Here is a 55,360-nt window from a genome sequence, read left to right on the forward strand (position 1 = left end):
CACCGGCACCGTCGCCCCCGACCTCGGCATCCCGCCCGCGCCCTCGGAGCCGGAGGGCACGGCGCTGGACTTCGAGGACGACGGGGAGCTGGCGGCCCGCTATCCGCGGCTGTGGGAGCGGTTCAGGGGTTAGGGCCTGTCGTTCGGATCAGCCCGGCGTCGCGGGGCCTGGCACGCACTCCCCCACTGCCTTAAGGGCGTGGGGGGACCCCCAGCGGCGTTGTCGTCGGTTGCCGACTCCCCCACTCTCGGCTTCGCTCGAGCGGGGGGACCCCCATCGCGTCGACGCCCTCCTCCGCCTTGCAGCTGCACGCACCAGACCCCGCTCGACCCGGCCGAGAAGCGCAGTCCCTTGCAGCCGGCCTGATCCGAACGACAGGCCCTAGCGCCCTGACGACTCAGCGGGCCTGACGACTTGACGGCCCTGCGACTCAGCGCGCCTGCGGCTCAGCGACCCTGACGACTCAGCGCCCTGACGACGCCGTCCGTCTCAGGCGCGCCCCTGCAAGCGGGCCGCCAGTCGGCGGATCTCCGGCAGCAGGGCGCTGAGGGACGCCCCGGGGCAGCTGGTCATGAAGGCGTCCTTGTGGGCCGCGAGGGCGGGCAGTGCGGCGGCGGTGCCCGCGCTGAAGCGGCTGCGGCTGTTGCTGGAGACCAGGCGTACCCGCGCCCGCGGGTCGGTGTCCGACAGGCCCAGCTTCCAGGCGGCCAGTGCCGCGATCGCGTCGCTCATCACGCGCGGCACCGGCGTTCCCTCGGTGAAGGTGCCGATCGCGGCGATGCCGGCGGTGCGGTGGTTGAAGCCCTGGGTGTGGGCGCCGGTGACGGCCCGTTCTACGCCGCCCGCTCGGCCCTCGTAGATGATGCCGCAGCGGTCGACGAGGAAGTTGTAGCCGATGTCGTCCCATTCCCGGGCGCCGGTCTGGCCGGCGTAGAGGTAGCGGATGATGCGGGGCGTCTCGGCGCAGTCGTAGGCGTTGGGCGAGTCGGTGTGGTGCACGAAGACGGCGACGACCCGGTCGTCGTAGCGCGGCGGCGGGGGGCGGTCGGGCGCGGTGCCGTCCGTCAGCCAGGCCGAGCGGGGCACGATGGCGGGCCGGGGTGCGGTGTGCACGCCGGAGACGGGGCGGGCGGCGGCCCGCACGGCGGCCGGGCGCTCGACCCCGGCAGCACACAGCGCCAGCGTCACGGCGGCGGCCAGCCCGGGCAGCGCGCCCAGCACCGGCAGGGCGGGGCCGGGTATCGGCACGGCGGCACAGCGGCGGGCCGCGGCTCGCGCGCGGTGGGCCAGTCGCTCGACACGCATGGACCCACTGTCGGTCCGTTCCCTTCCGTCCGCGATGTGTGTTCTGCCAGCCGGAGGAACGTTCGTCCCGGTCGGGGGCGTTTTCCGGGGTACACGGCTGATCATCGGGCCCGTGCCGAGGGGCGTCCGGGAGAAAGGCGGCTCGTGTGGACCTGCTCGTCATCCTTCTGCTGCCGGCGCTCCTGGTCCCGGCGGTGGCGGGCCGTGGGCCGGCGAGGCGGCTGGGGCGGCGGCTGCGGCCCAGGACGGGCCGGGGTCCGCTGAGAGCGGCGGACGGCGCCGCCGGAGCCGTGGCGAGGTCGCTGGCGGCGCTGATCGTGGCGTGGGCCGCGGCGGGCGTGCCGGCCGCGGCCTCGGAGCCCCCGCCGACCGTGCAGCAGGCGTCGGCTGCGGCGGGCTTCCCGCAGGTGTCCTGGGCCGACGTGGCCGGACCCTCCGGCGACACCGTCACCCCCGCGGCGACCCGGGCCGCCCGGCGCAGCAGCGTCAAGATCGAGGGCGCCACCGGCAGCCAGGGCCTCGAGGGCAGCGGGTTCGTGTACGCGCCGGAGCACGTGCTGACCAACGCCCATGTGGTGGCCGGCATCGACGCGCCGAGCGTGCGGATCGGCGGGCTCGGACGGCCGTACGAGGCACGCGTGGTGCTCTTCGACCCGGACAAGGACGTGGCCGTGCTGTACGTCCCGGGGCTGCGGGCGCCGGTCCTGCGCTTCGACGACGACGCCGAGCGCGGGGAGGCGGCCGTGGTGGCCGGGTATCCGCAGGACGGCGGCCTCGAACTGCAGGCGGCCACGATCGCGGACCGGGTCCGCGCCACCGGGCAGGACATCTACAGCGACGAGGCGGTCACCCGCGACGTCTACGCCATCCACTGCACGGTCCGCCCCGGCAACTCCGGCGGCCCCCTGCTGACTCCCGACGGCCGCGTCTTCGGCGTGGTCTTCGCCCGCTCGACCTCGGACGACGGCAAGGCCTACGTCCTGACCGCCGACGAGGTCGCCCCCGAGGCGGACCGCGGCGCGGACGCGACCGCTCAGGTGGACACGGGCGAGCTGATCACGTCGTAGGGACCACAGGCCCCTTCGCGGGGTCTCGGACCAGCCGCTGACCCATCAGTACGTCGTCCACGTACGCCCCGTCCAGGAGGAACTCCTCCGGCTGTACGCCCTCCACGGCGAACCCCTCGGCCTCGTACAGGGCGCGGGCGGCGGTGTTGTGGCCGAGGACCCGCAGGGTGAGGCGGCGGGCGCCCAGGGCTCGGGCCCGCTCGACCGCGGCGCGGACCAGGGCCCGGCCGACTCCCTTGCCGCGGGCCGTGTCGTCCACGGCGAGGCCGCGGATCTGACGGACGTGGGCGTTGGACGGCAGCGGCGTGGGAAAGCCGAGGCGGACGTATCCCACCAGCCGTCCGTCGAGCTCGGCGACCAGATGGTCCCCCGGCCCCGCCGTCTCCCTGAAGAAGGGCTCGTCGAGCCCCGGCCGCGGAGTCACCGCGTGCCCGTAGGACCAGGTCACATGGTCGAGGCGGCTCAACGCGGGCTCGTCGGCGTGCGTCGCGACGCGTATGCGTATCTGCGGATCCGGCATGCCCGCCACTGTACGGCGACGTGCCGGGGCGGGTCCGGAATTATCCGGGCGCGGACGGCAGGCCCGGCCCGGATGTGCGGGGTGCACCCGGCAGGATGGGGGGATGGAGCATGCGCGAATCGTGGTGGCCGGGGCGTCGGGGCTCATCGGGCGGGCCCTGGTGCGGTCGTTGAGGGCGGACGGGCACGAGGTGGTGCGGCTGGTGCGGCGGGAGCCGGGGGCGGCGGACGAGATCCACTGGGACCCGCGGGGCGGGCGGGTGGACCTGCCCGCGTGCGACGCGGTGGTGAACCTCGCGGGAGCGGGCGTCGGCAACCGGCCGTGGACGCGCGCCTACAAGGAGGAGATCCGCGCCAGCCGGGTACTGGGCACCCTTGCCCTGGCCCGGGCGATCGCCGCGCTGGAGCCGCGCCCGCGGGTCTTCGTGAACGGCAGCGCGGTCGGCTACTACGGCGACACCGGGCAGCGCGCGGTCGACGAGGACGCGCCCGCCGGGGAGGGCTTCCTGCCGTCGGTGTGCGTGGAGTGGGAGGCCGCGGCGGCGCCCGCGCAGAAGGCCGGGGTCCGCACGGCGTTCGTGCGCACCGGGCTGGTGGTGGCCCGCGGCGGCGGGGCGTGGGGGCGGCTGTTCCCGCTGTTCAAGGCGGGGTTGGGGGCACGGTTCGGGGACGGGCGGCAGTACTGGTCGTACGTCTCGCTGCACGATGAGGTCGCCGCGATCCGGCATCTGCTCGACCGCGACGACCTGTCGGGGCCGTTCAACGTGACCGCGCCCGAGCCGCTGACGAACGGTGAGATCACCGCGGCGATGGGCCGTGTGCTGCACCGCCCCGCCGTACTCGCCGTACCGGCACCGGTGTTGCGGACCGTCCTCGGCGACATGGCCGGTGAGGTGCTGGGCAGCACCCGGGTGCTGCCGATGCGGCTGCTGGAGTCGGGGTTCGTGTTCGCGTTCCCGGGGATCGAGGACACGATCCGCGCCGCGCTGGACTGAGGGCCCCGACCGGAAGGTGCCTTCGGGAAGCGGCGGTTGACGCCCATGTGCGACCGCTGTGCGACCGTGCCCTGTCCATGCGCGACTGCCTCCGATCGGCCGGGGCCCTAACCTCGACCAGAACTCGGGTATCCCCGGAGTCCATTGGGGGCATGAGGTCTCCACCGGCCGCGCAACCTCAACCTCGAGGAGGGGCACGTGCTTCAGCCCGCGTATCAGGCGGACGTCGTCGTGGTGGGAGCCGGGGTCGCCGGTCTCGCCGCCGCACAGAGGCTGACCAGCGCAGGAGTCACCACCGCCGTCCTGGAAGCCGCCCCCTGTCCCGGCGGCCGCATGTCGACCGAGAAGGTCGACGGCTTCCGGCTCGACCGGATCGGGCAGCTGCTGTCCACGGCGTATCCCGAACTGGGCGCGACCCCGGGCCTCGGCGCGCTCGCCCTGCGCCGCTTCGAGCCGGGCGTCCTGATACACAGCGACGGACGCCGGCACCGCGTCGGCGCCCCCCTCCACCGAGGGAGCGCGAGGGGCGCACTTCACGCGGTGCGCGCCTTCGCGAGCGCCCCTCGACCGCAGCAGCCCGGCAAGCCGGTCGGCACCGCCGTCGACCAGGCCCGGCTGGGCACGGCCCTCGCCCGGCTCGCCGCGACCCCGGTCGAACGCCTCCTTGCGCGCCCCGAGCTGCCCGCCGCACAGGCCCTCACCGCCCGCGGCCTGCCCGCCCGCACGATCGACGGCTTTCTGCGCCCGCTGCTCGCCGCGCTGCTCTGCGACCCGGACCTGACCACGTCCAGCCGGTGCGCCGACCTCGCGCTGCGCGCCTTCGCCGCGGGGCGGCTGTGCGTGCCGGAGGGCGGGGCGGAGGTGCTGCCGGAGCTGCTGGCGCGCACCCTGCCGCCGGGCACCCTGCACACCGGCGTCCAGGTCACCTCCGTCTCCACGACCTCGGTCGGCACCGCCGAGCACGGCGAGTTCCGCTGCCGCGCGGTCCTGCTGGCCACCGACGCCCGTACGGCCGCCGACCTGCTGCCCGGCCTGCGCGTGCCGGACTTCCACCCGGTGACGGTGATCCACCACACCACGGACGTGCCGCCCCCGACCGGCGCCTCCCTCGTCCTGGACGCCGACCGCGGCGGCCCCGTCTCCCACACGGCCCTGATGAGCGACCTCGACCCCACCAGGGCCCCCGCGGGCCGGGCCCTGATCTCCTCGACGGTCCTCGGCACCCCGCCCCCCGACCTCGACACGGCCGTCCGTACGCACCTCTCCCGCCTCTACGGCACCTCCACCGCCCGCTGGGAGACCCTCGCCGTCCACCACACCCCCGAGGCGGTCCCGGCCATGCGCCCACCGCACGACCTGCACCGCCCCGTCCGCCTCCTGGCCGGCCTCTACGTCTGCGGCGACCACCGCGACACCAGCACGGTCCAGGGAGCCCTCCACTCGGGCCACAGGGCGTCCCAGGCGATCCTGACGGAGCTGGGAGTGACGCCCTCGATGCAGGTGACGGAGCCGCTCTCTTCGACGCGGGCTGCCTGAACGCCCCTCAGGGGCGGGGGGAACTGCGCGAGCAACCACGACGAAGCAGCACGACGCGACACCACAGCCGGCACCACGGCGAGACGCGCTACTGCAACGCGGCGACCCTCTCCCGATACCCCCTGACCGGCGCAGCGTCCTTGTACGGCTCCAACCGCCGCTCGAAGTCCCTGATGTACTCCACCGCCCGAACCGACCGCATCTCCACCGCCTGCCCCGCCGCCTCCGCGGCCAACGCACAGGCCTGATCCAGCTCCCCCAGCCCCAGCCGGGCCGTAGCCAGCACCACCCGGCAGAACAACCGGCTCCGGGCGAACCCGGCCCCCCGCATCTGCAACGACTTCTCCGCATGCTGCGCGGCCGTCCGGAAGAGCTGAAGATCCCGGTGCGCGTGCCCGAACTCGTCGGCGAGCTGCGCCTCGTCGAAGGACCGCGCCCAGTGCGGCGTCTCGTCCCCGGGCCGGGCCGCCTCCAGGGCGCGCTCGGCCCGCACCAGGGCCGCCGTACAGGCCCGGACCTCACCGAGCACCCCGTGCCCGCGCGCCTCGGCCGCGTGCAGCAGTGCCTGCACGACCGGCGGAGCCGACCCGCCGACCCCCTGCTGGGCGACCCGGGCGAGCTGCACGGCCTCGCGCCCGTGCCCGAGATAGACGGCCTGACGGCTCATGGTGACCAGCACGTACGACCCGTACGCCCGGTCCGCCGCGGCCTGCGCGAGCCGCAGCGCCTGGACGAAGTAGCGCTGGGCGAGGCCGTGCGCGGCGATGTCGTACGACGTCCAGCCGGCGAGCCGGGTGAGATCCGCGGCCGCGGCGAACAGGCGGCGGCCGGTCTGCTCGCCGTAGGTGCCGCGCAGCATCGGCTCGCACTCGTGCTCCAGGTAGCGCACCAGGGCCTGGCGGGCGTGGCCGCCGCCGTACATGTCGTCCAGGGTGCGGAACAGGTCGGCCACCGAGCGCAGGGCGGCGACGTCGCCCGCGGTGACCTTCTGGCCGGGGCCGCGCTCGCTCTGGCCGCGCTGGCGGGGTACGGCGGGCCGGCCCTGGGCGGGCACCCGGGCGGGCTGCTCACCGCGGGTGACGGAGTCGTCGGGCCGCCCGATCAGCCAGTCCCGGCTGGGCACGACGAGTCCCGCCGGGGTGAAGGCGATCTTGCGCAGTTCGGCGTGGCTGCCGGAGTCCTTGCGCCACAGGCCGCTGACGATGTCGACGGCCTCCTCGGGGCTGCCGGCGTACTCAAGGCCGGCGTAGACGGGGGCGCAGGCGTCCAGGCCGAGGTCCTGGGCGGTGAGGCGGCGGCCGAGGCGGCGGGTGAAGACCTCGGCGATCAGGGCGGGGGTGGTGCCGCGCGGCTGCTGTCCGCGCAGCCATCGGGTCACGGACGTCTTGTCGTATCTGAGATCGAGCCCGTGCTCCATGCCGAGCTGGTCCACACGGCGGGCGAGACCTGCGTTGGAGAACCCCGCTTCTGCGATCAGGGCGGCGAGCTGACGGTTGGGGGTGCGCTGCGCGGGGCGATCCGTCATGTGCGGTGCGATCTCCTGCCTTCCGGGCGTTCCGAAGTGCCTGGAATTGCCTGTGAGCAGCCCTTATGGCCTTGTGAACGGCGTGAATGTAGCGGAGCGTGAGCAGGTGACCACACTCTTCGACGCCCATTCATCCGATCGTGTGAGGATTGGCTGCCGGGCTGACGTGCGACCGGGAGTCGTACAGTGGCGTGGGCGCGTTTCATGCCTTACGACTTCGAGGAGGCGCTTGCCGTGAGTGAGCTGCGGTTCGTCCGTATGGGGTTCGGCGCGGACATGGTCGACTACCAGACCGCCTGGGACGAGCAGCGCCGCGTGCACGCCGCCCGTTTCGCGGACGAGGTGCCCGACACATGCCTGCTCCTGGAGCACCCGCCGGTGTACACCGCGGGCCGCCGCACCGCACCCGAGGAGCGCCCGCTCGACGGCACCCCCGTGATCGACGTGGACCGCGGCGGCAAGATCACCTGGCACGGTCCCGGCCAGCTCGTCGGCTACCCGATCCAGAAGCTGCCCCGCCCGGTGGACGTGGTCGCGCATCTGCGCCGCCTGGAGGAGGCGATGATCCGGGTGTGCGCCGAGTTCGGCATCGAGACCTCGCGGGTGGAGGGCCGGGCCGGCGTGTGGGTGCTGGGCGACCCGGTGGAGGAGCGCCCCGCGGTCGGCGGGCTCACGCTCGACTTCGACCCGCGGACCACCGACCCGGAGTTCGACCCGCGGCTGAACGGCCCCGAGTACGCGCCCTCGAACGCGGGCCAGCGCCGCGAGGACCGCAAGATCTGCGCCATGGGCATCCGTGTCGCCAAGGGCGTCACCATGCACGGCTTCGCCCTGAACGTGAACCCGGACACCTCCAACTTCGACAAGATCATTCCCTGCGGCATCCGGGACGCGGGCGTGACGTCCCTCTCGTACGAACTCGGCCGCGAGGTCACCATCGAGGACGTGCTGCCGGTCGCCGAGCGGCACCTGAAGGACGTACTGGAGAACGCGGACCTCAAGCCGCGCGAGATCGAGAAGACGCCGGCTGCCTGACGGCGCTCGGGGCATTCAAATCCACGGGCGTACCCTTGAGGACGCCGAAGAATCAATCGCTAGGGAGCCGGTCGTGTCCGCAGTCGCACCCGACGGACGCAAGATGCTGCGCCTGGAGGTCCGCAACGCTCAGACCCCCATCGAGCGCAAGCCCGAGTGGATCAAGACCCGGGCGAAAATGGGCCCCGAGTACACCAAGATGCAGAACCTGGTGAAGGGCGAGGGCCTGCACACGGTCTGCCAGGAAGCCGGCTGCCCCAACATCTACGAGTGCTGGGAGGACCGTGAGGCCACGTTCCTCATCGGTGGCGACCAGTGCACCCGGCGCTGCGACTTCTGCCAGATCGACACCGGCAAGCCCGAGGCGCTCGACCGCGACGAGCCGCGCCGCGTGGGCGAGTCCGTGGTCACGATGGACCTGAACTACGCCACCATCACCGGCGTCGCCCGCGACGACCTGGAGGACGGCGGCGCCTGGCTGTACGCCGAGACGGTCCGCCAGATCCACCAGCAGACCGCTTCCCGTGAGGCCGGCCGCACCAAGGTCGAGCTGCTGGCCCCCGACTTCAACGCCGTCCCGGAGCTGCTGCGGGAGGTCTTCGAGTCCCGCCCCGAGGTCTTCGCGCACAACGTCGAGACGGTCCCGCGGATCTTCAAGCGCATCCGCCCCGGCTTCCGCTACGAGCGCTCCCTGAAGGTGATCACCGAGGCCCGCGACTTCGGCCTGGTGACCAAGTCGAACCTGATCCTCGGCATGGGCGAGACCCGCGAGGAGATCAGCGAGGCGCTCAAGCAGCTGCACGACGCAGGCTGCGAGCTGATCACCATCACGCAGTACCTGCGCCCCTCCGTGCGCCACCATCCGGTCGAGCGCTGGGTGAAGCCGCAGGAGTTCGTGGAGCTGAAGGAGGAGGCCGAGGAGATCGGCTTCTCCGGCGTGATGTCGGGCCCGCTGGTGCGGTCCTCGTACCGCGCGGGCCGCCTGTACCAGATGGCCAAGGAGAAGCGCGGCAGCTTCACCGCCACGCAGGCTGTGTGAATTCAGGCACAAGCAACTACCCGCCAGTAGAGGCGAGTTGGAAGCGGCCCCGGCCGTCCCCGCAGATGGGGGCGTACGCCGGGGCCGCTTCGCTGTGCCCGGACCCCCGAAAGTCCACGTCGAAAGGTTTCATCGGCGTTTGACCCCCCGGTCATGCCCTGGTAACACCAATCAGTGACGGTTTACTCACGCCACGTGCACCCGCACCGAGGGGGACCCACAGTCATGCAGGCCGCGCCCGTTCGCGCCACCGCCATCCCGTCCTTCACCGACGCCCTGCGCGCCGTCGAGTCGCTGCTGATGAGCAGCGGCCAGCGCACGGCCCGCCGCAACGCCTGGACCTCCGTCCTGGAGGACCGCCGCCGTGCCAAGGACCGGGTGGAGGCCCAGCGCGTGCTGGACCAGGCCGCCGCCCGCTCCTGAATCCGGTCCACCCGGCACTGCCGTCGAAGGCGCTCCCGGGGCCACGTAGACTTCGTGGCATGGCGAGGAAGGAAACCGCGGCGGACGCCGCGAACGCAGGGCGACTGAAGCAGATCGCTCTCACGTACAAGATGACCCGCAAGGCCGACAAGAAGATCGGTCTTGTACTCGCGGCCGTCGGCCTCGGCACCCTCGGTGTGTTCCTCGCGATCGGCTTCTTGATCGGCCACCCGGTCTATCTCGGCATCCTGGGCCTGCTGCTCGCCTTCCTCGCGACGGCGATCGTGTTCGGCCGCCGGGCCGAGCGGGCCGCCTTCGGGCAGATGGAGGGCCAGCCGGGCGCCGCCGCGGCCGTGCTGGACAACATCGGCCGGGGCTGGACGACGACCCCCGCGGTGGCGATGAACCGCAGCCAGGACGTGGTGCACCGGGCGGTCGGCAAGCCCGGCATCGTTCTGGTGGCCGAGGGCAACCCGAACCGGGTGAAGAGCCTGCTGGCCGCCGAGAAGAAGAAGATGAACCGCATCGTCGCGGACGTGCCGGTGCACGACATCGTCGTGGGCACGGGCGAGGGCCAGGTCGAGCTGAAGAAGCTCCGCACCACCATGCTCAAGCTCCCCCGCGTCCTGACCGGCCCGCAGATCACCGCCACCAACGACCGGCTGCGCGCCCTCGGTGACCTGATGAGCAACATGCCGCTGCCGAAGGGCCCGATGCCCAAGGGCATGAAGCTGCCGAAGGGCGGCCCGAAGGGCCGCTGACCCACTCCTCGTACACGAAGGGGCGCCCGGTGCTCGACAGCACCGGGCGCCCCTTCGTCGTAGACATGACCGTCGTAGACGTGACCGTCATGGGCGTACCACATGGTGTGATCTTCGCCGTATACGATCTTCGGCGTATACGAAGGTCAGATGCGGACCTCGACCGTGCCGGCCAGCCGGTCGTGCAGGCCGCGGCCGTCGCGGTCCCAGATCACCGCCGGGATCAGAAGGCACAGCATGACCGTGCGCAGTACCGCGCGTACCGGGTTGACGGTGCGGGTGCCCAGGGCGATCACGCGGAGACCGAAGAGACGCTTGCCCGGGGTCAGGCCGATGGTGCTCACGGTCAGGAGGCTCAGGAGGAAGAAGACGAGGAATGCCCAGTTGTTCGACCGGGGGACCTCGTAGCCGTCCGTGATCAGGCCGCATACGACCAAGAGACACAGCCCCCAGTCCACGGCGAACGCCCCGATTCGCCGTCCCGGGCGCGCGATCGACCCGGGCCCCGCCTGCGGCAGACCGAGCTGTTCACCTCGGTACCCGAAGTCGACGCCGGCTTCCTCTGCTGCCGCGCGCGGCCCGGAGAGCCATGATCCGATTGCTTGCCTCTTGTCCACCCGTACACGGTACTGCGCCCGTTTTCGACCGGAGCACGGCGGGGTGTGTCGGAGCTACCGTGGAAGGGGAGCCGGTTAACTTCTGCGAAACAAATGGGTCACGCCCGAGAAATCACCCGTCCCTAGGGTCGGGTGCGAGCGTGTGCCACCGCACTGGCCGCACGAACGAACTACCACCCCGGCCTGGCCGTCGGGAGTAGGAGGACCTGGATGTTCCAGAACGCCGACGAGGTCAAGAAGTTCATCGCGGACAAGGACGTCAAGTTCATCGACGTCCGCTTCTGCGACCTGCCGGGCGTCATGCAGCACTTCTCGCTGCCCGTCGAGGCGTTCGACCCCGACGAGGAGCTGGCGTTCGACGGTTCGTCGATCCGCGGCTTCCAGGCCATCCACGAGTCCGACATGGCGCTGCGCGCCGACCTGTCGACCGCGCGGGTGGACCCCTTCCGCCGCGACAAGACGCTCAACATCAACTTCTTCATCCACGACCCGATCACGGGCGAGCAGTACTCCCGTGACCCGCGCAACGTGGCGAAGAAGGCCGAGGCGTACCTGGCGTCGACCGGTATCGCCGACACCGCGTACTTCGGTCCCGAGGCCGAGTTCTACGTCTTCGACAGCGTGCGCTTCAAGACGTCGGAGAACGAGTCCTTCTACCACATCGACTCCGAGGCGGGCGCCTGGAACACCGGCGCCCTCGAGGACAACCGTGGTTACAAGGTCCGCTACAAGGGCGGCTACTTCCCGGTCCCGCCGGTCGACCACTTCGCCGACCTGCGCGCCGAGATCTCCCTGGAGCTGGCCAATGTCGGCCTGAAGGTCGAGCGCCAGCACCACGAGGTGGGCACCGCCGGCCAGGCCGAGATCAACTACCGGTTCAACACGCTGCTCGCCGCGGCCGACGACCTGCAGCTCTTCAAGTACATCGTGAAGAACGTGGCCTGGCGCAACGGCAAGACCGCGACCTTCATGCCGAAGCCGATCTTCGGTGACAACGGCTCGGGCATGCACGTCCACCAGTCGCTGTGGACGGGCGGCGAGCCGCTGTTCTACGACGAGCAGGGCTACGCCGGTCTGTCCGACACCGCCCGCTACTACATCGGCGGCATCCTCAAGCACGCCCCGTCGCTGCTGGCGTTCACCAACCCGACGGTGAACTCCTACCACCGTCTGGTGCCGGGCTTCGAGGCGCCGATCAACCTGGTGTACTCGCAGCGCAACCGCTCCGCGGCCATGCGCATCCCGATCACGGGCTCCAACCCGAAGGCCAAGCGCGTCGAGTTCCGCGCGCCCGACTCCTCCGGCAACCCGTACCTGGCCTTCTCGGCCCTGCTGCTCGCGGGCCTGGACGGCATCAAGAACAAGATCGAGCCGGCCGAGCCGATCGACAAGGACCTCTACGAGCTGGCCCCCGAGGAGCACGCGGGCGTCGCCCAGGTCCCGACCTCGCTGAACGCCGTCCTCGACGCCCTCGAGGCCGACCACGAGTTCCTCCTCCAGGGCGACGTCTTCACGTCCGACCTGATCGAGACGTGGATCGACTTCAAGCGCACGAACGAGATCGCGCCGCTGCAGCTGCGTCCGCACCCGCACGAGTTCGAGCTGTACTTCGACGTGTGAGCCGATGGTGACCTGCTGACCGAGGTCGGCTGATCATCGAGGAGGCCGTCACCCCGCCGGGGTGGCGGCCTCCTTCGTTTCAGGCCGTTTCGGCCGTTTCAGGCGGTGGCTCCCCGCCGGAGGGCCTCCTGCGCGGCGACGTACTTCAGCATCAGCCGCGCGAACTCGACGCGCTCCTGCTGCGGCCAGTCCGCGGTGATCTGCTCGAAGGCGGAGCGCTGGTGCCGGCGGAAGCGGACCATCAGCTCCACGCCCTCGGGGCTGAGGTGGAGGACCGTGCGGCGGCCGTCCTGCTGGGAGGCGGCGCGGACCAGGTGGCCGGCGGAGATGCAGTCGGACACCATGCGGCTGGCCACGGAGGGGTCCACGCCCAGGTGCTCGGCCACGGCGCCGACCGTGACTTCGCCGGTGCCGCGCTGCTCGGCCTCCAGGACGATGTTGAGAACCAGGGTGCGGCCGAGGTCCTTCTGGGAGATCGGGTTCTCGACCTCCAGGAGCGAGGAGCGGCGCAGCTTCCCGAACGCGGGGCCGACGGCGTCCAGCAGCTCGTCGGCCGTTTCAGGTTCGTGCTTCGTCATGGGCCGCAGCCTACCTATGTACCCCCATGAAGACATGTGTTGACCTGAAAACGTGTGCATGTAATCATGCATATGTCTTCGCCGGGTCATGGGGGCTGTCCGCTGTCCCCTTCCCGGCGTCCTACGAACGGGGAGTTCTCTCATGACCACGCTCATCACCGGCGCCCGCGGCCAGATCGCCCGGTCGGTCCTCGCCCGCCTGCATTCCGCCGGGCTTCCGGTGCGCGCCGCCAGCGCCCGCCCCGCCGAGCTCACCGTCCCGGCCGGCGTCGAGGTCACCGAGCTGGCCCTGGACCGGCCCGCGGGCCTCGACACCGCGCTGAGCGGGGTCCGCCAGGTCCTCCTCTATCCAGAGCCCGCCGGTGTCCACGACCTGGTCAAGGCCGCCGAGGCCATGGGCGTGGAGCACATCGTGCTGCTCTCCTCGGCCTCCGTCCTCGGCCCGGACGCCGAGCACGACCCGCTCGCGCGCCACAGCCTGCTGGTCGAGCGCGCCCTCGCCGACGCCGCTCCCACCTGCACCCTCCTGCGCCCCGACGCCTTCGCCAGCAACGCCCTGAGCTGGGCGTACGCTCTCGGCCAGGGCCCGATCCAGCTCGCCTATCCCGACGCCCAGCTCGCGCCGATCCACCCCGAGGACATCGCCGACATCGCCGTGGAGGCACTGACCGGCTCCTCCCTCACCGGCCGCGCGGTCACCCTGACCGGCCCCGAGTCGCTGACCTTCCGCGCCCAGCTCGCCGTCCTCGCCGACGTCCTCGGCCGGGAGATCCCGGTCGAGCGGATCAGCCGCGCCGAGGCCGAGCGGCAGATGGGCGCGCACATGCCCGCGCCGATGGTGACGTCCCTGCTGAACTTCTGGGCGGCCGCCGACGGCACCCCCGCGGTCGTCCACGACACCACCGACAGCCTCCTCGGCCGGCCCGCCCGCACCTTCCGCCAGTGGGCCGTCGAGAACGCGGCAGCCTTCACCCGAAGCTGACGGCCCCTGAACCGACGGCGCGTCATCGGGCGTATGTTCTATGGGACACAGATTCCTTCGTCCGAGGCGACACGGGGGGCCGTAGATGCCGACGCACGACCACGACGACAACCAGGAGCGCGAGTACGACCTGCGCTGGGCGGACTCCGCCGAGCACAAGGAACCCTCCGCCCGGGCCCGTATGCTCGCGGCCCGCTGGAAGCAGAACCCGCCCGGCCCGGTCCCTTTCCGCGCCGACCCCACCACCTCCGGCCCGCGCCGCTCCTCCTGGGTCTCCACGGCCGTGGTCCTCGGCTGCGTGGTGCTGGTGATCGTGGTGATCGGGTACCTCAACACGCGCTCGCCGTACTGAGCCGTCCCGCCTCGAATCTCACGCGACCGGCCGCCGACCCGGGCCCTACCATCGCCGGATGGGCGGGAGACCGAGGGGGCGGCCCGGTGAGCGAGGAGATCTGGATCGGCGGAGTGGGCGCGATGCTGCTCGCCGAGGGCCTGCCGTTGCGTGAGGCGCTGGACGTCACCGACCCGGGTGGGTGGACCGCCTTCGACCTGGGGGTGCGCGGCCACGTCCCGCCGGCGCTGCTGCCCGCCCGGTCCGGAAGAGGCCGTCTGCGGCGCGTTCAGCAGCTCACCGAGTCCGAGCTGGCCCTCGCCCTGTGCCACCCGGACGGCCGGATCCGCGAGGCCGCGCTGGACAGGGCGGGGGACCATCCCGAGCTGCTGCCGCTGGTCGTCATCCGCAGTGCCGACTGGGCGGAGCCCGTACGCGAGCGGGCCCGGCGGCTGCTGGAGGAGCGGCTCGACGCGGCAGGCGCGGTCACGCTCGCGGCCCTCGTCCTGCGGCTGGGCCGGCGCAAGCACGGCGGGTATGCCGTGCGGCTGCTCGGGGAACTGCTGCGGCACGCGCCCGGCGGACTGCTGGAGCCGCTGTACGCCGACGCGGACCGGGCGGTGCGGCGCTTCGCCTTGCGGCTCGCCGTGGCGGAAGGGCTCCTCTCCCCCGCCGAGCTGGCCCGCGTCGCGGCGCGCGACGGCGACATCGTCGTACAGCGCTTGTGCGCGGACGCGGCCCTGGCCGCCGTGGTGCGCGGCGGGGCGTACGACGACGTCCTGCCGGAGCTGCTCGGGGCGCGGAACACGCAGGCACGGGCGGCCGGGGTCACCGCGCTGCGGGCGGCCGGGCGGCCCGAGGCGGCGGCGGGGTTCCTCGCCGACCGGTCGGCGCTGGTCAGGGCCTGTGCTCGGTATGTCGTACGACAGGGCGGGGACGACCCGCTCGCGTGGTACCGGGAGCGGTGTGCGCGGCCGCAGGACGTGCCGGCGGGTGCGGTGATCGGGCTCGCCGAGTGCGGACAGCGGACGGACGCCGCTCTGCTGTGGCCGCTGCTCGGGCACCCGGAGGCCCGGGTGCGGGCGCGGGCCGTGGCGGGACTGCGGATGCTGGACGTGGCGGACGCGGCACGGCTGAGGCCGCTGCTGGACGACCCCGCCCCGGGGGTCGTACGCGAGACGGTCCTCGCGCTGCTGCCGTCCGCCGCGGCTCTGCCCGAGGCGTGGCTGGCCCAGCGCCTCGAGGCCGGACGGCCCCGGCACCAGCGCGTGGCCGCGTTCCGGCTGCTCGGCGCGCGGGGCGGGCTCGTGCGGCTGCGGGCGGCGGTGGCGCTCGTGGACGACACGGACCTCAAGCTGCGTCTGAGGGCCCGGCAGTCCGTGCGCGGTTGGCGGCCGGAGGCGGACGTACGGTTCGGGGACCCGGCGGTGGGCGAGCTGCTGGACCGGGCCCGGCATCTGTTCAGCGACGCGTACTACTTCGGGCAGCTGCGACGGGCGGCCGGGCTGCCGTACTGAGGAGGCCCATGGGCTTGCGGCGGGTGCACACTGGGGCACAGGGGCCGGTGCCTGTGTCTGGGGTGATGGGCCGTGCGCAGTCGATTTCGCGGTGACCGGGGGCTGACCGCGCGGATGGCGGTCACGCTGTTCCTGCTGGGGCTGCTGTATGTCGCCTTCGTGGGCGCGCTGATCGTGTTGCTGAAGTCGTGGGTGCTGGTCGTGGTGGTCGCGGCGGGGCTGCTGGGGGCGCAGTACTGGTTCTCGGACCGGATCGCGCTGTACGCGATGCGCGGGCGGGTGGTGCAGCGGGAGGAGTGGCCCGAGCTGCACGCGGTCGTGGACCGGTTGTGCGCGCTGGCGGACATGCCGCGCCCGGTGGTCGCGGTGTCGGCGATGGACATGCCGAACGCGTTCGCGACAGGGCGCAACGCCGATCACGCGGTGGTGTGTGTGACGACGGGGCTGCTGCGGCGGCTGGAGCCGGCCGAGCTGGAGGGGGTGCTCGCGCACGAGTTGTCGCATGTGGCGCACAAGGACGTGGCCGTGATCACGGTGGCGTCTTTCCTGGGTGTGCTCGCGGGGCTGATCGTGCGGTTCGCCTTCTACTCGCAGATGTTCGGTGGCGGGCGCAGGGATCAGAACACCGCCGTCGTCCTCGCCGCGGTGCTGGGCGTGTCCGCCGCCGTGTACGCGCTCAGCTTCCTGCTGATCCGGGCCCTGTCGCGGTACCGGGAGCTCGCCGCGGACCGGGCGGCGGCGCTGCTCACGGGGCGGCCGTCGGTGCTGGCGTCGGCACTGACGAAGGTGACCGGCGACATCGCGCGGATCCCGGCGAAGGACCTGCGGACCGTCCAGGCCTTCAACGCCTTCTACTTCACCCCGGCGGCCGGCTCCGGCCTCGCGCGGCTGTTCTCCACGCATCCCTCCCTGGAGCAGCGGCTCGAACAACTGGGCCGGATCTCTGGTGAGCTGGGCGAGGCAGCCGAGCCGGGGAGGGCCGGCTGAGATGAGGCTGCTGGACATCCTTCTCGGCCGTACGAAGCCCGTCGAGCCGGATCTGGACCAGCTGTTCGCGCTGCCGTCGGCGGCGGTCACGCTGGAGGTCACGGCCGGATTCACGCCGACCGGGCAGGGCGCCGTGTGCTTCGCGACCGTCGAAGGCGCCGCCTTCGAGCAGACGCACCGCGAGATACGGGCGCTGCTGGACGCGGACGCGGGACGGGAGGGGCCGCCGGTGGAGCTGGAGGAGGACGCCTACGGCTACTCCTGGCTGATCTCGCGCCGCTCCCCCGACGAGCTGCCCCAGCTCGTCAACGATCTGCACGCGGTGAACAGTTCCCTGGAGGTCGACGGCTTCGGCCCGCAGCTGCTGTGCTCGCTGGCGGGCTTCCGGGACGGGGACGGCCGCGGCCTCGCGCTGGTCTACCTCTACAAGCGCGGCACCTTCTACCCCTTCGCGCCGCTGCCGGGCACGGCCGAGCGGCGGGACAACGCGCTGGAGCTGCGGGTGCGGGCGGCACTGGAGGGCGACCTGCGCATCGAGCAGGACCTCGGACGCTGGTTCCCGCTGTGGGGAGCCCCCGGGCTGTGACGCCCGGGAGCTCCGTGTCGTGGGTGGGTCGGGTCGGTGGGTGCCGCCCCACGGCGGCGGGCCGGTGCACGGCCGCCGGCCGCTCTACGGCGGCGGCCGGTCTACAGCCTCCGGCCGCTTTACGGCGGCGGGCCGGTCTACTTGCCGCGCTCCTGGCGACGGGCCTCCTGGGGGCGCTCCCTGCGGTAGCGGCGCTCCCACTTGGCCTGCTGGTCACGGCGGGCCCGGTATGCCTGGTAGGTGGCGGGCGCAGGGCCCGTGGCCGAACCCGTGGGGGTCCCGCCCCGGGCCGCCGCGGACGAGCCCCGCCCGTACTGCGCGTACAGGTAGAGCAGGGCGACGGCTGCCAGCCACCAGACGTGGTCACCGAATCCCAGGACCACCAGGACCACGGTTCCGGCCATGATGAGATTCCTCATGACTGGTGTCTTCCGTGTAGGTGGATGTGTGGGTCTGCGTCCTTGACGACGCGCTACCAGCGTAGGAAGCCGGTCACCGCGGGTGCATCTCCTTTTCCGGCGGCGGCCTGATCCAATGGGGCCCATGAGTGAACCGACTTTCTTCACGCAGGACTTCGACGGTGAACGCCTCAGCGGCGCCTACAGCGCTGGTACGACCGCCACGGCCGTGCTGCTGCACGGCGCGGGCAAGGGCAGCAAGGAGCGACTGCTGCCGCTGCTCGGCGAGTTCGCGGCCCACGGCTGCGGCGCGATCGCCTTCGACTTCTCCGGGCACGGCGAAAGCACCGGTGACCTCGCCGAGTTGAGCCTGCGGCGGCGCTTCGAGCAGGCGGTCGCGGTGATCGACGCCCAGGTGCCCGCGGGCCGGCCGCTGATCCCCGTGGGGTTCAGCATGAGCGGGCAGACGGTCGCCGACCTCGCCGCCCACTACGGCGACCGGGTCGCGGCCCTCGGGCTGTGCGCGCCCGCCGTGTACGCCGCCGAGGCGTGGGACGTCCCGTTCGGGCAGGGCGACGGACGGTTCAGCGCGCTCATCCGCCGGCCGGAGGGCTGGCGCGACTCGGCCGCACTCGCGGCGCTGCGGGCGTACGAGGGCCGCGCGGTGCTGGTGGTGCCGGGCACGGACCACGTCATCCCGCCGGCGGTGACCGAGGCGGTCCAGGACGCGCTGAGCATGCGCGCCCGGTTCAGCCGCCTCGACCTGCCCGACGCCGACCACTTCCTCGGCATGTGGCTGCGCGACCACGCCGAGGACCGGCGGGAGCTGGTGACGTCCCTGCTGAGTGGCCTGACCGAGGGCGGCCTGGCTGCGACCCGCGCGTGGGTGGCCAAGTAGCTCCCGCCAGTCGGCGACCGTACGGTCCTGGGCGTCCCCCTGGCCACTGAGCTCGCCGCATTGTCAGTGGGGCGCGCCAAGATGGAGACACGAGCGGTTCCGTACGGCGGGGAGGGCGAGGTCGGGATGGGTGCTGGGCTGCGGTTCGTCGGGGCGGAGGAGCGGCGGGTACGTCTGGGGGTGCGGCACCGGCTGGCGGGCGGGGCGCGGGCGCAGAGCCCTGAGGAGGTCGCCGGGTCGCTGGTGGCGCTGCACGGCACGGACCCGGCCACGGTGTTCCTGGCGGTGGGGGCGCGCCTCGTGGAGCCGGGCAAGACGGTGGCGGACACGGAGCGGGCACTGTACGAGGACCGTTCGCTGGTGCGGATGCACGGCATGCGGCGCACGGTGTTCGTGTTCCCGGCGGAGCTGACGGCGGTGGTGCACGCGTCGACGGGCCTGGCGGTGGCCGCGAAGGAGCGGGCCGGGCTGCTGAAGAACATGGCGGCGGCCGGCGCGCCGGACGCGGCGTGGCTGGCGGAGGTGGAGGCGGCGACGCTGGCCGCGCTGGAGCGGCGGGGCCAGGCGACGGCGGCCGAGCTGGCGGCGGACGAGCCGCGGCTGCGGGAGCAGTACGTGTACGCGGCCGGGAAGAGCTACGAGGGCGTCCACACGGTCTCGACCCAGCTGCTCAGGGTGCTGGGTACGGAGGGCAAGGTGGTGCGGGGCCGCCCGCTGGGCTCGTGGACGTCGAACCAGTTCCGCTGGGCACCCGCTCCCCCGCACCCCGAGCTGGAAGAGGCCGCCGCACAGGCGGAGCTGCTGGAGCGCTGGCTGACCTGCTGCGGCCCGGCCACGGAGGCGGACCTGAAGTGGTGGACGGGCTGGAAGGTCACCGACGTACGGCGGGCCCTGGCCGCGATCGGGGCGCAGGAGGTCGGGCTGGCCGAGGGCACCGGCTTCGTGGCCGCCGGTGACACCGAGCCGGTGACCGGCGGTGCGGCGGAGCCGTGGGCGGCGCTGCTGCCCGCGCTGGACCCGACGGCGATGGCCTGGCAGCAGCGGGACTGGTATCTCGCGCCGGAGCTGAGAGCGGCCCTCTTCGACCGCAGCGGCAATGTCGGCCCTACGGTGTGGTGGGACGGCCGGGTCGTCGGCGGCTGGGCGCAGCGGCCCGACGGCGAGATCGTCTGGCGCCTCCTCGGCGGCGACGGTGTGGGCCGGGAGGCCGAGGCGGCGATCGCGGCGGAGGCGGAGCGGCTGCGCGGCTGGGTCGGCGGCACGCGCCTGACCCCGCGCTTCCGTACGCCGCTGGAGCGGGAGTTGGCGGGCTGAGGAGCCGGGTGCCGTGCCCTGGCGGGCGGGCACCCGGCGTGGTCAGGTCACCGGTTGTAGCGCAGGAACGCCCGGACCATGTGGCAGGTCGTGTCGGACGGCGGGTGCACGCCGATCTGCTCGGCGGCGCTGCGTATGGTCTCGTTGCGGGCCTGCTGGGGGACGTAGACGCCCGAGTCGAGCAGGGCGATGGCGAGGCGCATCGCCTTCAGGCGGCGGTTGTGCGAGACGTACCACTCGCGCGGCCGGCCGGGCGGCAGCGGCCGCTTGTGCACGGGCGCGTACGGCAGGTCGAGCAGAACGGGACGCTTCGCGGTGGACTGGGTCGGCAGCGGCTTCGTCTTCAGTGCGGCAGCGGGCACGGGCATCCTCCTGTCGCGGTCGGGGCGCCTCGCCGTGGCCATCCGGCGGCCTCGGCAACACCCTCGAACACTGCCTCCATTCTACTGCGGGGCACTGACAATCGGGGTGGCCGTCAGGCCGCCAAATGCCCAGGTGAGCACAGAAATTGGCGGGGTGTCACACCCGCCCCAGGAGAGGCAGGCGACACCGCCGAAATTCGAACAGCGGGCCCGCCGGGCGACGCCACGGACACGGTCTGCGCGGCCCGCGTACCGTGTACGCCATGGAGATCTGGATCAACCCCGCCTGTTCCAAGTGCCGTAGCGCCATCAGCCTGCTCGACGCCGAGGGTGCCGACTACACCGTCCGCCGGTATCTGGAGGACGTGCCCAGCGAGGACGAGATCAGGGCGGTGCTGGAGCGGCTCGGGCTGGAGCCGTGGGACATCACGCGGACGCAGGAGGCGGACGCGAAGGAGCTGGGGATGAAGGAGTGGGCGCGCGACGAGGCCTCGCGGGAGCGGTGGATCGCGGCGCTCGCGGCGCATCCGAAGCTGATCCAGCGGCCGATCATCACCGCGGACGACGGTACGGCCGTGGTGGGCCGTACCGACGACGCCGTGCGGGACGCGCTGACGCGTAAGTGACGTCCGCGCCGACGCCTCCCGCGGCGGGCGCTCGCAGTCGCGTCCCAGTCAGCCGTTCCCGGCCTCCAGCACCTTCGCCTCCAGCGCCGGGTCCAGCCCGACCGCCGGCCGGTCCGGGCGCTGGGGGGCGCTGCCGCCGATGGAGTTCAGCCAGGCCCAGGTGTCGGCGGCCGTGTCGGTGACGGGGCGGCAGGTCAGCCCGGTGGCGACGGCGCGGGAGACGTCGGCGCGGTGGAGGGCCTCGTGCAGGTCGGTGTCCGGCGGGACCCAGACGGGGAGTTGGGTCCAGGGCTCGATGCCCGCGTCGAGGACGACCGAGGGGTCGGTCCAGCGGAGCTCCGCCGTCCCGCCGGTGACGTTCCGGCAGGCCTCCAGCAGGGCGCCCATCGTGGCGTGCCCCTGGGGGCTGATGAGGTTGTACGGCCCGCTCAGCTCGCGCTCGACGGCGCCGAGCGTCCAGTCGGCGAGGTCGCGGACGTCGATGAACTGGATCGGCAGGTTCCGGGGGCCGGGCGCCAGGACGGGACCGCCCCGGGCGAGCCGGGTGAGCCACCAGGGCAGCCGGCCGATGTTCTCGTACGGGCCGAGGATCAGGCCCGCGCGCACAAGCAGGGCGGCGTCCGTGCCGAAGGTCTGGACGACGGCCAGTTCGGCACCGCGCTTGTCGTGCGCGTAGTCGGTCTGCCCGGCGTCCGGGGCGGCGCCCTCGACGAGGGGCGCGTCCTCGGTGTAGCCGGCGGGCGGGGCCCAGGCGTACACCGAGCAGCTCGACACGTACACGTACCGGCCCACGCGCCCGTGCAGCTGCCGGGCCGTGTCCTGTACGGCGCGGGGCGCGGCCGACCAGGTGTCGACGACCGCGTCCCACTCGCCCTCGGCCAGCGCGTCCAGGCCGCCGGGTGCGGTGCGGTCGCCGATCAGCGGCCGTACGCCGGGGACGGGTGTCTCCCGCCCCCGGTTGAACACCGTCACCTCCCAGCCGCGCCCGAGCGCGGCCTCCACGACGGCCCGTCCGACGAAGTGCGAACCACCCAGCACCAGAAGTCTCATGCAGGTGACTCTGCCCGCTGCGGGTCGGCCGTGGGAAGCGCGCTTAGCCGTCGGCAGAACGGCTCGTACGGTTCAGTGCGCGGTCGGCGGCGTGTACTTGTAGCCCACCCGGCGCACGGTCTGGATCGCCTGGCGGTACTCGGCGCCCAGCTTGCGGCGCAGCCGGGCGATGTGGACGTCGACCGTGCGGCCGTCGCCGACATGGCCGTACCCCCACACCGTGGTGACCAGGTGGTCGCGGGTGTGGACCCGGTTCGGGTGGGCGACCAGGTGGGCCAGCAGCTCGAACTCGAGGTAGGTCAGGTCGAGTTCGCGCCCCGCCACCTCGGCCGTGCGCTGCACCGGGTCGATGCGGACCACGGAGGTCGCGCCGCCGTCCGCGACCGCCGGCTCGGCGGGCAGCGGCGGCTGCTGGTCGGCCGGGACGAGCACGAGGTAGCCGACCATCGGGGGGCGGCCCGGGAGGGTCGGCAGGGTGTGCTGGGGGGCCGGCAGCCAGGTGGCGCCCGGCGGCAGGAAGTCCGCGAGGTCGGGCACCTCGTCCGGGCCGACGGCACGCAGCCGGTGCCGCGCCGGAGGCTCGGCGGGGTCGGGCTCGGGGGCCGGAAGGGTGGAAAGCGGGGACAGGGAACGGGTGGTCGCCATGAGACGTCAGCTCTTTCGCGCGAGAGGTTCGTCAGGAGGATCGACGGCCGCGAGGTCGTGGTCGGGCTCGTCGAGGGACGTACGTCGTGGCGCGCTGGGCCGAAGGCCGGGTGGGTGTACGGCTTTAGAGGGCCCGCGCGTTCGTCGCGCGGCAACACACCCGGTCGAAGTCGTGGTGCTGACGGGAAGGCCAGAAGGGCTCGAGGTCATGGCGACCCGTCGCGCTGCACTTCTGGAAGCTGGCCATGCCCATATTGAAGCAGACGCAGCGCCCGCCGAGGACCCTCCTCTCACGTACCGGACGCCCGCCCGGCGGCCCGGACCCCTGCCGCCAACTCCCTTCGGCGCATGCGGAAGGGGGCGTCCACCTCGCGGTGGACGCCCCCTTCAGAGAATGCGAGCCGTGGCTCAGACCTGGCCGGCCTTCTCCAGGGCGGCGCAGCAGGTGTCGACGAGCAGACGCGTCACGACGTACGGGTCGACGTTGGCGTTCGGGCGGCGGTCCTCGATGTAGCCCTTGCCGTCCTTCTCGACCTGCCACGGGATGCGGACCGAGGCACCACGGTCGGAGACGCCGTAGGAGTACTTGTCCCACGGGGCAGTCTCGTGCAGACCGGTCAGACGGTCGTCGATGCCGGCGCCGTAGTTCTTGACGTGGTCGAGCGGCTTGGAGCCCTCACCGAGCGACTCGGCGGCGATGATGATCGCGTCGTAGTTCTCGCGCATCGCCTTGGTGGAGAAGTTGGTGTGCGCACCGGCGCCGTTCCAGTCGCCCTTGACCGGCTTGGGGTCGAGGGTGGCGGAGATGCCGAAGTCCTCGGCGGTGCGGTAGAGCAGCCAGCGGGCCACCCACAGCTGGTCGGAGACCTCCAGCGGGGCCAGCGGGCCGACCTGGAACTCCCACTGGCCGGGCATGACCTCGGCGTTGATGCCGGAGATGCCGAGGCCGGCGGCGAGGCAGTTGTCGAGGTGCTTCTCGACGATCTCGCGGCCGAAGATCTCGTCGGCGCCGACACCGCAGTAGTAACCGCCCTGCGGGGCCGGGAAGCCGCCCTCGGGGAAGCCGAGCGGGCGGGCGCCGTCGAAGAAGGTGTACTCCTGCTCGATGCCGAAGATCGACTCCTGGGCGGCGTACCGCTCGGCGACCTCGGCGAGCGCGGCACGGGTGTTGGACTCGTGCGGCGTCATGTCGATGTTCAGGACCTCGCAGAGCACGAGGATGTCGTCGCCGCCGCGGATCGGGTCCGGGCAGGTGAAGACCGGCTTGAGGACGCGGTCCGAGGCGTGGCCCTCGGCCTGGTTCGTGGAGGACCCGTCGAAGCCCCAGATCGGCAGCGCGTCCAGACCGGCGGGCGAGCCCGTGATGATCTTGGTCTTGGAGCGGAGCTTGGCGGTCGGCTGGGTGCCGTCGATCCAGATGTACTCAGCCTTGAAGGTCACGGGCCACTTCCTTCGGGGGTGGGTCTAGGCGCACTTGCGGGTGCTGCTGCGGCGCTGCGGCACCGGAGCGCCGCCGTCGATGCCCGGCAGCCTGTCAACAGGCGATTTCCCGGTCATTGCTCGAATGTGAACCCCGTGTTACCTGGTGTTGGTGTGTCCTGTCTCACGTCGTGAGGCGGCGCCGTGTGCGGGGCGCCGCGGCCCTGCCGATTCGCAGCCGCAAGAGGGGCCCGCGGCGGGCCTTCGTATGCGAGGGGAATGCACGGCTCGCTGCGAGGGCGAGGCCGTCACTCCGCCTCGGCCGCCGCGTCCCGTACGCCGCCCAGGAAGCGGCGGATGGCCGCCAGCTCCTTGTCGTCGCACTCCCGCAGCAGCTCCACCGCCCGCCCGATCAGCGGGCCGAAGAACGCCCAGCCCAGCTCGACGGCGCGCTCCTCGACCTGGACGACGACCTGGCGCCGGTCCCGCGCGCCGCGCACCCGGCGGACGTGCCCGGCCCGCTCCAGGCGGTCGACCAGGGCCGTCGTACCGGCGGAGTTCAGGCCCAGCGCGGCACCGAGCCGGCCCGCGGTCATCTCCTCGCCGGCCCGGGCGGCGTCCATGAGGGCGATCAGGGCCCGTACGTCGGTGGGGTGCATGTCGTTGCGGTTCGCGAACCGGGCGCTGTGCTGCCCGAGTTCGAGCGTCACCGCACGCAGCAGATGGACGATCTCCAGCTCCGGTCCCTGCTCCCGCATCCCGCGTCTCCTCCGGCTATCATCTCGCTCCACGACAATCTCGCTGAACGAGATAATAAGGGGACGCCATGGGTACGTACGACATCGACGGGTTCTTCTCCGCGTACGACAAGGTCACGGCGAAGTGGCCGGCCGGGCGGGAGGCGGTCGAGGTGCCCACGCCGTACGGGACGACGTACGTCCATGTCTGCGGCCCCGCCGACGGGCCCGCGCTCGTGCTGCTGCCGGGCGGCGGGGGCGCGACCTCCGCCTCTTGGTACGCGCAGGTGGGCGAGCTGGCCCGCACGCACCGGGTGCACGCCGTCGACCTGGTCGGCGCGCCGGGGCGCAGCGCGCGGAGCGGCGACCGTCCCCTCCGTTCGGTCGCCGACCTCACGGCCTGGCTGGACGCGCTGCTCGACGGGCTCGGCATCGACGTGGCCGACGTGGGCGGGCACTCCTACGGCGCCTGGATCGCCCTGCACCACGCGCTGCGGTCGCCCGCGCGGGTCCGCCGCCTGTTCCTCCTGGACCCGACGGGATGTTTCGCCGGGTTCAAGGCGGCGTACCTGCTGCGGGCCGCGCCGATGCTGCTGTGGCCCTCGCCGCGCCGGGTGCGGGCCTTCCTGGAGTGGGAGACCGCCGGGGCCGTACTGGATCCCGACTGGCTGCGGCTCCAGGAGGCGGCCGCCGGCTTCCCCTCCGCGAAGCCGGTGACCGGACCGCGGCCCGCACCCGAGGGACTGCGCGCCCTGGACGTGCCGGTCCTGCTGCTCGTGGCCGCGAACAGCAGGACCCATGACCCGTCCGGGGTGGCGGCCCGGGCGGCCGGACTGCTGCCGCGCGCCGAGGTCGAGGTCCTGGCGGACGTCTCCCATCACGCGCTGCCGCAGTCCGCGCCGGAGTCCCTGGCGGGCCGCCTCAGCGATTTCCTGTCGGCCTGAGCCTCACCCCACCTTCTCGATCAGGGCCCGGCGGATCAGGAACTTGCCGGGCTCGCGGACCTGCTCGAAGGCGGAGTTGTTCAGCAGCACGCAGCTGCCGGAGACCGAGGTGACCTCGACGGTCGTGGACTTGTCGTTGTCGAGGTTGGTCACCTTCAGCTTCGTACCGGCCGGGAACTGGTTGCTGGACGCGGCCGGGGCGCCGCCCTCTCCGGAGAGGGTGACGGTGGAGCCGTTGCAGACCTGCTGACCGGAGGCCGCGGGCGGCTCGGAGGCGTCAGCGGGGGGTTGTGACGCCTCGGCGGGCGGTTGCGATGCCTCGGCGGGCGGCGCGGACTGCTCTGCGCCGCCCCCCTGCTGCCCCTGCTGCCCCTGCTGCCCCTGTCCTTGCTGGCCCTGCTCGCCGTTCTGTCCCGCCTGGGAGCCCTGAGCCGACTCCCCAACGGTGCATCCGGCCGCTTCCTGCTGCTTGTTGATCTGCTCGATGACGGCCTCGCGGTTGGCGATCCGCGCCGCCGACTGGGCGTCGGGATTCGCCCGCTGGCCCTCGATGAACCGCTCGTTGTTGCCGAGCGCGGTGGCGAGGCCCTGGCAGACGGTCGAGTCCGCCGCCGACTGCGCGGCGTTGGAGGTGCTCGCCATGACGAAGGCACCGCCTCCCGCCACCGTGGCCGCGCTCACCAGCAGCGCCAGCTTTTTCCTCGTACTGAGAGTCCTCCTACGCGACATGCGCGCCTCCTGGGAGTCGGGGAGAGGTCGCCGCTATGTACGAGATCCCGAACGGAGTTACTCAGTGGTCACGGACGCGGCCCGGCGTAACCTGCGTCACAGAGCGGTGGGACGGTGTAGCTGGCACCACCCCCTGATCGGGCCCTCGCCCCCGTGATCTCCCGCAGGGATTCGGCCAGACTGGACCCCGGTCACAGAGAGGTGGGGGTCATGGCGGTGGCGAAGGCACGGGACGTGCTGGTGGCCGGGGCGCAGGGGCTGGGGCTTGCGGTGATGGGGTGGACGGCCTCGATCGCGCTCACCGTGCTGACCGTGGTGTCGATCGTCTACATCCCGCTCGGGATCGGGGTGCTGGCCCTGCCCACCGTGCTGACCGCGGTCCGGGCGTACGCCGAGAAGCGGCGAGAGCTGGCCGAGGAGTGGGGCGGGGTGCAGATCCCCGCGCGGTACGCGGAGCCGCCGAAGCCCCGGCCCGGGATCATGGGCCGGGCCGAGCTGACGTACGCGCTGCTGCGGGACCCCGGGACCTGGCGGGATCTGCGCTGGCTGTGCGTGGACGTGCTGGCCGGGGCGGGGCTCGCCATCCTGGCGCCGGCGCTGCTGGTGCAGGGCCTGCTGGGGCTGGTCGTGCCGCTGGGGCTGTGGCAGTCGACCGTGGACGACGGCGGCATCTACTGGTACACCTTCCTGCCCGTGACCGGCACCGGGACCGCGCTGCTCGCGCCGCTGCTGGGCCTGGTCTGGCTGGCCGTCGCGCTGCGCTGGGCGCCCGCCCTCCTCCAGGCGCACTTCTCGCTCACCCGGAGCGTGCTCACCCCCTCGCACGAGGAACTCACCCGCAGGGTCGAGCGGCTGACCGAGACCCGGCGCGACGCCGTCGACGCCTCGGCGGCCGAACTGCGCCGCATCGAACGGGATCTGCACGACGGGGCCCAGGCTCGCCTGGTCGCCATGGGCATGGACCTGGGCACCATCGAGGCACTGCTGGACAGGAATCCGGAGAAGGCGAAGGAGATGCTCGCCGAGGCCCGCCGGTCCTCCGCGGACGCCCTCGCCGAGCTGCGCGACCTGGTGCGCGGCATCCATCCGCCGGTGCTGGCCGAGCGCGGACTGGGCGACGCCGTAAGGGCGTTGGCGCTGCGGATGCCGATCGCCACGGAGGTGACCGTGGACCTCTCCGGGCGCCCCGAGGCGCCGGTGGAGTCGGCGGCGTACTTCGCGGTCAGCGAGCTGCTCACCAACGCGGTCAAGCACGCCGAGGCCGACCGGATCTGGGTGGACCTCTATCACTGCGAGGGGCGGCTGTTCGCCTCGGTGACCGACAACGGCCGCGGTGGCGCGTCGATCGGGGCCGGTTCGGGGCTGTCCGGGGTCGAGCGGCGACTGGGTACATTCGACGGCGTCCTGGCCGTCAGCTCTCCCGCGGGCGGTCCCACGATGGTGACCATGGAGATCCCTTGCGTGTTGTCCTAGCCGAGGACCTCTTCCTGCTCCGCGACGGCCTGGTACGGATGCTGGAAGCCTTCGACTTCGAGATCGCCGCCGCGGTCGAGACCGGACCGGAGCTGGACCGCGCGCTGCGCGAGCACCAGCCCGACGTGGCCGTGGTCGACGTACGGCTGCCGCCGACTCACACGGACGAGGGACTTCAGTGCGCGCTGCGGGCCCGCGCCGAGCGGCCCGGACTGCCGGTGCTGGTGCTCTCCCAGCACGTGGAGCAGCTCTACGCGCGCGAGCTGCTCGCCGACGGCGCCGGAGGCGTGGGCTATCTGCTCAAGGACCGGGTGTTCGACGCGGAGCAGTTCGTGGACGCCGTACGACGGGTCGCGGCGGGCGGCACCGCGATGGACCCGCAGGTCATCCAGCAGTTGCTGGCCCGCCGCTCGGGCGAGGACCGGCCGCTGGCCCGGCTCACCCCGCGGGAGCGGGAGGTGCTGGAGCAGATGGCGCAGGGCCGCTCGAACGCGGCGATCGCCGCCATGCTGACCGTGACCGAGCGGGCCATCACCAAGCACACGGCGAACATCTTCGCCAAGCTCGGCCTGGAGGTCTCCGACGACGACAACCGGCGGGTGCTGGCCGTCCTCGCCTTCCTGGACCGGGAACGCTGATCTTCAACACCCCGCTCCTTGGCGGGTGTTGATTTCTGTGACGTTTGAACACCCGTGGGACCGCGTCCGTATGGAACGGAGCCGCTTCACTCCTGTCGGGCGCCTCGATGCTGCCCCGCAAGGAAGTCAGAGGAGTTCCATGGGACGCAACACACGAAAACGCCGTACGCCGCTGGCCACCAAGGCCATAGCCGCATCGGCGGCCCTAGCGCTCGGTGGGGGCGGGCTGATCTGGGCGAACTTCTACGCTTCGGCGCACGAGGACCACAGCACCTGGACCGACCGGACGAAGGCGGCCGGGGTGCAGGTGGCCACGATCGACTGCCCCGACGTCGGCCAGCAGCTCTCCGACGTGCCGGACCGCGCCCGCGGCGAGGTCGACGGTGAGCTGGCCACGCTGGACGAGCAGATCACCGAGGCCTACCAGCGCCTGGCGACCACCCGGGACGCGCAGACGCGGGACCCGAACTTCGTCCAGAACGCCATCCTCCAGCCGCTGAAGGACCGCCGCCAGGCGATCATCGACCGCATCCAGCTGGAGATCGACCGGGTCGGCGGCGACGCCCCCGAGGACCTCGACGGACTGTCCGGCTGTACCGCCGCCCCCTCGGAGCAGCCGCAGACCAACGACGGCCAGCAGGACGGCGGTCAGCAACAGGACGGTGACCAGCAACAGGACGACGGCCAGCAGCAGGACGGCGGCCAGGACCAGAACGGTGACGGCCAGCAGGACAACGGCGACGGCCAGCAGGACAACGGGAACGGCAACGGCAACGGCGGTCAGGCCGGCAACGGCCCCGTAGCCGACGACTTCGTGGACATCACCACGGTCCAGCCCAACGTCCAGCAGGTCGACCGCGGCCGCAACGCCTCCACCGGCTCGTTCACCAGCAAGTGCGGTGTGAACGAGAACAAGAAGTTCAACACCGACAACGTCATCGTGGCGCCCGGCGTCAGCAACGGCGCCCACCATCTGCACGACTACGTCGGCAACCAGGCCAACGACGCCTTCGCGAACAACGACACGTTCGCGGACGCCGGCACCAGCTGCGCCAACCAGGGCGACAAGTCCTCGTACTACTGGCCGGTGCTGCGGGTGCAGGACGGCTCGCAGGACTTCGACCAGAACAACGACGGCGGCGGAAAGGAGGGCAACGTCGGCCGGATCCTGCAAGCGAAGCAGGCGCAGATCAAGTTCGTCGGCAGCCCGAAGTCCAAGGTCGTGGCGATGCCGAAGTTCCTGCGGATCATCACCGGCGACGCCAAGGCCTTCACCAACGGCCCCGGCAACGCCAACGCCTCCTGGAGCTGCACCGGCTTCGAGGACCGGCAGCTGAAGGACAAGTACCCGATCTGCCCCGACGGCAGCGACGTGGTGCGCACCTTCAAGTTCCAGAGCTGCTGGGACGGCCAGAACATCGACAGCGCCAACCACCGTACGCACGTGGCGTTCGCGGACGGCGACGGCCGCTGCCAGAACGGCTTCCAGGCGATCCCGCAGCTCGTCATGCGGCTCGTCTACGACGTCGAGGCGCCGGTGATCGAGAACGGCCAGGTGCAGAACGCGTTCGCGGTGGACGGCTTCCCCGAGCAGCTGCACAAGGCGATCACCGACCACGACGACTTCATCAACGTCTTCGACGAGGGCCTGATGAACCAGGTGGTCCGGTGCATCAACTCCGGAGCACGCTGCCGCTGAGGCGTACGCGAGAAGCGGGCGGTGGGAACCAGGAGTTCCCGCCGCCCGCTTCTCGCGTGTGCACTCAGTGGTGGCCGTGCGCCCTGCCCTCCTCCATCGTGCCGCCCAGCGTGCCGCGCAGCGCGGTGACGACGTCCATGTCACCGACGGCGACCCACTTGCGGCCGACGAGGTAGTGGCCGCCGTAGTCCTTGGCGGAGTCGATCCACTCGCGCTGGCCGCGGTCGGTGGCGAAGGTGGCGAGGACGAACTTCCCGTCGCCGGTCTCGCAGATGGCCTGGCGGATCTCGTCGGCGTCGGTCTGCAGGTCCGGCGCGCAGTCCGCCTCGGCGGCCAGGTGCTCCAGGCTGCCGGTGGCGGTCGGGGGCACGGATGCCTCCCCGTCCGGGGAGCCGCAGGCCGTCAGGGCCAGCAGCGCGAGGGTGATCATCGGTCGGGACAGCCTCATGGTTCCTCCGGGCGGACGGCGGGCGAGCAGGGTGCCTGAGTTCGATACGGCTGTCACGCCCGCCCCGCTCAAACCGGGTGCCCCGGCAGGCACATGCGTGCGAGGCTGAGCCCGTGGACAAGGACTGGGAAGACCGTGTGACCGCCGCCTGGGCGACCTTCGACGACTACGCCGAGGAGGAGGCCGCCGCGTTCCGGGCGGTGATCGACGCGCTCGTCGCCGAACTGCCCGAGGGACACCCGGACGGGCCCTTCGAGCAGGCCTGCGCCTGGGACTCGACGGGCCACTCCGACAAGGCGGTGCCCCTGTACCGGGAGGCGCTGGCACGCGGGCTCGACGGCTACAAGGGGCGACGGGCGAAGATCCAGCTCTCCAGCTCGCTGCGCAACGTCGGCCGGCCGGAGGAGGGCGTCGAGCTGCTGACGCCCGAACTGGACGGCCCCTCGGACGAGTTGGACGACGCCGTACGGGCGACACTGGCCCTCTGCCTGTCGAGTCTGGGCCGCGACCGGGAGGGCCTGTCGCTCGTGCTGGGCGCGCTGGCCCCGCATCTGCCGCGCTACCAGCGGTCGATGGCCAACTACGCGCGGGCGCTGGTCGATCCGCGGGACTGAGTCACCGGGGGCGGTCGATCCGCAGGACTGAGTCGCCCGGGGGGCGGTGACCAACGCACCGTTCGCTCGTTCTGCTGAACGTGCAGTCACAGGATGTCGCTCCGCGCCCCGCCCCCTCCCCCACCGACCCGGTGGTCGACGTCGAGCAGGCCGAGGCCGCGCTCGTCGAGCACTATCCGCGGCTGGTCCGGCTGGCCTATCTGGTCCTGCCGCCGGGCCTCGGCCGGAGCCGCCGGGTGCTGACCGCGCACGCCCTCACCCAGCGCGCTCTGCCGCGCGGGCGTACGGCGGCCCCCGCCATCCCCGCCCAGGCCCAGCCGGGCGGCACCGGCGCGCGGGCCGGTGACCCGGGCTACGCCTTCGTACGGCAGCGGGTGCTGCGCTCGGCCCTGGAGGCGGGACTGCCGCTGACCTTCCGGGCCTGGCCCCGGCGCGCCCAACTGCCGGTGCTGCTGCCGCAGGTGTGGGGCCTGAAGCTGTTCCCGCGCTCGGGCGGCGCCGACGAACTCGCCCTGGACCAGCGGCTGTCCGCGCTGTCCGCCGAGGCCCGCGCCGCGTATGTGCTGCGCGGCCTGGAGGGGCTGGCGGACGGCGACGTACGCAGGCTGCTCGCGGCGGCCGGGGCCGGTGACCCCCAGGCGGCGCTGGCCGAGGCCGACGGGGTGCCCGCGCAGTACGCGCTGCTGGAGTCCCCCGAGTTCGACGCCTGCTCGCTCCAGGCCCGGCCGACCGACCTGATGCGGCGCCGCCAGCACGGCAAGGCCGCGCTCGCCGCCGTCGCGGCCCTCGCGGTGTGCGGGGCGCTGCTCGGGCTGCCCGGTGACGGCTGGGGCCGGGAGGGGGCCGCCGCCCCGCCGTACGCGCAGAACCCCTCGGCCGAGGCGGCACTGGACCCCGCCAAGCTGGTCAAGGTGGCGCCCGCCGCCTGGCAGAGCTCCGCCCGCACCGACTTCTCGGTGTGGCCGGCCCGCGGCGACCTCACCGACGACACGGCCCTGCTGCGCCGGGCCCTGGCCGTATGGGCCCGCCCCGGCGAGCGCGTCCACGTCTCGGTGACCCCCGGCACCCCGTCGGGCGGCCCGCCCGGTCCGGCGCAGTTGCTGTGGGCGGGCAACGTCGACAACGCGCGTGTGGTGATCCTCTACGACGGTCTTCGCATCGCCCGGTACGCCGAGCCGAAGGACGGCACGGCCGGGGCGGCGATGGACTTCGCGCGGGCCGACGGTGCGAGTGGCCCGGAGGCGAGCGCGGTCGTGCTGGACCGGGCCGACGGCAATGTGCGGTACCTGACCGCCCCCTGGGTCACGAAGGCCGCCGAGCGGGACCTGCTGAAGCCGGGCTCGGGGGCGATGGAGCTGACCCTGACCGACGGGATCACCTCGCCGCTGGCCAGCCCGGCCACCCGCACCGGCGCGTGCGCCTCCTGGAACGCGCTGGAGCTGTCCGGGCGGGACGGCACCGTTCTTGCCAGCGACCTCGGTGAGCTGGTGCCGGCCCGGCTGACCACCGGCCGGCCCGGCTCGGAGCGCGATGTCACCGGCGCGGGGGCGCTGCGCGGCTGGGCGCCGTACGCGTGCGGGCTGGCGGACATGCGGGGGCAGGGGGTGCGGACGGTGAACTCCTGGAGGTACGCCTCGCAGGTGCTGCCGGAGGCCGGTGGGACGGCGGAGTGGGTGTGCACGCGGGCGGAGACGTGGCGGGGTGGGGGGCCTCGGGTGCTGGCGCAGTTCCGTACGCCCGGGGGTGCCTATGGGGCCGTGGTGGCCAAGGCCGAGAACGTGGCTGCGTGTGGGCCGCGTGATCCTCATGTGCTGGCCGGGGTGTTGTGGAAGGCGGAGGGCGGTGGGTGGTATCTGCTCGCCGCCGGCAGCGGGGACGTGGCTTCCGTCGAGGCGCAGGGTGGGGTCACGGGGTCCGGGCAGGGCAACTTGCTGGCTGTGGAGGCTGAGCAGGGGGCTCAAGCCGAGTTGAAGGGTGACTTGGAGGATGGGCGGGTGATCAGCGGGCTCCGATGAGGGGCTTGCTGTTTCGTTGCCGTGTGCGGGTTGTCTGTGGTTGATCGCGCAGTTCCCCGCGCCCCTGAGGTACCCGCCCCCCAGGCAGATTCCAAAAGTTCGGGGTCTTCCCCCCTCGCTTACCCGTCAGTACATTGACGCCATGTCTAACAAGCACGAGCGGGTGGCGCTCAAGGCGCGGAAGGTGTCCTTCGCCTGGGAGGACACGCCGCTGCACTGGGTGCCGGGCGATCCCTTCACGACGCACACCATCAATGTGCTGCATCTGCTGCTGCCGGCCGGCGAGCGCTGGTTCGTGCACGTCTACCGGCAGGTGCTGCCGTACATCCGCGACGAGCAGTTGCGGCAGGACGTGATCGGGTTCATCGGGCAGGAGGCGATGCACTCCCAGGCCCATGACGAGGTGCTGCCGCACCTGCGTGAGCTGGGGCTCGATCCGACGCCGTACACCGCGCAGGTGGACTGGATGTTCGAGAAGCTGCTGGGCGACCGGACGCTGCCGCCGGGGCGGGCGCGCAGATGGTGGCTGATGGAGCGGGTCGCGCTGATCGCCGCCATCGAGCACTACACGGCGTTCCTGGGCGACTGGGTGCTCAACGCCGAGGAGCTGGACCGGCGCGGTGCGGACCCGACCATGCTGGACCTGCTGCGCTGGCACGGGGCGGAGGAGGTCGAGCACCGGTCGGTGGCGTTCGACCTGTTCATGCATGTCGACGGCAGCTACCGGCGGCGGGCGCGGACCTGGGCGACGGCGTTCGCGACGCTGGTGTTCCTGTGGCAGCGCGGGGCGCGGTTCTTCATGGAGAACGACCCGACCCTGCTGGACGGCAAGGCGTCCTTCAAGGACTTCTATCTGCGCGGGCGACGCGGCACCCTGCCCTCGACCGGCGACATGCTGAGGTCGATCCCGACCTATCTCAGCCGGACGTACCACCCCTCGCAGGAGGGGTCCACCGCACAGGCCGTGGCGTATCTCGCCAGTTCACCGGCCGCGCTCGCCGCTGAGAAGGGGGCCGCGTGATGCCCAGGCCGTTGACGTACGTGGCTGTCGCGGGGGCCGCCTATCTCGTGCGGCGGGCCATGCGCCGCCGGATCCAGGCCTCGCCGCTGTGGCCGATGCCCGCGCTGGAGGAGCCGGTCTCCGGGCGGCCGCGCTCCCGGGCGCTCAGGCTGCTGGTGACCGCGCACGAGGAGATCGCCGACGGGGTCGTACGGCTCCGGCTGGAAGGGCACGACCTGCCGCGCTGGGAGCCGGGCGCGCACCTGGACCTGGTCCTGCCGTCCGGTCTCGTACGGCAGTACTCGCTGTGCGGCGACCCCGAGGACAGCTCCTCCTACACGGTCGCCACCCGGCTGGTGCCGGACGGGCGCGGTGGTTCGCGCGAGGTGCACGAGCAGGTGCAGGAGGGCGTCGAGCTGGAGGTGCGCGGGCCGCGCAACCGGTTCCCGCTCGTGCCGGCGGAGTCGTACGTGTTCGTCGCTGGTGGTATCGGGATCACCCCGGTCCTGCCGATGCTGCGGGCGCTGCCGGAGGGCATCGAGTGGCGGCTGCTGTACTGCGGACGGAGCCGGGCGTCGATGCCGTTCCTGGAGGATGTGCTCAAGCTCGGCGGGGCGCGGGTCGTCGTCGCGGCCGAGGACGAGACGGGGCTGCCCGACCTGGACGGCTTCTTCGCGGACGCGCCCGCCGACGCCACCGTCTACTGCTGCGGACCCGAGGGGCTGATGGCGGCCGTGGCGGAGCGGGCGCCGGACGTGCACCTGGAGCGGTTCGCGCCGCGCACCTCCAGCGACGGCGACCGGGAGTTCGAGGTCGAACTGGCCCGCAGCGGGCGTACGGTGACCGTCCCGGCCGGCACCAGCGTGCTGGCCGCGATACGCGAGGAGCTGCCGGACACCCTCTACTCCTGCGAGCAGGGCTTCTGCGGGACCTGCCAGCAGCGGGTGCTGGAGGGCGAGGTGGAGCACCGGGACGAGCTGCTGACCGACGGCGAGCGGGACGACTCGATGCTGATCTGTGTCTCCCGGGCCCGAGGTGAGCGTCTGGTGCTGGACATGTGACGGGCACCTGGTGAACATCGCGGCCGGTCCGGACCGTTCGAGGCCGGATCCGATCGGTAAGGTGTTCGTATGTCTACCGGGGTTCGCCGCAGGATGGGGGTCGAGGAGCGACGGCAGCAGCTGATCGGGGTCGCCCTCGACCTGTTCAGCCGTCGCTCTCCCGACGAGGTCTCCATCGACGAGATAGCGTCGGCCGCCGGCATCTCACGCCCGCTGGTCTACCACTACTTCCCCGGCAAACTCAGCCTGTACGAGGCCGCCTTGAAGCGTGCCTCGGACGATCTGGCGGGCCGGTTCGCCGAGCCGCACGACGGGCCGCTCGGGGCGCGGCTGCTGCGGGTGATGGCCCGGTTCTTCGACTTCGTCGACGAGCACGGCCCCGGTTTCTCCGCGCTGATGCGCGGCGGCCCGGCCGTCGGCTCCTCGACCACCAACGCCCTCATCGACGCCGTGCGCCAGGCCGCCTACGAGCAGATCCTGGCCCACCTCGGCGTCACCGACCCGCCGGCCCGCCTGGAGCTGGTGGTGCGCTCGTGGATCTCGCTGGCCGAGTCGACCGCGCTGATCTGGCTGGACGGGCGGCGCATCCCGCGCGAGGAGCTCCAGGCGCAGCTGGTGCACGACTTCGCCGCGCTCGCCGCCGTGAGCGCCGCCTACGACGAGGAGATGAGCGCGCTGCTGCGCCGTGTCCTCGCCGACGAGCCGGCCGACGGGCCGTTCACGGACCTCGTCAGCCGGCTCATCGCGCTCGCCTCGTAGCGGGTCGCGGGTCTCAGACCTCGGCCTTGGCGTAGGACGGGTCGAGGTCGCGGACCTCGGCGGACAGATGCAGCTTGAGGCCGTCCTGCGGCTCGACATGCTTGCGCAGCAGCTCCACGACCGCCTCGGTGAGACGTGCCTTGGTCTCCTCGCTGCGTCCGGCCAGCAGCGCGATCGACACGTTCACGATGGCGTGGCCCTCGCGCTCGGCGCCGACGGCCTCTTCCTCGGTGCGCAGGACCCGCGTCTTGCAGGCCTCCGGCTTGGCACCTGCGATGTCGACGACCAGCGGGTGCAGCGCGACCGCGAACTCCTCCCAGTCGACGGCGTCCAGATACCCGGAACGCTCGACGGTGATCTGCGGCATGGGTGCTCCTGTTCTACGGCGGACAGGAGCACCCTAACCGCAGCCCCGGGTCAGCCGGTGCGGGTGAAAACGGCCACCGTGCGGGCCGGGACCGTGAAGGTGCCCGACTCCTGCGCGTAGGCCGCGTTCTTCACGACGGGGTCGGCCCCCGACGCCTGCACCGGGTGCAGCCCGTAGCCGGTGCCGGCCAGCGCGCTCACCTGCTGCCGCTGTTCCTGCGGGGTGGCGTTGAAGACGACGACCAGGTCACCGAGGCTCATGGTGATCACGCCGGGCGTCTCCCCGGTCCCGGACAGCGGGAAGGAGAGCTGCGCCTGCACCTGCTCGGCCGTGCCGAGGGAGAACGCCTGCTCTGTCGTACGGATCTTCAGCAGGTCCTGGTAGGCCGCCGAGGCGCCCTGGATCTGCTCGCAGCCGACCTTCAGCTTGGCCAGCAGCGGCTTGGCGAAGGGCCACTTGGCGGCGTTGTCGGCCGCCGGGGGCAGACCGCGGCCGAAGCCGTTGCCGTCGGCGCAGTTCCAGTGGATGGCGTTGAACCAGTCGCCGCTGTCGAAGGAGTTGCGGTCCAGCGACTTCGAGCGCAGCAGGTCGGTGCCGGCCTGGGAGAGCGCCGGGCCCTGCGAGAGGGTGGCGGTCGCCATCGCGAGGACCTGCATGCGGGCCCGGTCGTCCGCGCTCACCGTGGCGGGGAGCTTGAACGCGAGGGCGTCGAACAGCGACTCGTTGTCGTGCGCGTCGGCGTAGGCGAGGGCGTCGCCGGGGGCCGCGGCGTAACCGGCGGGGGCGCCGTTGTAGTCGACCTCGGAGCCCTTGACCTCCTTGCCGCCGGTGTCGGTGAAGCGGTAGCCGGCGAGGTTGCCGGACAGGCCGACCTTGATCAGGTCCTGGTAGTGCAGGAGACGGGCCTTCTGCTGGGCCTCGGTGCCGTTGTCGGCGGCCGGGTTGGGGTCGGTGTACAGGCCGGAGGCGAAGCCCTGGACACCCGGGTCGGCGTCGAAGGGGCCGCCGCCGCGCACCGCGTCACGGGCCCGGTCGGAGAAGGTGGCGATGCCGGTGCCGGCCATGTTCTTCTGCGTGGCCTGCACGAATCGGGCGTCGTCGGCGACCTCGCCGAAGTTCCAGCCCTCGCCGTACAGGATGATCTTCTTTCCGTCGACGCCGTCCTTGGCGAGGGTGAGCTCGTCGAGGGCCTTCCTGACCGCCACGATGTTGGCCTTCGGGTGGTGGCCCATCAGGTCGAAGCGGAAGCCGTCGACCTTGTACTCCTTGGCCCAGGTGACGATGGAGTCCACGACGAGCTTGCCCATCATGGCGTTCTCGGTGGCGGTGTTGGCGCAGCAGGTGCTGTTCGCGACCGAGCCGTCCGCCAGCAGGCGCTGGTAGTAGCCGGGCACGATCCGGTCGAGGACGGAGGTGTTCGCCTGGCCACTGGCCGCCGTGTGGTTGTAGACGACGTCCATGACGACCCTGAGGCCGTCCTCGTTGAGCGCCTTGACCATCTTGCGGAACTCGACGTTACGGGCGGTGCCGTCCGGGTCGGTGGCGTAGGAGCCCTCGGGGACCGTGTAGTGGTACGGGTCGTAGCCCCAGTTGTAGGCGTCCTTGGCGGCGGCCTTCGCCACGCACTGCTGCTGCTGGTCGGAGTCGGCGGCGAAGGAGGCCAGGTCGCAGTCGGGGGTCTGCTGGTCGGTCTTCTTCTCGGGGATCGTGGCGATGTCGAACGCGGGCAGCAGATGCACGTACGAGGTGCCGGCCTCGGCCAGCTCGCGCAGGTGCTTCGAGCCGTCGCTGAGCTTGTCGGTGAAGGCCAGGTACGTGCCCGGGTCGTGGGCCGTGCGGTCCTCGACCGAGAAGTCCCGGATGTGCAGCTCCTGGATCTGCGCGTCCTTCAGCGGCACGGCCTTCGGCTTGGTGTACGTCGTCCAGCCGGCGGGCTTGAGCGCGCTGTCGGCGAGGTCGACGACCAGGCTGCGCTCGGAGTCCGCGGTGAGGGCGACCGAGTAGGGGTCGGTGACCTTGTTGGTGACGACCTTGCGGACGCTGGGCGCCCAGACCTTCACGACGTACCGGTACGGCTTGTTCTTCCACGAGCTCGGGCCGGTCACCGACCAGACGCCGGTGGCGGAGTCGCGCCGCATGGCGACGGTGGCGTCCTGGATCTCCAGGGCGACGCTCTGCGCGGTCGGCGCCCACACCGACAGGGTGGGCCGGCCGTCGCGGAAGACCGGGCCGAGGTCGGCGTCGGTCGCCGGGTACAGGTCGTCGAGGGCGCCCGCGATCTGCACGCCGGTCGCGGTGAGCACGGCGCCGTTGGCGGCGTGCTGGGAGGCGACGAGCTGGCCGCGCAGGGCCTGGCGGACCCGGTCGCGGTCGCGGGGGTCGACGGAGTAGGCGGTGTAGTCCTTCAGGTGCGGGAACTTCGCCTTCTGCGCCTCGGTGAGGTCGGTCCTCGCCAGCCGCAGCCAGCGCTCGTCGGTGCCGGTCAGCGCCCCGTCCTTCACCTCGATGGAGCCGGTGAGGGAGTACTGGAGCTGGGTGGAGGCGGCGGCCTCGGAGCCGTTCCAGGCGACGGTGTTCCGGTCGATCCAGACCGCCTTGGCGGTGGTCAGGTCGAGGGCGGCCGCGGAGCCCTTGGGCTGCGGGAGCAGGTACTTCTCCTGGCCGCTCACCATCCACACCTCGTAGCCGTTCGCGGCGAGGTCCAGGGACTGGTCGGTGGGCAGGTCCTTCTCGTCGCCCTTGTGGAGGATGTAGCTGAGGCTGGTGGCACCCTCGGCGAGGGGCACCTCGAAGACCGCGCCATAGGCATCAGTCTTCACCGGCTTCAGCGGGTTCGACCACTCGGTGGGGTTCGCGGCACCGGTCCAGGTGTGCAGGCCCCAGCCGTCGTAGGCGCCGTCGGCGCGGTGGTAGTGCAGGACCGCCTTGGTCTTGTCGGGGGCCGGGTAGACGCCGAACGGCCGTTCGGTGAGGACGGTCTCCTTGCCCTGCTCGATCCAGATCTCGCCGGTCTTGGTGACGTCGATCGAGCGGTCGGTGGAGACGTCCTTGTTGCCCTGCTTGTCGATGACCAGGTAGCCGACGTTCGAGGCGCCCGGCTTGAGCTTGACGTAGGCGAAGGCGCCGTAGGCGTCCCGGCCGGTGAAGGGGTGGCTGTCCGGCCAGTCGGTGGCCTCGCCGTCGGCGAGGTCGCCCCAGGCGTACAGGCCCCAGTCGGCGTAGTCGCCGTCCGTGCGCTTGTAGTGGACGACGGCGTAGTCCCGCGAGGACGCGGTGGGGGTCTCCTCGGCGGGCGGGGTGCCGGTGGTGGACGCGGCGGTGGCGGACGCCGTACGGCCCTTGGTGTCGATCACCACGGCCTTGTAGCGCAGGGCGGTGCCGGGGGCCACGTCCTTGCCGAGGGTCTGCGTGACCTTGTACGGGGCGTGGTCGGCGGAGCCGAGGACGCGCCACTTGCCGGAGCCGACCTGCGCGGCGAAGACGACCCGGTTCAGCTGTCCGCCCTGGACGTCGGCGGTGAGCTCGACGGTGCCGGTGGCTCCGGCGGCGGGGGCGGTCAGGGCGAGGGTGGGCCCGGTGGCGGGCGCGGCGAGCCCGCCGGTGGCCTTGTAGACGACGGCGGAGCCGGCGGGGACGGTGACGGTGAGCTTGCGGTCGCCGTCCGAGGTCAGCGCCCCGGTGGCACCGTAGATGCCGTCGAACCGCATGTCCGCCGAGCCGGTCGCGAAGGTCGCCGACTTGACCTCGGCGGCGTTGTTGAAGGCGACGACGTACTCGACGCCGGTCTTCGCGTCCGTGCGGGAGAAGGCGTAGACGCCGGGTCCGTCGGTGGCGTGGCGCTCGGTCTGGACGCCGTCGGCGAGGGCCGGGTTGGCCTTGCGGAGCTTCGCGAGAGCACTGATCTGCCGGTAGAGCGGTGCACTCGTGTCGAAGGCGGCGCTCGCGTGGGTGCGGTCGGTGCCGAGCTGGTCGTCGTCGAGGTAGTCGGCGGTGCGGGAGGCGAACATCGGCTGGCGGGCGTCCTTGTCGCCGCCTGCGCCGGTGAAGCCCTGCTCGTCGCCGTAGTAGATCACCGGGTTGCCGCGGCTGAGGAACATCAGCTCGTTGGCGAGCCGGTCCTTCTTCAGCAGCTCGGCGTCGGAGGCGTTCGGGTTGTCCTGCTTGAGGAACGTGCCGATGCGGCCCATGTCGTGGTTGCCGAGGAAGCTGACCTGCTCGTAGGCGTTGGCCTTGTCGGTCGTGTACTTGTAGTCGTCGCCGAAGACCGAGGCGAGCTTCTTGGCGCTGCCGCCCTGGGAGGCGTACTGGCGGGCCGCCTCCTGGAAGGGGAAGTCGAGCGTGGCGTCGAGCCGGCCCTGGGTGACGTACGGCGACGTGACCGATGTGTCGGCGGAGTAGACCTCGCCGAACATGAAGAAGTCGTCGCGGCCGTGGTCGGCGGCGTAGGCGTCGAGGGCGGTGGCCCACTGGGTCCAGAACTCGAGGTTGACGTGCTTGACCGTGTCGATGCGGAAGCCGTCGATGCCGAAGTCGCGCACCCAGCGCTGGTAGATGCGCTCCATGCCCTTCACGACCTCGGGACGCTCGGTCCACAGGTCGTCCAGGCCGGAGAAGTCGCCGTAGGTGGAGCTCTCGCCGGCGAAGGTGGAGTCGCCGCGGTTGTGGTACATCCGCGGGTCGTTCAGCCAGGACGGGACCTTGTTGTTCCTGGTGACCTTCGGGGTGTACGGGAAGGAGTCCCGGTCGACGCGCGGGAACCGGGTGCCCCCGGCGGCGTAGTCGGCGTCGTCGAAGGGCTGCCCGTCCTTGGTCAGGTACGGGAAGGCGCCCTTGGAGAGGTAGCCGTAGGACTTCTCGTCGTAGTCGACGACGTCGGCGGTGTGGTTGGTGATGACGTCGAAGAAGACCTTCATCCCCTTGGCGTGCGCCTTGTCGATGAGGTTCTCGAGGTCCTGGTTGGTGCCGAAGTGCGGGTCGACCTGGGTGAAGTCGGTGATCCAGTAGCCGTGATAGCCGGCCGAGGCGTTGGCGCCGGTCCCCTGCACGGGCTGGTTCTTGAAGATGGGCGCCATCCAGATGGCGGTGGTGCCCAGGCCCTTGATGTAGTCGAGCTTCCCGGTCAGGCCCTTGAGGTCGCCGCCCTGGTAGAAGCCCTTGTCCGTGGGGTCGTAGCCGGTGGTGAGGCGGGTGCCGGTGAGGCCGCCCTTGTCATTGGCCGTGTCGCCGTTGGCGAAACGGTCCGGCAGGACGAAGTAGAACTGCTCGCGGGTCAGGTCGTGCCGGGCGGCCGCCTTGGCCAGTGCCGCGTCCGAGGGCGGAGGCGGCGGGGTGTCGGCGTGGGCGGCGAGCGGCTGGACCAGGGCCGCGGCGAGCGCGGCGACGGTGACGGCCGCGACCCGTCTGCCCTGCACGGTGCGGCGCCTGCCCGGCGCCGGCCATCTGGATATCACGGACGTGAACTCCTTGCGATTACGGCTCATTGGGTCCGACCCCGGCGCGACGCTATCGCCGCGAAAGGCTTGCAGCAAGGGTCGTGAAAGTAACGGAAAGGAATTTCACGACCCTTGCGCGTCGACGTCTCAGCAGGAGGACTTGCCCGCGTAGAGGGCGAGTGCCGTGTTCGCGCCGAGGGTGGCGGTGAACTGGCCGCCGGCGTTGACCGTCACGGGCGTGTTGTTCTGCACGTTGCAGTACGTGCCCGCGGACAGGGAGGTCTGGTAGGTGCGGGTCAGGGAGGAGGACTCGTGGTTGATGGCCACGTAGCCCTTGCTGCCGCGTCCGAAGGCGATGGCGTCGCCCCCGTTGTCCCACCAGTTGGTCACCGACTCGCCGCGGGTGGCGTTGCGGAAGGCCACCATGCGCTGGATCTCGGGCCAGGCGTGCTGGCACTTCCAGCCGTCCTGCCAGCAGGCGCCCACCTGTCCGGCGTTGGGCGGCCCGGCGTCGATGTCGGAGAACTCGTAGCCGGAGTTGATGTCCGGGGCGCCGTAGGGCCAGGCGAGCATGAAGACGTTGGCCAGGGTGTAGGTGGCGCCGTCCTTGTAGTTCAGCGTGGAGCCGTTGCGCTCGGTGTCGTGGTTGTCGACGAAGACACCGGCGACGGAGCTGCTCATGTAGCCCCAGCCCTCGCCGTAGTTCTTCAGGTAGGCGAGGTTCTCGTTGTTGAAGACCCGCTTGAGGTCGTAGGCGTAGCGGAACTCCTGGACGTCGCCGTTGCCGGTGTACTCGGTCGGCTGGACGGCCTCTCCGGCGCCGTAGATGGCCTCCTGCTTCCAGTACACCGACGGGTTGCTCAGCCGCGACTTGATGTTCGCGAGGTCGGCGGCCGCGATGTGCTTGGCGGCGTCGATGCGGAAGCCGTCGACCCCGTAGGAGAGCAGGGTGTTCATGTAGCCGGCGATGGCGGAGCGGACGTAGTCCTCGCCGGTGTCGAGGTCGGCCAGGCCGACGAGCTCGCAGTTCTGGACGTGCCAGCGGTCCTGGTAGTTGGTGATCTGCGCGGTGCAGTTGTCGAAGTCGTAGGAGGAGTACAGGCCCGGGTAGTTGTACTTCGTGTACGACGAGCCGCCGGTGCCGGTGCCGTTTCCGGCCGCCATGTGGTTGATGACGGTGTCGACGACGACCTTCACCCCGGCCGAGTGACACGTGTTGATCATGTTCTTGAAGGCGGTGGCGTCACCGAGCCGGCCGGCGATCTTGTAGCTGACCGGCTGGTACGACGTCCACCACTGGGAGCCCTGGATGTGCTCGGCAGGCGGGGAGACCTGCACGTAGCCGTAGCCGGCCGGGCCGAGCCGGTTGGTGCACTCGGCGGCGACCGAGGAGTACTTCCACTCGAACATCACGGCGGTGACGTCCTTGGTGCCGGGCGGGGAGGCCTGGGCGGTGCCGGCGGTGCCGGGTATGAGCACGGCGGCCGCGGCGGCGAGGGCGAGCGCGCCCGGGAGAGTTCTGGCCATGTTGGGGAGTCCTTCACCGTTGAAGGGGTTTGCTGAAATCTTTCAGAAACCTTGCGGTGGCCAGATGTTAGAGGCCCGCTGGCCAAAAAGGCAGCGGGCCGACAGAAGTTGCTGCAAGACGTTACACAGCCGTGCCGGGGCCGTCGGTGATGCGGGCCAGCAGGGTGCGGGCCTCCCGGATGCGGGGATGGGAGGGGTGCAGACGCGTCTCGCAGTCGGCCAGGGCGCGGCGGGCCGTGGCTTCCGCCTCGGCGTGGCGGCCCAGGCCCTGCAGGGCGGCGGCCGTCACCAGGTCCAGCTTCCCGGTGTGCCCCCGCTCCTGCTTCGGGGTGAACCGGCGCGCCTCGGCCAGGGCTTCGGTGTACCGGCCCTGTCCGTTCAGGCTGCGCACGAGGGTGCAGTGCAGCGCGGTCTCGGCACCGTCACGGCCTTCGGCGCGGGGCAGGTTCCCCCGGGCGATCCGCTCGGCCTCCTCGTGGCGGCCCAGCCCGCACAGGGCCTCCGCCAGGCCGTCCAGCACGCTCAGCTCCAGCGTCCACACCTTCGTCAGGTGCTTCAGGCGGGACAGCTCGCGCAGCAGGGCCTGTGACTCGGCCTCGGCTTCGGCGTGGCGGCCCTGCCAGCCGAGGACGGCCGCGCGGTTGTTCCGCACCAGCAGCTGGAGGGTGCGGACCGACCCTGTGGTGCCGTCGAGTTCCGCGATGAGGGCTTCCATCTCCGGCAGCATGTCGTCACCGCGTCCGTGGGCGCATGCCACCGCCGTGGCCGTCGTCTTCGCGTACCAGGTCACCGCGCGGCGGCGCCGGTGCAGCCACAGCCGCCGGGCCCCGGCCTCGCATGCCCTGGCCTCGGCCTCGGCCTCCTCGAACCGGTCCTCCTTCGCAAGCTGGAGCGCGCGCTTCAGTTGGGCGTCGAGGCGCCGGGAGCGGAACGAACGCGGTGCGGAGAGCTTCACAGGCCGTGAGGTTACGTGGGCATGCCCGGGCGGGTAACCGCAGGGCCCGCCACCGGAGTCGGTGACGGGCCCTGGGTGACGGAGTCCGGGTGGGTCAGGCCGTGGTGAACCACACCGTGGTGTCCGCGGGGACCTTGGTCTCGCCGTCGACCTCGGCCACCTCACCGCTGGTGAGCAGCACGCGGCCGTACGCCGGGGTCGTGACCGACTCGTCCGTGGTGTTGGCGACGCAGACGAAATCGCCGCGGCGGAAGGCGAGGACGCCCTCGGGGGCGCGCAGCCACTCGACCGAGTCACCGGCGCCCAGGTCGGGGTGGTCGCGGCGGGTGGCCAGGGCGGCGCGGTAGAGCTCCAGGGTGGAGCCGGCCGTGCCGGTCTGGGCCTCGACGCTCAGCTCCCCCCAGGTCGCGGGCTGCGGCAGCCAGCTGCCGCCCGTGCCGAAGCCGTACGACGAGCCCTCGCGCGTCCACGGGATCGGCACCCGGCAGCCGTCGCGGAAGCCGTCCTGGCCCTCGCCGCGGTGGTACGCCGGGTCCTGGCGCACCTCGTCGGGAAGGTCGACGACGTCCGGCAGGCCCAGCTCCTCGCCCTGGTAGACGTACGCCGAGCCGGGCAGGGCCAGCATCAGCAGCGTCGCCGCGCGGGCCCGGCGCAGGCCGAGCTCGCGGTCGCCGGCCGTGCGGATCTGGGTGCCGAGGCCGGGCGGGTTGGCGAAGCGGGTGGCGTGCCGGGTGACGTCGTGGTTTGACAGCACCCAGGTGGCCGGGGCGCCGACCGGGCGCATCGCCTCCAGGGTGCGGTCGACGACCGTGCGCAGCTCCTGCGCGTCCCAGTAGGTGCCCAGGTACTGGAAGTTGAACGCCTGGTGCAGCTCGTCGGGGCGGACGTAGTTGGCGGTGCGCTCCACGGTCGGGGTCCACGCCTCGGCGACGAAGATGCGCTCGCCGGAGTACTCGTCCAGGATCAGCCGCCACTGCCGGTAGATCTCGTGGACGCCGTCCTGGTCGAAGAACGGCATGACGTCGTTACCCAGCAGGTGGAGCTGGTTGTGGGTGCCGAGGTCGGGCAGGCCCTCCGCCTTGACCATGCCGTGGGCGACGTCGATCCGGAAGCCGTCCACGCCCATGTCCAGCCAGAAGCGCAGGATCGAGCGGAACTCGTCGCCGACCGCCGGGTGCTCCCAGTTGAAGTCGGGCTGCTCCGGGGCGAACAGGTGCAGGTACCACTCGCCGAGGGTGCCGTCCGGCTCGGTGACCCGGGTCCAGGCGGGGCCGCCGAAGATGGACTCCCAGTCGTTGGGCGGCAGTTCGCCGTTCTCGCCCTTGCCGGGGCGGAAGTGGTAGCGCTCGCGCAGCGGCGAGCCGGGGCCCTCCGCGATCGCGCGCTTGAACCACTCGTGGTGGTCGGAGGAGTGGTTGGGCACCAGGTCGACGATGATGCGCAGGCCCAGCGTGTGGGCGTCGCGGATCAGCGCGTCGGCGTCCAGCAGGTTGCCGAACATCGGGTCGACGGCACGGTAGTCGGCGACGTCGTAGCCGGCGTCGGCCTGCGGGGAGGAGTAGAAGGGGCTGAGCCACACCGCGTCCACGCCGAGGTCGCGCAGGTACGGCAGGCGGGAGCGTACGCCTTCCAGGTCGCCCATGCCGTCGCCGTTGCTGTCGGCGAAGCTGCGCGGGTACACCTGGTAGATCACCGCGTCCCGCCACCAGTCACGGCGCTTGGCGATGGTGGCTACGGCGGAGTGCGGCGCGGAGGAGTGCTGACTCATGGCGTCCTTGATGTGTAACTGGTTCGAGGTCATGGGGCGTTCATGGGGGCGGATGACGAGGCGGCCACGGTGGCAGCGGGGTCGGATGGCCACCGCAGCCGCCTCGGGTACCAGGGGGCCATAACGCACCTGAGGGACCGCGCCCCCAAGGGGCGCGGGGGACTGCGCGAGCAACCACGACGAAAGCCGCGGACGAAGACGATGCGAAGTCCCTCCCAGGGCGGCTAGCCCTTCGTGCCACCCGCCGTGAGGCCGGTCACGAGGTTCTTCTGCACGAGGTAGAAGAACGCGGAGACAGGTATCGCGACCAGCACCGCCGTGGCGGCCATGAGGTTGCGCTGGGCGTCGTGCTCGCTGATGAAGCTCTGCAGACCGACCGCGAAGGTGTACTTCGTGTCGCTCAGCATGAACGTCGAGGCGAAGGCGACCTCGCCGAAGGCGGTGATGAAGCTGTAGAAGGCGGCGACCGCGAGACCCGGCTTGGCCAGCGGCAGGATCAGCCGGAAGAAGGTGCCGAAGGGGGTGAGCCCGTCGACCCGGCCGGCCTCGTCGATCTCGAACGGGATGGTGTCGAAGTAGCCCTTGAGCAGCCAGGCGCAGTACGGCACCGCGGTCGAGCAGTAGACCAGGATCAGACCGAAGTAGGTGTCGATCAGCTGGAGTTCGGACAGCAGCTGGTACATCGGCACGATCAGCACGGCGATCGGGAACATCTGGGTGACCAGCAGGACCCACATGAACTTCTTGTAGCCGGGGAAGCGCATGCGCGAGACGGCGTAGCCGGTGGTCGCGGCGATGATCACGCCGATGACGGTGGTGCCGAGGGAGACGGCGAGCGAACTCTTCAGCCAGTCGAAGAAGTTGGTCTCGGTCAGGACGTACGAGTAGTTCTCGAACGTCATCTTCCCCCAGATCCTGCCGGGGTGGAGGTAGTCGTCCTTGTCCGGGCCGAGGGACAGGTACACCAGCCAGGCGATCGGGAACAGCGCGATCAGGCTGCCCGCGATGAGGATGCCGTGGGAGGCGAGGCTGCCGAGGAGGCTGTTCTCGCCGCGGCGGCGGGAGGCGCCCTTGGGGTCGGTGCCCGGGGTGCCGGCCTGCTTGTGCTCGGCGGAGGTCGGGGCGGTGGTCGTACTCATGGGAGCTCCTGCCTCAGATCGCGAGCTGCTGGTCATTGCGGTTCAGCCAGCGGCGGTAGAAGGAGGTGAAGACGATCAGGATGGCCAGCAGCAGGATGCCGTAGGCCGCGGACTGCGCGAAGTCGCGCGGCTGCTGTCCGAAGCCCAGGTAGTAGGCCCAGGTGACAAGGATCTGGGCGTCCGGGGCGGTGTCGCCGAACAGCAGGAAGATCACGGCGAACTGGTTGAAGGTCCAGATCACGCCGAGCAGGACGACGGTGGAGGAGACCGAGCGCAGGCCCGGCAGGGTCACGAAGCGGAAGCGCTGCCAGGCATTGGCGCCGTCCATCTCCGCGGCCTCGTACAGGGAGGCGTCGATGGACTGCAGTCCGCCGAGCAGGGAGACCATCATGAACGGCACACCGCACCAGGTGTTGACCATGATCGCGGCGAACCGCTGCCAGAAGGTGTCCTCCAGCCAGGCCGGCGTGGGCAGGTGCAGGAACTCCAGGAAGGAGTTGATGATGCCGCCGTCGGCGAGCATGAACCGCCAGCCGAAGACGGTGACGAAGGTCGGCACCGCCCACGGCAGGATCAGGATCAGCCGGTAGAAGGTGCGGCCGCGCAGCTTCTGGTTGAGCAGCAGCGCGAGGCCCAGGCCGATGCCGTAGTGCAGGGCGACACAGGCGGCCGTCCACACGATCGTCCAGATGAAGTGCGACCAGAACCGCTCGTAGGAGGTCTCGCCCCACAGGATGTCGGCGTAGTTGTCGAAGCCGATGAACTTGTACGTCGCCTCGATCTCGTTGACGCCGATGGTGCGCGCCGTGTTGAGGCTGTTGGCGTCGGTGAGCGTGAGGTACAAGCCGTAGGCCAACGGGTAGAGCACGAGGACGCCGAGCACGATCGCCACCGGGGCGATCATGGCGTAGGCGTACCAGTGCTTCTGGTAGGCCTGCTTCAGGCGCTGCCCGAGCCCGGGGCGTTGCCCGTGGTCACCACGGCTCTTGCCGGTCGCTCGGTCGATGGCGACTGTCATGGTTCGACACCTTCTGGAAAGTTCAGGGGGAGTACGGCGCACTGGCCGGTGGCCGCCGGAACGCTCCCCCCATGATCAGGGCGTTCCGGCGGCCACGGGCGGTCACTTGCTGTAGTCCGGCACCAGCTTGGCGATGTTGGTCTCGGCGCTGCTCAGACCCTCGTCCAGGGACTTCTTGCCGCCGGCGACGGCGAGCAGCTCGGTGTCCAGCTGGCCGAAGAAGGAGCTGTACTCGGGCAGCGCGGGGCGCGGCTGGGCGGCGGCGAGGACGCCCTGGTAGCCGGCGATGCCCGGGTCGGCCTTGACCTTCGCGGTGTAGGCGTCGTCACGCGTGGGCAGCGTGGCGTTCTTCAGCGCGATGGTCTCCTGGGCGTGCGCGGAGGTCATGAAGTTCACGAACTTCAGCGCGGCCTGCTGGTGGGCCTCGTCGGAGCCGGCGTACACGGAGAGGTTGTGGCCGCCGGTCGGGGCGCCCGCCTTGCCGGAGGAGCCGGCCGGGACGGTGGCGATGCCGAGGTTGTTCTTGTCCTTGAACGCGGCGCCCTTGTAGAAGTTGGTGATCTCCCACGGGCCCTGGATGATCGCGGCGACCTTGCCGTTGACGAACGCGTCCTGGATGTGGGCGTAGGCGTCGGCGGTGGTGTCGGCCTTGTGCAGGCCCTTGCCGTCGAAGAGCTCCAGCCAGGTGCCGTAGGCCTTCTTGGCCTCGGGCGTGTCGATCGTGATCTTCTTGGCGGCGACGTCGACGGTGTCGGTGCCCTCGCCGTAGAGGAAGGACTGGGCGTAGTAGGCCTGGGTGGAGCCCCAGTAGCCGTCGACGCCGGTCTTCGCCTTGATCGTGGCGGCGGCGCTCTTCAGCTCGTCCCAGGTGGTGGGCGCGTCGACGCCGGCCTTCTGGAAGAGCTCCTTGTTGTAGACCAGGGCGAGGGTGTCCGTGGTGAACGGAACGCCGTAGGTCTTGCCCTCGTACTTGGCCTGCTCGATCAGGTTGGACTTGAACTTGGCCTGGTCCGCGAGGGCCTCCGTGCCGTCCAGCGGCAGGAAGTAGCCCTTCTTGGCGAAGGCGGGGGTCCAGCCGACCTCGGAGCGCAGGATGTCCGGGGCGCCCTTGGAACCGGCGGCGGTGTCGAACTTGTTCTGCGCCTGGTCGAAGGGGACGTTGACGTACTTGACCTTGATGTCCTTGTTGGCGGCCTCGAACTCCTTGACCAGGGCCTTGTACGTCGGCGCCTCGTTGGTCGCGTTGGAGGTGTCCCACCAGGTGAGGGTGACCGGACCGTCCGCCGAGTCACCGCTGTCACTGCCGCCGCAGGCCGTCGCCGTGAGAGCGAGGGACGCCACCAGCGCGCTGGCCGCTATGCCACGCCGCATGAGTTCTCCTTGAGGGGTAAAGCCCGTGTGGTGCAGGGGGCGGTCCCGTCATCCGTCCCTGCCAACTGCCGACTGCGCCGTTGCCGCCGCCGGGCGACGTGAACGTAACAGCCATGTAAGCGCCGCGAAAGACCTTGCAGAAAAAAAGTGCAAGGGATCTCAGACGTTACGTCTGCGTGACCTCCTGAGGGCCGCCGGGAGACCGGGTATTGCCAGTGATCAGCGCGGAGAGGAACACTTGTGCAAGACTCTGCAAGCTCTTGCCGCACTTTTCACGAGGGGACGCCATGCCGCAGCAACCAGCGCGCCGGTCAACCGCCCGCACCCGGCGTCCGGTTGGTGTGCAAGGCGACATACGACCGGTACAGTCCACTGCCGTGACCACACGGCTTGCGGACATCGCTGCGCAGGCGGGGGTGAGCGAAGCGACCGTCAGCCGCGTCCTCAACGGGAAGCCAGGCGTCGCCGCCACCACCCGCCAGGCCGTGCTGGCCGCGCTCGACGTCCTCGGCTACGAGCGTCCCGTGCGGCTGCGCCAGCGCAGCGCCGGCCTCGTGGGCCTGATCACGCCCGAGCTGGAGAACCCGATATTCCCGGCCCTGGCGCAGGTCATCGGCCAGGCGCTGACCCGCCAGGGCTACACCCCGGTGCTCGCCACCCAGACCCCCGGCGGCTCGACCGAGGACGAGCTGACCGAGATGCTGGTCGACCGCGGGGTGGCCGGCATCATCTACGTCTCGGGACTGCACGCCGACACCACCGCCGACATGCAGCGCTACGAGCAGCTGCGGGCGCAGGGCGTGCCCTTCGTGCTGGTGGACGGCTTCTCCCCCAAGGTGCAGGCGCCGTTCATCTCCCCCGACGACCGGGCGGCGATGAGCCTCGCGGTCACGCATCTCGCCTCGCTCGGTCACACCCGGATAGGGCTCGCGCTCGGGCCGAAGCGGTTCGTGCCGGTCCAGCGGAAGATAGAGGGCTTCGTCCGCGCCATGCAGGAGCAGCTGGGCCTGAACGCGGAGGACGTGGAGTCCGACCTGGTGCAGCACTCGCTGTACACCCTGGAGGGCGGTCAGGCGGCCGCCACGGCCCTCATCGGGCGGGACTGCACGGCCGTGGTGTGCGCCAGCGACATGATGGCCCTCGGCGCGATAAGGGCGGCCCGGCAGCTCGGCCTGGAGGTCCCCCGGGACATCTCCGTGGTCGGCTTCGACGACTCCCCGCTGATCGCCTTCACCGACCCGCCCCTGACGACCGTACGCAAGCCGGTTCCGGCGATGGGCCAGGCCGCGGTGCGCACGCTGCTCGAGGAGATCGGCGGGACGCCCGCCCCGCACAGCGAGTTCGTGTTCATGCCGGAGCTGGTGGTGCGTGGCTCGACCGCGTCGGCCCCCGGCAACCACCATCGCCCGTAGGGCCCGGCCCGGGCGCCTCCCCGGCCCCGGGGGTGCGGCCCCGAGCCGACCGGGGGATGATCGGGGGGATGGGGAATGTCTGGCAGACTCTGTACCCATGGGTGAGACGACCGTGACGACACTGGAAGGCCGCGAAGAGGCGGTCGTTCCGCAGACTGTCACGGACAATTCGGGGCAGAGTCTGCTGCACCGGGTACGCGCCCCGCGACGGCCCCGGCTGTGGTTCGAGATCCTTCTGATCGCGGTGAGTTACTGGACGTACTCGCTCATCCGCAACGCCGTCCCGGAGCAGAAGGCCCAGGCGCTGCGCAACGCCGACTGGATCTGGCAGGCCGAGCACAGCATCGGCATCGCCGTCGAGCAGTCCGTGAACCACGCCGTGAACTCGGTGACTTGGCTCATCGTCGGCATGAACTACTACTACGCCACCCTGCACTTCGTCGTCACGCTCGGTGTCCTCGTGTGGCTCTACCGCAGTCACCCCGGACGCTATGCGGCGACCCGCCTGGTCCTGTTCGCCACCACCGGCGTGGCCCTGGTCGGTTACTACCTGTATCCGCTCGCGCCGCCCCGGTTGATGAACGGCGCGGACTTCATCGACACCGTGGTCGTGCACCAGACCTGGGGCTCGATGGCCTCCGGCGACCTGAAGAACATGTCGAACCAGTACGCCGCGATGCCGTCCATGCACATCGGGTGGTCGCTGTGGTGCGGCCTGACGATCTTCGCGCTGGCCTCGGTGCCGTGGGTGAAGGTGCTGGGTCTTGTGTATCCGACCCTCACACTGGTGGTCATCGTGGCCACCGCCAACCACTTCTGGCTGGACGCGGTGGGCGGGGTGCTCTGCCTGACGTTCGGCTTCACGGTGGCCCGCCTCTGGTACGGGGGCCTGCCGTATCGGCTGCCGCGGGCCGTGGGTGGCTGATTCCGTCCGTTCGCTGCGGGCTGTTCGTGGCTGGTCGCGCAGTTCCCCGCGCCCCTGAGGACGCACCTGAGGGGCGCGAGGAACTGCGCGAGCGACCACACACAACCCGCGGCCGCCGACGAAGGCCGAAGCCCCACTAACGGTCGGCGTAGAACAGCTCGTCCACCACCGCACGCGCCAGCCGGGTGGTACGCCGGTAGCCGTCCAGCATGTCCCCCACATGCCCGGGCCCGTACCCCAGGTACCGCCCCACCGCGGCCAGCTCGCGCGGGTCGGACGGGAAGGTGTCCCCGGCCCGGCCCCGCACCAGCATCACGGCGTTGCGCACGCGCGTGGCCAGCACCCAGGCGTCGTCGAGGGTCTGGGTGTCCTCCTCCGAGAGGAGACCCGCGGCGAGCGCGGCGGCGAGCGCCTCGCGTGTCCGGGTCGTCCGCAGTCCGGGCACCTGCGCCCCGTGCCGCAGCTGGAGCAGCTGCACGGTCCACTCCACGTCGGACAGCCCGCCGGGCCCCAGCTTGGCGTGCAGCTTGGGGTCGACGCCGCGGGGCAGCCGTTCCGTCTCCATGCGGGCCTTCAGGCGCCTGATCTCCCGGACGGACTCCTCCGGCAGGCCCCCCGAGGGGTACCTCAGCGGGTCGATCAGCTCGACGAAGCGGCGGCCCAGGTCCTCGTCCCCCGCGAACGGCTCGGCGCGCAGCAGCGCCTGCGACTCCCACACCAGGGACCACCGGCGGTAGTACGCCTCGTACGACTTGAGCGTACGGACGAGGGGGCCCGACTTGCCCTCCGGCCTGAGGTCGGCGTCGATCAGCAGGGGCGGGTCGGCGCTGGGGATCTGCAGCAGGCGGCGCATCTCGGAGACGACCTTGTTCGCCGCCTCGGCGGCCTCCTGCTCGCTGACCCCGTCGCGGGGCTCGTGGACGAAGACGACGTCCGCGTCGGAGCCGTAGCCGAGCTCGTGACCGCCGAAGCGGCCCATGCCGATGATCGCGAACCGGGTGGGCAGCGTGTCGCCCCAGCCCTCGCGGACGACCGCGCGCAGGGTGCCCGCCAGGGTCGCCGCCGTCAGGTCGGAGACGGCGCCGCCCACCCGGTCCACCAGGGCGCCCTCGTCGGCCTCGGCGGGCCGGGTCTCGGTGCCGTAGGAGCCGACGATGTCCGCGGCGGCCGTACGGAACAGCTCGCGGCGGCGGACGCCACGGGCGGCGGTGACGGCCTGTGCGGCGTTCTCGGCGCGGCCGACGGCGGCGAGGATCTCCTGCTCAAGGTGGGCGCGGGTGCGCGGCGCGAGCCCTCCCCCGGGCCCGGCCCCGCCGCCGTCGCCATCGCCGAGCAGGGCGACCGCCTCGGGGGCGCGCATCAGCAGGTCGGGGGCGAGCCGGCCGGCCGACAGCACCCGGGCGAGGTTCTGCGCGGCGGCGCCCTCGTCGCGCAGCAGCCGCAGATACCAGGGCGTCTTGCCGAGCGCATCGGAGACCTTGCGGAAGTTCAGCAGGCCCGCGTCCGGGTCGGCGGAGTCGGCGAACCAGCCCAGCAGCACCGGCAGCAGGGTGCGCTGGATGGCGGCCTTGCGGGTGACGCCGGAGGCGAGGGCCTCAAGGTGCCGAAGGGCCGCGGCGGGGTCGGCGTAGCCGAGGGCGATGAGCCGCTCGCGGGCGGCCTCGGGGCTGAGCCGGGCCTCACCGGGGGCGAGCTGGGCGACGGCGTCCAGGAGGGGGCGGTAGAACAGCTTCTCGTGCAGCCGTCGTACGACACCGGTGTGGCGGCGCCACTCGCGGTTGAGCTCGGCGACCGGGTCGGTGCGCAGGCCCAGCGAGCGGCCCAGGCGGCGCTGCTCGGCCTCGGCCTCGGGCACGAGGTGCGTGCGGCGCAGCCGGTAGAGCTGGATGCGGTGCTCCATGGAGCGCAGGAAGCGGTACGCCTCGTCGAGCCGGCCCGCGTCCTCCCGGCCGACGTACCCGCCGGCGGCGAGGGCCTGGAGCGCGTCCAGGGTGGTGCCGCTGCGCAGGCCCGCGTCGGTGCGGCCGTGGACCAGCTGGAGGAGCTGCACGGCGAACTCGACGTCCCTGAGGCCGCCGGGGCCGAGCTTGAGCTCGCGGTCGACCTCGGCTGCGGGGATGTTCTCGACGACCCTGCGGCGCATCTTCTGCACGTCGGCGACGAAGTTCTCCCGCTCGGCGGCCTGCCAGACCAGCGGCTGCAGCGCGGCGACGTAACCCTCGCCCAGCTCGATGTCCCCGGCGACCGGGCGGGCCTTGAGCAGGGCCTGGAACTCCCAGGTCTTCGCCCAGCGCTGGTAGTAGGCGAGGTGGCTGCTGAGGGTGCGCACGAGCGGGCCGTTGCGGCCCTCGGGGCGCAGGTTGGCGTCGACCGGCCAGATCGAGCCCTCGATCGTCGTCTCGGAGCAGATCCGCATCATGTGCGAGGCGAGCTTGGTGGCCGCGCGCAGTGCCTTGCCCTCGTCGGCGCCGTCGACGGCCTCGCCCACGAAGATGACGTCGACGTCGGAGACGTAGTTGAGCTCGTGGCCGCCGCACTTGCCCATCGCGATCACCGCGAGCCGGCACAGCGCGGCGTCGCCGGGGGCGTCCGCGCGGGCTATGGCGAGGGCGGCGCGGAGCGTGGCGGTGGCGAGGTCGGCCAGCTCGGCGGCGGTCTGGGCGATGTCGGTGGTGCCGCACACGTCACGCGCGGCGATGGACAGCAGACAGCGCCGGTAGGCGACCCGCAGCGCGATCGGGTCGCCCGCCTCGGCCAGGCCCCGCTCGAACTCCTCGACGCCCGGGTGCAGATCCCGCGGCTCGTACATGACCAGCGCCCGCCAGTCGTCCGGGTGCCGGGCCAGATGGTCGCCGAGCGCGGCGGAGGCGCCGAGCACCCCGAGCAGCCGGTCGCGCAGCGGCTTGGCCGCTATCAGGGTGTCCAGCAGTTCCCGGCGCGCGGTGGGGGCGGGCTGGGCCTCCAGGAGGCGGACCAGGGCGCTCAGGGCGAGGTCGGGGTCGGCGGTGGCGCCGAGGGCCTCCAGGAGCACGGGGTCGTTGCGCACGGCGGCCAGCTCGGTGCTGTCCAGGAGGCGTTCGGCGGCGGTGGCGTCGGTGAAACCGTGCCGCAGCAGCCGTGTGAAGGTACTGCTTCTGCGCCCCGGCGCCGTCATGCCCCGCCTCCTCAAGGTCGTTCGCAGTCGAGCGTAACC

The 55,360-nt window shown here is 71.7% G+C and carries 50 protein-coding genes (1 of these 50 cut by a window edge); 28 read left to right on the forward strand and 22 right to left on the reverse strand.

All coding sequences use genetic code 11. The features are described from left to right. A protein-coding gene (locus ACIQ6Y_RS08715; protein ID WP_404036363.1) for a DUF4240 domain-containing protein crosses the window boundary here: on the forward strand, positions 1-133 show its final stretch. The gene continues 386 nt to the left of window position 1, outside the view; 133 of the gene's 519 nt are visible here — the last part of the coding sequence; the start codon falls outside the window, past its left edge; the stop codon is at positions 131-133. 357 nt (positions 134-490) lie between these two features. Here the strand turns inward: ACIQ6Y_RS08715 and ACIQ6Y_RS08720 are convergent, their stop codons facing one another. Next, entirely contained in the window at positions 491-1,411 is a 921-nt protein-coding gene (locus tag ACIQ6Y_RS08720) for a peptidoglycan recognition protein (RefSeq protein WP_404034589.1), read from the reverse strand. Between the two features lie 41 nt (positions 1,412-1,452). Between ACIQ6Y_RS08720 and ACIQ6Y_RS08725 the strand changes: the two genes are divergently transcribed. After that, positions 1,453-2,373, forward strand: a complete 921-nt coding sequence (locus ACIQ6Y_RS08725) for a MarP family serine protease (RefSeq protein WP_404034591.1) — start codon at positions 1,453-1,455, stop codon at positions 2,371-2,373. Here ACIQ6Y_RS08725 and ACIQ6Y_RS08730 read toward each other — a convergent pair. Continuing rightward, positions 2,363-2,893: a GNAT family N-acetyltransferase gene (locus tag ACIQ6Y_RS08730; RefSeq protein WP_404034593.1), complete on the reverse strand. Its 531-nt coding sequence runs from the start codon at positions 2,891-2,893 to the stop codon at positions 2,363-2,365. The two genes, ACIQ6Y_RS08725 and ACIQ6Y_RS08730, sit on opposite strands and share 11 nt — an antisense overlap. A 103-nt stretch (positions 2,894-2,996) precedes the next feature. On the opposite strand from ACIQ6Y_RS08730, the gene ACIQ6Y_RS08735 reads away from it, so the two are divergent. After that, the gene (locus ACIQ6Y_RS08735) at positions 2,997-3,887 is read left to right on the forward strand and encodes a TIGR01777 family oxidoreductase (protein ID WP_404034595.1); all 891 of its coding nucleotides are present in this window, start codon (positions 2,997-2,999) and stop codon (positions 3,885-3,887) included. A gap of 198 nt (positions 3,888-4,085) precedes the next feature. Next, entirely contained in the window at positions 4,086-5,423 is a 1,338-nt protein-coding gene (locus ACIQ6Y_RS08740) for an NAD(P)/FAD-dependent oxidoreductase (protein ID WP_404034597.1), read from the forward strand. A gap of 88 nt (positions 5,424-5,511) precedes the next feature. On the opposite strand, the gene ACIQ6Y_RS08745 is transcribed toward ACIQ6Y_RS08740, so the two are convergent. Beyond that, positions 5,512-6,948 (reverse strand): regulator, encoded by a 1,437-nt coding sequence (locus ACIQ6Y_RS08745; RefSeq protein ID WP_404034599.1) that lies wholly within the window; start codon positions 6,946-6,948, stop codon positions 5,512-5,514. A gap of 234 nt (positions 6,949-7,182) precedes the next feature. On the opposite strand from ACIQ6Y_RS08745, the gene lipB reads away from it, so the two are divergent. The 4 genes from lipB (at position 7,183) to ACIQ6Y_RS08765 (ending at position 10,206) form a co-directional block, all read left to right on the forward strand. Beyond that, entirely contained in the window at positions 7,183-7,983 is an 801-nt protein-coding gene (gene lipB / locus ACIQ6Y_RS08750) for a lipoyl(octanoyl) transferase LipB (protein ID WP_404034601.1), read from the forward strand. A gap of 73 nt (positions 7,984-8,056) precedes the next feature. Continuing rightward, the gene (gene lipA / locus ACIQ6Y_RS08755) at positions 8,057-9,022 is read left to right on the forward strand and encodes a lipoyl synthase (RefSeq protein ID WP_404034603.1); all 966 of its coding nucleotides are present in this window, start codon (positions 8,057-8,059) and stop codon (positions 9,020-9,022) included. Between the two features lie 225 nt (positions 9,023-9,247). Continuing rightward, a complete protein-coding gene (locus ACIQ6Y_RS08760; RefSeq protein ID WP_404034605.1) occupies positions 9,248-9,445 on the forward strand; it encodes a hypothetical protein in 198 nt (65 codons plus the stop codon). 59 nt (positions 9,446-9,504) lie between these two features. Then, positions 9,505-10,206 carry a DUF4191 domain-containing protein gene (locus ACIQ6Y_RS08765; protein WP_404034607.1) on the forward strand — a complete coding sequence of 234 codons (702 nt, stop codon included), beginning with the start codon at positions 9,505-9,507 and terminating at the stop codon, positions 10,204-10,206. Positions 10,207-10,352: 146 nt separating this feature from the next. Here ACIQ6Y_RS08765 and ACIQ6Y_RS08770 read toward each other — a convergent pair whose 3' ends face one another. Then, a complete protein-coding gene (locus ACIQ6Y_RS08770) occupies positions 10,353-10,823 on the reverse strand; it encodes an RDD family protein (protein WP_404034609.1) in 471 nt (156 codons plus the stop codon). Between the two features lie 210 nt (positions 10,824-11,033). On the opposite strand from ACIQ6Y_RS08770, the gene glnA reads away from it, so the two are divergent. Further along, on the forward strand, positions 11,034-12,443 hold the full coding sequence (glnA, locus tag ACIQ6Y_RS08775; protein ID WP_404034611.1) for a type I glutamate--ammonia ligase: 1,410 nt from the start codon (positions 11,034-11,036) through the stop codon (positions 12,441-12,443). A gap of 98 nt (positions 12,444-12,541) precedes the next feature. Here glnA and ACIQ6Y_RS08780 read toward each other — a convergent pair whose 3' ends face one another. Next, positions 12,542-13,021, reverse strand: a complete 480-nt coding sequence (locus tag ACIQ6Y_RS08780) for a MarR family winged helix-turn-helix transcriptional regulator (protein ID WP_404034613.1) — start codon at positions 13,019-13,021, stop codon at positions 12,542-12,544. Between the two features lie 142 nt (positions 13,022-13,163). Here ACIQ6Y_RS08780 and ACIQ6Y_RS08785 point away from each other — a divergent pair, with 142 nt between their 5' ends. The 5 genes from ACIQ6Y_RS08785 (at position 13,164) to ACIQ6Y_RS08805 (ending at position 17,424) form a co-directional block, all read left to right on the forward strand. Further along, complete coding sequence (locus ACIQ6Y_RS08785) at positions 13,164-14,003, forward strand: NAD(P)H-binding protein (protein ID WP_404034615.1); 840 nt, start codon at positions 13,164-13,166, stop codon at positions 14,001-14,003. An 85-nt stretch (positions 14,004-14,088) separates the two neighbouring features. Beyond that, the gene (locus tag ACIQ6Y_RS08790) at positions 14,089-14,355 is read left to right on the forward strand and encodes a hypothetical protein (RefSeq protein WP_404034617.1); all 267 of its coding nucleotides are present in this window, start codon (positions 14,089-14,091) and stop codon (positions 14,353-14,355) included. A gap of 86 nt (positions 14,356-14,441) precedes the next feature. Further along, the gene (locus ACIQ6Y_RS08795; protein ID WP_404034619.1) at positions 14,442-15,851 is read left to right on the forward strand and encodes a hypothetical protein; all 1,410 of its coding nucleotides are present in this window, start codon (positions 14,442-14,444) and stop codon (positions 15,849-15,851) included. Between the two features lie 72 nt (positions 15,852-15,923). Next, on the forward strand, positions 15,924-16,838 hold the full coding sequence (htpX, locus tag ACIQ6Y_RS08800; protein ID WP_404034621.1) for a zinc metalloprotease HtpX: 915 nt from the start codon (positions 15,924-15,926) through the stop codon (positions 16,836-16,838). Position 16,839: 1 nt separating this feature from the next. Continuing rightward, positions 16,840-17,424: a hypothetical protein gene (locus tag ACIQ6Y_RS08805; RefSeq protein WP_404034623.1), complete on the forward strand. Its 585-nt coding sequence runs from the start codon at positions 16,840-16,842 to the stop codon at positions 17,422-17,424. Positions 17,425-17,561: 137 nt separating this feature from the next. Here the strand turns inward: ACIQ6Y_RS08805 and ACIQ6Y_RS08810 are convergent, their stop codons facing one another. Next, on the reverse strand, positions 17,562-17,843 hold the full coding sequence (locus ACIQ6Y_RS08810; protein WP_404034625.1) for a hypothetical protein: 282 nt from the start codon (positions 17,841-17,843) through the stop codon (positions 17,562-17,564). A 124-nt stretch (positions 17,844-17,967) separates the two neighbouring features. On the opposite strand from ACIQ6Y_RS08810, the gene ACIQ6Y_RS08815 reads away from it, so the two are divergent. Both ACIQ6Y_RS08815 and ACIQ6Y_RS08820 read left to right on the forward strand, forming a co-directional pair. Further along, complete coding sequence (locus ACIQ6Y_RS08815; protein WP_404034627.1) at positions 17,968-18,720, forward strand: alpha/beta hydrolase; 753 nt, start codon at positions 17,968-17,970, stop codon at positions 18,718-18,720. A gap of 126 nt (positions 18,721-18,846) precedes the next feature. Then, positions 18,847-20,034, forward strand: a complete 1,188-nt coding sequence (locus ACIQ6Y_RS08820; RefSeq protein ID WP_404036366.1) for a winged helix DNA-binding domain-containing protein — start codon at positions 18,847-18,849, stop codon at positions 20,032-20,034. A gap of 47 nt (positions 20,035-20,081) precedes the next feature. Here the strand turns inward: ACIQ6Y_RS08820 and ACIQ6Y_RS08825 are convergent, their stop codons facing one another. Then, the gene (locus tag ACIQ6Y_RS08825) at positions 20,082-20,396 is read right to left on the reverse strand and encodes a hypothetical protein (RefSeq protein ID WP_404034629.1); all 315 of its coding nucleotides are present in this window, start codon (positions 20,394-20,396) and stop codon (positions 20,082-20,084) included. 263 nt (positions 20,397-20,659) lie between these two features. On the opposite strand from ACIQ6Y_RS08825, the gene ACIQ6Y_RS08830 reads away from it, so the two are divergent. Beyond that, complete coding sequence (locus ACIQ6Y_RS08830; protein WP_404034631.1) at positions 20,660-21,022, forward strand: arsenate reductase family protein; 363 nt, start codon at positions 20,660-20,662, stop codon at positions 21,020-21,022. A gap of 48 nt (positions 21,023-21,070) precedes the next feature. Here the strand turns inward: ACIQ6Y_RS08830 and ACIQ6Y_RS08835 are convergent, their stop codons facing one another. The 4 genes from ACIQ6Y_RS08835 to ACIQ6Y_RS08850 form a co-directional block, all read right to left on the reverse strand. Continuing rightward, a complete protein-coding gene (locus tag ACIQ6Y_RS08835) occupies positions 21,071-22,072 on the reverse strand; it encodes an SDR family oxidoreductase (RefSeq protein ID WP_404034633.1) in 1,002 nt (333 codons plus the stop codon). Between the two features lie 72 nt (positions 22,073-22,144). Beyond that, positions 22,145-22,717 carry a winged helix-turn-helix domain-containing protein gene (locus tag ACIQ6Y_RS08840; RefSeq protein ID WP_404034635.1) on the reverse strand — a complete coding sequence of 191 codons (573 nt, stop codon included), beginning with the start codon at positions 22,715-22,717 and terminating at the stop codon, positions 22,145-22,147. Positions 22,718-23,125: 408 nt separating this feature from the next. Continuing rightward, positions 23,126-24,157 carry a glutamine synthetase gene (glnII, locus tag ACIQ6Y_RS08845; protein ID WP_404034637.1) on the reverse strand — a complete coding sequence of 344 codons (1,032 nt, stop codon included), beginning with the start codon at positions 24,155-24,157 and terminating at the stop codon, positions 23,126-23,128. A 287-nt stretch (positions 24,158-24,444) separates the two neighbouring features. Next, a complete protein-coding gene (locus ACIQ6Y_RS08850; protein WP_404034639.1) occupies positions 24,445-24,894 on the reverse strand; it encodes a MarR family winged helix-turn-helix transcriptional regulator in 450 nt (149 codons plus the stop codon). 68 nt (positions 24,895-24,962) lie between these two features. Between ACIQ6Y_RS08850 and ACIQ6Y_RS08855 the strand changes: the two genes are divergently transcribed. Beyond that, complete coding sequence (locus ACIQ6Y_RS08855; protein WP_404034641.1) at positions 24,963-25,817, forward strand: alpha/beta fold hydrolase; 855 nt, start codon at positions 24,963-24,965, stop codon at positions 25,815-25,817. Between the two features lie 3 nt (positions 25,818-25,820). Here the strand turns inward: ACIQ6Y_RS08855 and ACIQ6Y_RS08860 are convergent, their stop codons facing one another. Then, positions 25,821-26,546: a hypothetical protein gene (locus ACIQ6Y_RS08860; RefSeq protein ID WP_404034643.1), complete on the reverse strand. Its 726-nt coding sequence runs from the start codon at positions 26,544-26,546 to the stop codon at positions 25,821-25,823. A gap of 210 nt (positions 26,547-26,756) precedes the next feature. Here ACIQ6Y_RS08860 and ACIQ6Y_RS08865 point away from each other — a divergent pair, with 210 nt between their 5' ends. From ACIQ6Y_RS08865 to ACIQ6Y_RS08875, 3 genes are all read left to right on the forward strand, one after another. Then, on the forward strand, positions 26,757-28,019 hold the full coding sequence (locus ACIQ6Y_RS08865; RefSeq protein ID WP_404034645.1) for a sensor histidine kinase: 1,263 nt from the start codon (positions 26,757-26,759) through the stop codon (positions 28,017-28,019). Beyond that, positions 28,004-28,657 (forward strand): LuxR C-terminal-related transcriptional regulator, encoded by a 654-nt coding sequence (locus ACIQ6Y_RS08870; RefSeq protein WP_404034647.1) that lies wholly within the window; start codon positions 28,004-28,006, stop codon positions 28,655-28,657. Before ACIQ6Y_RS08865 ends, ACIQ6Y_RS08870 begins: the two co-directional genes overlap by 16 nt. Before the next feature lie 139 nt (positions 28,658-28,796). Further along, the gene (locus tag ACIQ6Y_RS08875) at positions 28,797-30,356 is read left to right on the forward strand and encodes a DUF1996 domain-containing protein (RefSeq protein WP_404034649.1); all 1,560 of its coding nucleotides are present in this window, start codon (positions 28,797-28,799) and stop codon (positions 30,354-30,356) included. A gap of 64 nt (positions 30,357-30,420) precedes the next feature. Here ACIQ6Y_RS08875 and ACIQ6Y_RS08880 read toward each other — a convergent pair whose 3' ends face one another. Beyond that, entirely contained in the window at positions 30,421-30,804 is a 384-nt protein-coding gene (locus ACIQ6Y_RS08880; protein WP_404034651.1) for a hypothetical protein, read from the reverse strand. A 113-nt stretch (positions 30,805-30,917) separates the two neighbouring features. On the opposite strand from ACIQ6Y_RS08880, the gene ACIQ6Y_RS08885 reads away from it, so the two are divergent. From ACIQ6Y_RS08885 to ACIQ6Y_RS08905, 5 genes are all read left to right on the forward strand, one after another. Beyond that, complete coding sequence (locus ACIQ6Y_RS08885; protein ID WP_404034653.1) at positions 30,918-31,418, forward strand: tetratricopeptide repeat protein; 501 nt, start codon at positions 30,918-30,920, stop codon at positions 31,416-31,418. Positions 31,419-31,498: 80 nt separating this feature from the next. Then, complete coding sequence (locus ACIQ6Y_RS08890) at positions 31,499-33,433, forward strand: hypothetical protein (RefSeq protein ID WP_404034655.1); 1,935 nt, start codon at positions 31,499-31,501, stop codon at positions 33,431-33,433. Positions 33,434-33,575: 142 nt separating this feature from the next. Beyond that, complete coding sequence (locus ACIQ6Y_RS08895; protein ID WP_404034657.1) at positions 33,576-34,454, forward strand: metal-dependent hydrolase; 879 nt, start codon at positions 33,576-33,578, stop codon at positions 34,452-34,454. Continuing rightward, positions 34,454-35,494, forward strand: coding sequence for a PDR/VanB family oxidoreductase (locus ACIQ6Y_RS08900; RefSeq protein WP_404034659.1), 1,041 nt, complete (start codon positions 34,454-34,456; stop codon positions 35,492-35,494). Before ACIQ6Y_RS08895 ends, ACIQ6Y_RS08900 begins: the two co-directional genes overlap by 1 nt. 69 nt (positions 35,495-35,563) lie before the next feature. After that, on the forward strand, positions 35,564-36,253 hold the full coding sequence (locus ACIQ6Y_RS08905) for a TetR/AcrR family transcriptional regulator (RefSeq protein WP_404034661.1): 690 nt from the start codon (positions 35,564-35,566) through the stop codon (positions 36,251-36,253). A gap of 13 nt (positions 36,254-36,266) precedes the next feature. Here the strand turns inward: ACIQ6Y_RS08905 and ACIQ6Y_RS08910 are convergent, their stop codons facing one another. The 8 genes from ACIQ6Y_RS08910 to ACIQ6Y_RS08945 form a co-directional block, all read right to left on the reverse strand. After that, positions 36,267-36,620, reverse strand: a complete 354-nt coding sequence (locus ACIQ6Y_RS08910; RefSeq protein WP_404034663.1) for a 5-carboxymethyl-2-hydroxymuconate Delta-isomerase — start codon at positions 36,618-36,620, stop codon at positions 36,267-36,269. Between the two features lie 50 nt (positions 36,621-36,670). Then, positions 36,671-42,070, reverse strand: a complete 5,400-nt coding sequence (pulA, locus tag ACIQ6Y_RS08915; RefSeq protein WP_404034665.1) for a pullulanase-type alpha-1,6-glucosidase — start codon at positions 42,068-42,070, stop codon at positions 36,671-36,673. A 129-nt stretch (positions 42,071-42,199) separates the two neighbouring features. Further along, positions 42,200-43,579: an alpha-amylase family protein gene (locus tag ACIQ6Y_RS08920; protein ID WP_404034667.1), complete on the reverse strand. Its 1,380-nt coding sequence runs from the start codon at positions 43,577-43,579 to the stop codon at positions 42,200-42,202. 121 nt (positions 43,580-43,700) lie between these two features. Then, positions 43,701-44,534, reverse strand: a complete 834-nt coding sequence (locus tag ACIQ6Y_RS08925) for a tetratricopeptide repeat protein (protein WP_404034669.1) — start codon at positions 44,532-44,534, stop codon at positions 43,701-43,703. A 94-nt stretch (positions 44,535-44,628) separates the two neighbouring features. Further along, positions 44,629-46,302 carry a glycoside hydrolase family 13 protein gene (locus ACIQ6Y_RS08930; RefSeq protein ID WP_404034671.1) on the reverse strand — a complete coding sequence of 558 codons (1,674 nt, stop codon included), beginning with the start codon at positions 46,300-46,302 and terminating at the stop codon, positions 44,629-44,631. A gap of 224 nt (positions 46,303-46,526) precedes the next feature. Then, the gene (locus tag ACIQ6Y_RS08935; protein WP_404034673.1) at positions 46,527-47,441 is read right to left on the reverse strand and encodes a sugar ABC transporter permease; all 915 of its coding nucleotides are present in this window, start codon (positions 47,439-47,441) and stop codon (positions 46,527-46,529) included. A 13-nt stretch (positions 47,442-47,454) separates the two neighbouring features. After that, positions 47,455-48,459, reverse strand: coding sequence for a carbohydrate ABC transporter permease (locus ACIQ6Y_RS08940; RefSeq protein WP_404034675.1), 1,005 nt, complete (start codon positions 48,457-48,459; stop codon positions 47,455-47,457). Between the two features lie 102 nt (positions 48,460-48,561). Beyond that, positions 48,562-49,830, reverse strand: a complete 1,269-nt coding sequence (locus ACIQ6Y_RS08945) for an extracellular solute-binding protein (protein ID WP_404034677.1) — start codon at positions 49,828-49,830, stop codon at positions 48,562-48,564. Positions 49,831-50,207: 377 nt separating this feature from the next. On the opposite strand from ACIQ6Y_RS08945, the gene ACIQ6Y_RS08950 reads away from it, so the two are divergent. Beyond that, complete coding sequence (locus ACIQ6Y_RS08950; protein ID WP_404034679.1) at positions 50,208-51,242, forward strand: LacI family DNA-binding transcriptional regulator; 1,035 nt, start codon at positions 50,208-50,210, stop codon at positions 51,240-51,242. Between the two features lie 97 nt (positions 51,243-51,339). Beyond that, complete coding sequence (locus tag ACIQ6Y_RS08955; RefSeq protein WP_404034681.1) at positions 51,340-52,167, forward strand: phosphatase PAP2 family protein; 828 nt, start codon at positions 51,340-51,342, stop codon at positions 52,165-52,167. Positions 52,168-52,303: 136 nt separating this feature from the next. Here ACIQ6Y_RS08955 and ACIQ6Y_RS08960 read toward each other — a convergent pair whose 3' ends face one another. Continuing rightward, on the reverse strand, positions 52,304-55,321 hold the full coding sequence (locus ACIQ6Y_RS08960) for a bifunctional [glutamine synthetase] adenylyltransferase/[glutamine synthetase]-adenylyl-L-tyrosine phosphorylase (RefSeq protein WP_404034683.1): 3,018 nt from the start codon (positions 55,319-55,321) through the stop codon (positions 52,304-52,306). Positions 55,322-55,360: the final 39 nt, after the last annotated feature.

This window comes from Streptomyces sp. NPDC096205 (assembly GCF_044763135.1).
In the GTDB taxonomy this organism is placed as follows: domain Bacteria; phylum Actinomycetota; class Actinomycetes; order Streptomycetales; family Streptomycetaceae; genus Streptomyces.

Excerpts from the sequence above, each read along its gene's own strand:
- ACIQ6Y_RS08720 (WP_404034589.1), bottom strand. The coding sequence starts at position 1,411 with ATGATCAGCCGTGTACCCCGGAAAACGCCCCCGACCGGGACGAACGTT.
- ACIQ6Y_RS08730 (WP_404034593.1), bottom strand. The coding sequence starts at position 2,893 with ATGCCGGATCCGCAGATACGCATACGCGTCGCGACGCACGCCGACGAG.
- ACIQ6Y_RS08735 (WP_404034595.1), top strand. The coding sequence starts at position 2,997 with ATGGAGCATGCGCGAATCGTGGTGGCCGGGGCGTCGGGGCTCATCGGG.
- ACIQ6Y_RS08745 (WP_404034599.1), bottom strand. The coding sequence starts at position 6,948 with ATGACGGATCGCCCCGCGCAGCGCACCCCCAACCGTCAGCTCGCCGCC.
- ACIQ6Y_RS08760 (WP_404034605.1), top strand. The coding sequence starts at position 9,248 with ATGCAGGCCGCGCCCGTTCGCGCCACCGCCATCCCGTCCTTCACCGAC.
- ACIQ6Y_RS08765 (WP_404034607.1), top strand. The coding sequence starts at position 9,505 with ATGGCGAGGAAGGAAACCGCGGCGGACGCCGCGAACGCAGGGCGACTG.
- glnA (WP_404034611.1), top strand. The coding sequence starts at position 11,034 with ATGTTCCAGAACGCCGACGAGGTCAAGAAGTTCATCGCGGACAAGGAC.
- ACIQ6Y_RS08780 (WP_404034613.1), bottom strand. The coding sequence starts at position 13,021 with ATGACGAAGCACGAACCTGAAACGGCCGACGAGCTGCTGGACGCCGTC.
- ACIQ6Y_RS08785 (WP_404034615.1), top strand. The coding sequence starts at position 13,164 with ATGACCACGCTCATCACCGGCGCCCGCGGCCAGATCGCCCGGTCGGTC.
- ACIQ6Y_RS08790 (WP_404034617.1), top strand. The coding sequence starts at position 14,089 with ATGCCGACGCACGACCACGACGACAACCAGGAGCGCGAGTACGACCTG.
- ACIQ6Y_RS08805 (WP_404034623.1), top strand. The coding sequence starts at position 16,840 with ATGAGGCTGCTGGACATCCTTCTCGGCCGTACGAAGCCCGTCGAGCCG.
- ACIQ6Y_RS08810 (WP_404034625.1), bottom strand. The coding sequence starts at position 17,843 with ATGAGGAATCTCATCATGGCCGGAACCGTGGTCCTGGTGGTCCTGGGA.
- ACIQ6Y_RS08815 (WP_404034627.1), top strand. The coding sequence starts at position 17,968 with ATGAGTGAACCGACTTTCTTCACGCAGGACTTCGACGGTGAACGCCTC.
- ACIQ6Y_RS08820 (WP_404036366.1), top strand. The coding sequence starts at position 18,847 with ATGGGTGCTGGGCTGCGGTTCGTCGGGGCGGAGGAGCGGCGGGTACGT.
- ACIQ6Y_RS08830 (WP_404034631.1), top strand. The coding sequence starts at position 20,660 with ATGGAGATCTGGATCAACCCCGCCTGTTCCAAGTGCCGTAGCGCCATC.
- ACIQ6Y_RS08835 (WP_404034633.1), bottom strand. The coding sequence starts at position 22,072 with ATGAGACTTCTGGTGCTGGGTGGTTCGCACTTCGTCGGACGGGCCGTC.
- ACIQ6Y_RS08840 (WP_404034635.1), bottom strand. The coding sequence starts at position 22,717 with ATGGCGACCACCCGTTCCCTGTCCCCGCTTTCCACCCTTCCGGCCCCC.
- ACIQ6Y_RS08850 (WP_404034639.1), bottom strand. The coding sequence starts at position 24,894 with ATGCGGGAGCAGGGACCGGAGCTGGAGATCGTCCATCTGCTGCGTGCG.
- ACIQ6Y_RS08855 (WP_404034641.1), top strand. The coding sequence starts at position 24,963 with ATGGGTACGTACGACATCGACGGGTTCTTCTCCGCGTACGACAAGGTC.
- ACIQ6Y_RS08860 (WP_404034643.1), bottom strand. The coding sequence starts at position 26,546 with ATGTCGCGTAGGAGGACTCTCAGTACGAGGAAAAAGCTGGCGCTGCTG.
- ACIQ6Y_RS08865 (WP_404034645.1), top strand. The coding sequence starts at position 26,757 with ATGGCGGTGGCGAAGGCACGGGACGTGCTGGTGGCCGGGGCGCAGGGG.
- ACIQ6Y_RS08875 (WP_404034649.1), top strand. The coding sequence starts at position 28,797 with ATGGGACGCAACACACGAAAACGCCGTACGCCGCTGGCCACCAAGGCC.
- ACIQ6Y_RS08880 (WP_404034651.1), bottom strand. The coding sequence starts at position 30,804 with ATGAGGCTGTCCCGACCGATGATCACCCTCGCGCTGCTGGCCCTGACG.
- ACIQ6Y_RS08895 (WP_404034657.1), top strand. The coding sequence starts at position 33,576 with ATGTCTAACAAGCACGAGCGGGTGGCGCTCAAGGCGCGGAAGGTGTCC.
- ACIQ6Y_RS08900 (WP_404034659.1), top strand. The coding sequence starts at position 34,454 with ATGCCCAGGCCGTTGACGTACGTGGCTGTCGCGGGGGCCGCCTATCTC.
- ACIQ6Y_RS08905 (WP_404034661.1), top strand. The coding sequence starts at position 35,564 with ATGTCTACCGGGGTTCGCCGCAGGATGGGGGTCGAGGAGCGACGGCAG.
- ACIQ6Y_RS08910 (WP_404034663.1), bottom strand. The coding sequence starts at position 36,620 with ATGCCGCAGATCACCGTCGAGCGTTCCGGGTATCTGGACGCCGTCGAC.
- ACIQ6Y_RS08920 (WP_404034667.1), bottom strand. The coding sequence starts at position 43,579 with ATGGCCAGAACTCTCCCGGGCGCGCTCGCCCTCGCCGCCGCGGCCGCC.
- ACIQ6Y_RS08930 (WP_404034671.1), bottom strand. The coding sequence starts at position 46,302 with ATGAGTCAGCACTCCTCCGCGCCGCACTCCGCCGTAGCCACCATCGCC.
- ACIQ6Y_RS08935 (WP_404034673.1), bottom strand. The coding sequence starts at position 47,441 with ATGAGTACGACCACCGCCCCGACCTCCGCCGAGCACAAGCAGGCCGGC.
- ACIQ6Y_RS08940 (WP_404034675.1), bottom strand. The coding sequence starts at position 48,459 with ATGACAGTCGCCATCGACCGAGCGACCGGCAAGAGCCGTGGTGACCAC.
- ACIQ6Y_RS08945 (WP_404034677.1), bottom strand. The coding sequence starts at position 49,830 with ATGCGGCGTGGCATAGCGGCCAGCGCGCTGGTGGCGTCCCTCGCTCTC.
- ACIQ6Y_RS08955 (WP_404034681.1), top strand. The coding sequence starts at position 51,340 with ATGGGTGAGACGACCGTGACGACACTGGAAGGCCGCGAAGAGGCGGTC.
- ACIQ6Y_RS08960 (WP_404034683.1), bottom strand. The coding sequence starts at position 55,321 with ATGACGGCGCCGGGGCGCAGAAGCAGTACCTTCACACGGCTGCTGCGG.